This is a genomic window from Stenotrophomonas sp. TWI809 (assembly GCF_039673205.1).
Lineage (GTDB): Bacteria > Pseudomonadota > Gammaproteobacteria > Xanthomonadales > Xanthomonadaceae > Stenotrophomonas.
The window spans coordinates 1-56,535 of the sequence record NZ_JBDJLE010000003.1 but is presented as its reverse complement, the minus strand read 5'-3'; the positions used below and the strand labels follow the sequence as shown (position 1 = coordinate 56,535).

Annotated in this window: 51 protein-coding genes and 2 tRNA genes (1 of these 53 only partly in view); 21 read left to right on the top strand and 32 right to left on the bottom strand. The window is 65.7% G+C overall.

All coding sequences use genetic code 11. The annotated features are described in order from the left end of the window. From ABE472_RS03280 to uvrB, 3 genes are all read right to left on the bottom strand, one after another. Window positions 1-294: the start of a DNA internalization-related competence protein ComEC/Rec2 gene (locus ABE472_RS03280; RefSeq protein WP_346465472.1), read on the bottom strand. The gene continues 2,115 nt to the left of window position 1, outside the view; 294 of the gene's 2,409 nt are visible here — the first part of the coding sequence; it begins with the start codon at window positions 292-294; the stop codon falls past the left edge of the window. 152 nt (window positions 295-446) lie between these two features. Then, window positions 447-521, bottom strand: a tRNA-Val gene (locus ABE472_RS03275). Between the two features lie 107 nt (window positions 522-628). Next, entirely contained in the window at window positions 629-2,659 is a 2,031-nt protein-coding gene (gene uvrB / locus ABE472_RS03270) for an excinuclease ABC subunit UvrB (protein ID WP_346465471.1), read from the bottom strand. 152 nt (window positions 2,660-2,811) lie between these two features. Between uvrB and ABE472_RS03265 the strand changes: the two genes are divergently transcribed. Beyond that, window positions 2,812-3,348 carry a GspH/FimT family pseudopilin gene (locus tag ABE472_RS03265; RefSeq protein ID WP_313217822.1) on the top strand — a complete coding sequence of 179 codons (537 nt, stop codon included), beginning with the start codon at window positions 2,812-2,814 and terminating at the stop codon, window positions 3,346-3,348. 69 nt (window positions 3,349-3,417) lie between these two features. On the opposite strand, the gene ABE472_RS03260 is transcribed toward ABE472_RS03265, so the two are convergent. The 11 genes from ABE472_RS03260 to grxD form a co-directional block, all read right to left on the bottom strand. Continuing rightward, window positions 3,418-3,494, bottom strand: a tRNA-Asn gene (locus ABE472_RS03260). 70 nt (window positions 3,495-3,564) lie between these two features. After that, window positions 3,565-3,996, bottom strand: coding sequence for a type IV pilin protein (locus ABE472_RS03255; protein WP_313211234.1), 432 nt, complete (start codon window positions 3,994-3,996; stop codon window positions 3,565-3,567). A gap of 8 nt (window positions 3,997-4,004) precedes the next feature. Continuing rightward, window positions 4,005-8,585 (bottom strand): PilC/PilY family type IV pilus protein, encoded by a 4,581-nt coding sequence (locus ABE472_RS03250; RefSeq protein WP_346465470.1) that lies wholly within the window; start codon window positions 8,583-8,585, stop codon window positions 4,005-4,007. Continuing rightward, window positions 8,582-9,064, bottom strand: coding sequence for a PilX N-terminal domain-containing pilus assembly protein (locus ABE472_RS03245; protein ID WP_121041674.1), 483 nt, complete (start codon window positions 9,062-9,064; stop codon window positions 8,582-8,584). Before ABE472_RS03245 ends, ABE472_RS03250 begins: the two co-directional genes overlap by 4 nt. A gap of 7 nt (window positions 9,065-9,071) precedes the next feature. Then, entirely contained in the window at window positions 9,072-10,253 is a 1,182-nt protein-coding gene (locus ABE472_RS03240) for a PilW family protein (protein WP_346465469.1), read from the bottom strand. Window positions 10,254-10,261: 8 nt separating this feature from the next. Beyond that, on the bottom strand, window positions 10,262-10,726 hold the full coding sequence (pilV, locus tag ABE472_RS03235; protein WP_313217815.1) for a type IV pilus modification protein PilV: 465 nt from the start codon (window positions 10,724-10,726) through the stop codon (window positions 10,262-10,264). Next, the gene (locus ABE472_RS03230) at window positions 10,723-11,238 is read right to left on the bottom strand and encodes a Tfp pilus assembly protein FimT/FimU (protein ID WP_346463752.1); all 516 of its coding nucleotides are present in this window, start codon (window positions 11,236-11,238) and stop codon (window positions 10,723-10,725) included. The genes pilV and ABE472_RS03230 overlap by 4 nt, the downstream gene beginning before the upstream one ends. Before the next feature lie 162 nt (window positions 11,239-11,400). After that, entirely contained in the window at window positions 11,401-12,789 is a 1,389-nt protein-coding gene (gene ppnN, locus ABE472_RS03225) for a nucleotide 5'-monophosphate nucleosidase PpnN (protein ID WP_121042205.1), read from the bottom strand. Between the two features lie 298 nt (window positions 12,790-13,087). After that, the gene (locus ABE472_RS03220; RefSeq protein WP_346465468.1) at window positions 13,088-16,270 is read right to left on the bottom strand and encodes a TonB-dependent receptor; all 3,183 of its coding nucleotides are present in this window, start codon (window positions 16,268-16,270) and stop codon (window positions 13,088-13,090) included. Window positions 16,271-16,657: 387 nt separating this feature from the next. Beyond that, window positions 16,658-17,398 carry an SDR family NAD(P)-dependent oxidoreductase gene (locus ABE472_RS03215; protein ID WP_346465467.1) on the bottom strand — a complete coding sequence of 247 codons (741 nt, stop codon included), beginning with the start codon at window positions 17,396-17,398 and terminating at the stop codon, window positions 16,658-16,660. Continuing rightward, window positions 17,395-17,715 carry a Grx4 family monothiol glutaredoxin gene (gene grxD / locus ABE472_RS03210; RefSeq protein ID WP_019186185.1) on the bottom strand — a complete coding sequence of 107 codons (321 nt, stop codon included), beginning with the start codon at window positions 17,713-17,715 and terminating at the stop codon, window positions 17,395-17,397. Before grxD ends, ABE472_RS03215 begins: the two co-directional genes overlap by 4 nt. A gap of 162 nt (window positions 17,716-17,877) precedes the next feature. Between grxD and ABE472_RS03205 the strand changes: the two genes are divergently transcribed. Continuing rightward, the gene (locus ABE472_RS03205; protein WP_346465466.1) at window positions 17,878-18,459 is read left to right on the top strand and encodes a Fe-Mn family superoxide dismutase; all 582 of its coding nucleotides are present in this window, start codon (window positions 17,878-17,880) and stop codon (window positions 18,457-18,459) included. Window positions 18,460-18,528: 69 nt separating this feature from the next. On the opposite strand, the gene ABE472_RS03200 is transcribed toward ABE472_RS03205, so the two are convergent. Together ABE472_RS03200 and purE are read right to left on the bottom strand one after the other, a co-directional pair. Further along, on the bottom strand, window positions 18,529-19,674 hold the full coding sequence (locus ABE472_RS03200; protein WP_346465465.1) for a 5-(carboxyamino)imidazole ribonucleotide synthase: 1,146 nt from the start codon (window positions 19,672-19,674) through the stop codon (window positions 18,529-18,531). Beyond that, complete coding sequence (purE, locus tag ABE472_RS03195) at window positions 19,671-20,174, bottom strand: 5-(carboxyamino)imidazole ribonucleotide mutase (protein ID WP_346465464.1); 504 nt, start codon at window positions 20,172-20,174, stop codon at window positions 19,671-19,673. Before purE ends, ABE472_RS03200 begins: the two co-directional genes overlap by 4 nt. Before the next feature lie 59 nt (window positions 20,175-20,233). Here purE and ABE472_RS03190 point away from each other — a divergent pair, with 59 nt between their 5' ends. From ABE472_RS03190 to ABE472_RS03175, 4 genes are all read left to right on the top strand, one after another. Further along, window positions 20,234-20,503, top strand: coding sequence for a Trm112 family protein (locus ABE472_RS03190; protein ID WP_019186189.1), 270 nt, complete (start codon window positions 20,234-20,236; stop codon window positions 20,501-20,503). Further along, window positions 20,500-21,357 carry a carboxylating nicotinate-nucleotide diphosphorylase gene (gene nadC, locus ABE472_RS03185; protein WP_346465463.1) on the top strand — a complete coding sequence of 286 codons (858 nt, stop codon included), beginning with the start codon at window positions 20,500-20,502 and terminating at the stop codon, window positions 21,355-21,357. The genes ABE472_RS03190 and nadC overlap by 4 nt, the downstream gene beginning before the upstream one ends. Window positions 21,358-21,497: 140 nt before the next feature. Continuing rightward, complete coding sequence (locus ABE472_RS03180; RefSeq protein WP_346465462.1) at window positions 21,498-22,625, top strand: DUF2272 domain-containing protein; 1,128 nt, start codon at window positions 21,498-21,500, stop codon at window positions 22,623-22,625. An 84-nt stretch (window positions 22,626-22,709) separates the two neighbouring features. Beyond that, the gene (locus ABE472_RS03175) at window positions 22,710-23,066 is read left to right on the top strand and encodes a DUF3301 domain-containing protein (RefSeq protein ID WP_313211245.1); all 357 of its coding nucleotides are present in this window, start codon (window positions 22,710-22,712) and stop codon (window positions 23,064-23,066) included. Window positions 23,067-23,100: 34 nt separating this feature from the next. Here the strand turns inward: ABE472_RS03175 and ABE472_RS03170 are convergent, their stop codons facing one another. The 6 genes from ABE472_RS03170 to ABE472_RS03145 form a co-directional block, all read right to left on the bottom strand. Further along, a complete protein-coding gene (locus tag ABE472_RS03170; protein ID WP_313211246.1) occupies window positions 23,101-23,544 on the bottom strand; it encodes a ClpXP protease specificity-enhancing factor in 444 nt (147 codons plus the stop codon). A gap of 153 nt (window positions 23,545-23,697) precedes the next feature. Beyond that, the gene (locus tag ABE472_RS03165) at window positions 23,698-24,333 is read right to left on the bottom strand and encodes a glutathione S-transferase N-terminal domain-containing protein (protein WP_019186262.1); all 636 of its coding nucleotides are present in this window, start codon (window positions 24,331-24,333) and stop codon (window positions 23,698-23,700) included. Window positions 24,334-24,493: 160 nt separating this feature from the next. Then, window positions 24,494-25,240 carry a cytochrome c1 gene (locus ABE472_RS03160; protein WP_313217808.1) on the bottom strand — a complete coding sequence of 249 codons (747 nt, stop codon included), beginning with the start codon at window positions 25,238-25,240 and terminating at the stop codon, window positions 24,494-24,496. Further along, on the bottom strand, window positions 25,233-26,492 hold the full coding sequence (locus tag ABE472_RS03155; RefSeq protein ID WP_123728838.1) for a cytochrome bc complex cytochrome b subunit: 1,260 nt from the start codon (window positions 26,490-26,492) through the stop codon (window positions 25,233-25,235). Before ABE472_RS03155 ends, ABE472_RS03160 begins: the two co-directional genes overlap by 8 nt. A gap of 2 nt (window positions 26,493-26,494) precedes the next feature. After that, window positions 26,495-27,115: a ubiquinol-cytochrome c reductase iron-sulfur subunit gene (gene petA, locus ABE472_RS03150; protein ID WP_019186259.1), complete on the bottom strand. Its 621-nt coding sequence runs from the start codon at window positions 27,113-27,115 to the stop codon at window positions 26,495-26,497. A gap of 171 nt (window positions 27,116-27,286) precedes the next feature. Continuing rightward, entirely contained in the window at window positions 27,287-28,243 is a 957-nt protein-coding gene (locus tag ABE472_RS03145) for a lytic transglycosylase domain-containing protein (RefSeq protein ID WP_346465461.1), read from the bottom strand. 119 nt (window positions 28,244-28,362) lie between these two features. Between ABE472_RS03145 and miaB the strand changes: the two genes are divergently transcribed. The 8 genes from miaB to ABE472_RS03105 all read left to right on the top strand — a co-directional run bounded on the left by miaB (window position 28,363) and on the right by ABE472_RS03105 (window position 36,176). After that, entirely contained in the window at window positions 28,363-29,826 is a 1,464-nt protein-coding gene (gene miaB, locus ABE472_RS03140) for a tRNA (N6-isopentenyl adenosine(37)-C2)-methylthiotransferase MiaB (protein WP_346464565.1), read from the top strand. A 237-nt stretch (window positions 29,827-30,063) separates the two neighbouring features. Next, window positions 30,064-31,050: a PhoH family protein gene (locus ABE472_RS03135; protein ID WP_346465460.1), complete on the top strand. Its 987-nt coding sequence runs from the start codon at window positions 30,064-30,066 to the stop codon at window positions 31,048-31,050. Further along, window positions 31,047-31,532 carry an rRNA maturation RNase YbeY gene (ybeY, locus tag ABE472_RS03130; RefSeq protein ID WP_346465459.1) on the top strand — a complete coding sequence of 162 codons (486 nt, stop codon included), beginning with the start codon at window positions 31,047-31,049 and terminating at the stop codon, window positions 31,530-31,532. Before ABE472_RS03135 ends, ybeY begins: the two co-directional genes overlap by 4 nt. A 55-nt stretch (window positions 31,533-31,587) precedes the next feature. Then, window positions 31,588-32,274 (top strand): hypothetical protein, encoded by a 687-nt coding sequence (locus ABE472_RS03125; protein ID WP_313211249.1) that lies wholly within the window; start codon window positions 31,588-31,590, stop codon window positions 32,272-32,274. An 82-nt stretch (window positions 32,275-32,356) separates the two neighbouring features. After that, window positions 32,357-32,950: a hypothetical protein gene (locus ABE472_RS03120; RefSeq protein WP_313211250.1), complete on the top strand. Its 594-nt coding sequence runs from the start codon at window positions 32,357-32,359 to the stop codon at window positions 32,948-32,950. Between the two features lie 65 nt (window positions 32,951-33,015). Beyond that, the gene (locus ABE472_RS03115; RefSeq protein ID WP_313217798.1) at window positions 33,016-33,897 is read left to right on the top strand and encodes a transporter associated domain-containing protein; all 882 of its coding nucleotides are present in this window, start codon (window positions 33,016-33,018) and stop codon (window positions 33,895-33,897) included. An 8-nt stretch (window positions 33,898-33,905) separates the two neighbouring features. Beyond that, window positions 33,906-35,162: a DUF4105 domain-containing protein gene (locus tag ABE472_RS03110; RefSeq protein WP_346465458.1), complete on the top strand. Its 1,257-nt coding sequence runs from the start codon at window positions 33,906-33,908 to the stop codon at window positions 35,160-35,162. 15 nt (window positions 35,163-35,177) lie between these two features. Beyond that, window positions 35,178-36,176, top strand: a complete 999-nt coding sequence (locus tag ABE472_RS03105) for a magnesium and cobalt transport protein CorA (protein WP_313217796.1) — start codon at window positions 35,178-35,180, stop codon at window positions 36,174-36,176. 130 nt (window positions 36,177-36,306) lie between these two features. Here the strand turns inward: ABE472_RS03105 and ABE472_RS03100 are convergent, their stop codons facing one another. The 7 genes from ABE472_RS03100 to ABE472_RS03070 all read right to left on the bottom strand — a co-directional run bounded on the left by ABE472_RS03100 (window position 36,307) and on the right by ABE472_RS03070 (window position 44,143). Beyond that, entirely contained in the window at window positions 36,307-37,671 is a 1,365-nt protein-coding gene (locus ABE472_RS03100; protein ID WP_346465456.1) for an NAD-dependent succinate-semialdehyde dehydrogenase, read from the bottom strand. A 75-nt stretch (window positions 37,672-37,746) separates the two neighbouring features. Continuing rightward, complete coding sequence (locus ABE472_RS03095) at window positions 37,747-38,592, bottom strand: ABC transporter permease subunit (protein ID WP_313211255.1); 846 nt, start codon at window positions 38,590-38,592, stop codon at window positions 37,747-37,749. Then, on the bottom strand, window positions 38,589-39,500 hold the full coding sequence (locus ABE472_RS03090; RefSeq protein ID WP_259260210.1) for an ABC transporter permease subunit: 912 nt from the start codon (window positions 39,498-39,500) through the stop codon (window positions 38,589-38,591). The genes ABE472_RS03095 and ABE472_RS03090 overlap by 4 nt, the downstream gene beginning before the upstream one ends. Next, window positions 39,497-40,630: a polyamine ABC transporter ATP-binding protein gene (gene potA / locus ABE472_RS03085; protein WP_070426989.1), complete on the bottom strand. Its 1,134-nt coding sequence runs from the start codon at window positions 40,628-40,630 to the stop codon at window positions 39,497-39,499. Before potA ends, ABE472_RS03090 begins: the two co-directional genes overlap by 4 nt. A 122-nt stretch (window positions 40,631-40,752) precedes the next feature. Next, a complete protein-coding gene (locus ABE472_RS03080; protein ID WP_346465454.1) occupies window positions 40,753-41,859 on the bottom strand; it encodes a polyamine ABC transporter substrate-binding protein in 1,107 nt (368 codons plus the stop codon). Window positions 41,860-41,990: 131 nt separating this feature from the next. Next, window positions 41,991-43,388 (bottom strand): glutamine synthetase family protein, encoded by a 1,398-nt coding sequence (locus tag ABE472_RS03075; RefSeq protein WP_123728825.1) that lies wholly within the window; start codon window positions 43,386-43,388, stop codon window positions 41,991-41,993. Next, the gene (locus ABE472_RS03070; protein WP_346465452.1) at window positions 43,385-44,143 is read right to left on the bottom strand and encodes a gamma-glutamyl-gamma-aminobutyrate hydrolase family protein; all 759 of its coding nucleotides are present in this window, start codon (window positions 44,141-44,143) and stop codon (window positions 43,385-43,387) included. Before ABE472_RS03070 ends, ABE472_RS03075 begins: the two co-directional genes overlap by 4 nt. A gap of 197 nt (window positions 44,144-44,340) precedes the next feature. Here ABE472_RS03070 and ABE472_RS03065 point away from each other — a divergent pair, with 197 nt between their 5' ends. Further along, window positions 44,341-45,624 (top strand): FAD-binding oxidoreductase, encoded by a 1,284-nt coding sequence (locus ABE472_RS03065; protein WP_346465450.1) that lies wholly within the window; start codon window positions 44,341-44,343, stop codon window positions 45,622-45,624. A gap of 504 nt (window positions 45,625-46,128) precedes the next feature. Next, on the top strand, window positions 46,129-47,706 hold the full coding sequence (locus ABE472_RS03060) for an MASE1 domain-containing protein (RefSeq protein ID WP_346465447.1): 1,578 nt from the start codon (window positions 46,129-46,131) through the stop codon (window positions 47,704-47,706). Between the two features lie 213 nt (window positions 47,707-47,919). Here the strand turns inward: ABE472_RS03060 and ABE472_RS03055 are convergent, their stop codons facing one another. Then, window positions 47,920-48,357 carry a hypothetical protein gene (locus ABE472_RS03055; RefSeq protein WP_313211260.1) on the bottom strand — a complete coding sequence of 146 codons (438 nt, stop codon included), beginning with the start codon at window positions 48,355-48,357 and terminating at the stop codon, window positions 47,920-47,922. A gap of 219 nt (window positions 48,358-48,576) precedes the next feature. Here ABE472_RS03055 and ABE472_RS03050 point away from each other — a divergent pair, with 219 nt between their 5' ends. Next, on the top strand, window positions 48,577-49,923 hold the full coding sequence (locus tag ABE472_RS03050) for a diguanylate cyclase (RefSeq protein ID WP_313217783.1): 1,347 nt from the start codon (window positions 48,577-48,579) through the stop codon (window positions 49,921-49,923). A gap of 70 nt (window positions 49,924-49,993) precedes the next feature. Continuing rightward, entirely contained in the window at window positions 49,994-50,455 is a 462-nt protein-coding gene (locus ABE472_RS03045) for a bacteriohemerythrin (RefSeq protein ID WP_313211262.1), read from the top strand. On the opposite strand, the gene ABE472_RS03040 is transcribed toward ABE472_RS03045, so the two are convergent. Then, the gene (locus ABE472_RS03040; protein ID WP_313217782.1) at window positions 50,456-51,733 is read right to left on the bottom strand and encodes an MFS transporter; all 1,278 of its coding nucleotides are present in this window, start codon (window positions 51,731-51,733) and stop codon (window positions 50,456-50,458) included. 173 nt (window positions 51,734-51,906) lie between these two features. On the opposite strand from ABE472_RS03040, the gene ABE472_RS03035 reads away from it, so the two are divergent. Further along, window positions 51,907-52,536, top strand: coding sequence for a hypothetical protein (locus ABE472_RS03035; RefSeq protein WP_346465444.1), 630 nt, complete (start codon window positions 51,907-51,909; stop codon window positions 52,534-52,536). Between the two features lie 6 nt (window positions 52,537-52,542). Here ABE472_RS03035 and ABE472_RS03030 read toward each other — a convergent pair whose 3' ends face one another. Beyond that, window positions 52,543-54,045: an aldehyde dehydrogenase gene (locus ABE472_RS03030; RefSeq protein ID WP_346465442.1), complete on the bottom strand. Its 1,503-nt coding sequence runs from the start codon at window positions 54,043-54,045 to the stop codon at window positions 52,543-52,545. 114 nt (window positions 54,046-54,159) lie between these two features. On the opposite strand from ABE472_RS03030, the gene ABE472_RS03025 reads away from it, so the two are divergent. Together ABE472_RS03025 and ABE472_RS03020 are read left to right on the top strand one after the other, a co-directional pair. Continuing rightward, on the top strand, window positions 54,160-55,512 hold the full coding sequence (locus ABE472_RS03025) for an aspartate aminotransferase family protein (protein ID WP_346465440.1): 1,353 nt from the start codon (window positions 54,160-54,162) through the stop codon (window positions 55,510-55,512). A 79-nt stretch (window positions 55,513-55,591) separates the two neighbouring features. Beyond that, a complete protein-coding gene (locus tag ABE472_RS03020; RefSeq protein ID WP_070426982.1) occupies window positions 55,592-56,467 on the top strand; it encodes a plasmid replication/partition related protein in 876 nt (291 codons plus the stop codon). Window positions 56,468-56,535 lie beyond the last annotated feature (68 nt).

Genomic DNA, 56,535 nt, shown 5'->3' with positions numbered 1-56,535 from the left:
CGCGTGGTCCACCGGCGGGGCGCCGGGGGGCAGCTGCCGCGCCAACCCGGCGTGACCGTGCAGCGCGGCCCAGCCAAACCCGAAGAGGGCAGCACCGAGGAGGCGGAAGCGGCAGGGCAGGATCCAGAACAGGATGCCGGACGCTGCCGCAGCAACGCCCCACCCCAGTGGCAGCAGCCGGGGCGAGAAGACGATCACGCAGATGCCTGCCAACAGCGCGACAACACACGCCTTGCCGAAAATCGGGAGAGGCGTGCGTGCAGCCCTGGTGCCGGTGTGTAGCACTCGTCGCATGGGCAGCGCCCGGCAAACCCTGAGTGTCGACGGCGGGCGCGGCGCGCGGTATCAGTGCGGCATGCAGGGCACTGTCAGGAAATACACATAGCAAAAAAGCCAACCCTAGGGCTGGCTTTTCTGTTGTGCCACTGCAGTCTCCGGGACTGAAGTGGTGGGCGGTACAGGGTTCGAACCTGTGACCCCTACCATGTCAAGGTAGTGCTCTACCGCTGAGCTAACCGCCCGTTTTGCTTCCCTGCCCCGCTGCGAATGCGTCGGTGCAGGCCGCGTATATTACGGACGCCCCCTGGAAAGCGCAACACTTTTGTGAAGATATTTCACAACGCGTTGTTCAGCCCAGACTGGCCTCCTTCAACTGACGGATCTGATCGCGTACGCGGGCGGCATCTTCGAACTCCAGATCGCGGGCGTGCTGGTACATCTGCTGCTCCAGCGCCTGCAGGCGCTTGGCGATCTGGGCCGGCTCCATCGTGCGGTAGTCGGTGGACTCTTCGGCCACGCGCCCACCCTTGCCCTTGCCCTTCCCTTTGCCACGCGATTCTTTCTCAGCCGCTTCCGAACGCGCGCCTTCAAGCACATCGGTGATCGGGCGCAGTACCGACTTGGGCACGATGCCGTGCAGTTCGTTGTACTCGACCTGCTTGGCACGACGACGGTCGGTCTCGTCGATCGCGGCCTGCATTGAGCGCGTGATCTTGTCCGCATAGAGGATCGCCTTGCCACGCAGGTTGCGCGCGGCGCGGCCGATGGTCTGGATCAGCGAGCCAGTCGAACGCAGGAAGCCTTCCTTGTCCGCATCCAGGATCGCCACCAGCGACACTTCGGGCATGTCCAGGCCTTCGCGCAGCAGGTTGATGCCGACCAGCACATCGAACTTGCCCAGACGCAGATCGCGGATGATCTCCACACGCTCGACCGTATCGATATCCGAGTGCAGGTAACGCACGCGGATGCCGTGCTCGGTCAGGTACTCGGTGAGGTTCTCAGCCATACGCTTGGTCAACGTGGTGACCAGCACGCGGTCGCCCAGCTTGATGCGCTCGTTGACCTCGGACATCAGATCGTCGACCTGGGTGCCGACCGGACGGATCTCGACCACGGGATCGATCAGGCCGGTCGGGCGCACCACCAGTTCGGTGATCTCGCCTTCGGTCTCGCGCAGTTCGTACGGACCCGGCGTGGCCGAGACATAGATGCTGCGCGGGCAACGCTCTTCCCACTCCTCGAAACGCAGCGGACGGTTGTCCAATGCCGACGGCAGGCGGAAACCGAACTCGACCAGGGTTTCCTTGCGCGAGCGGTCGCCTTTGAACATCGCGCCGATCTGCGGAATGGTCACGTGCGATTCGTCGATCACCAGCAGCGCATCCGGCGGCAGGTAGTCGAACAGCGTCGGCGGTGGATCGCCGGCATTCTTGCCGGTGAGATGCCGCGAGTAATTCTCGATGCCGTTGCAGTAGCCGACCTCGGCCATCATCTCCAGATCGAACTGGGTGCGCTGCGCCAGGCGCTGCGCTTCCACCAGCTTGTTCTGTTCGTACAGCTGTTCCAGGCGGACCTTCAACTCGGCCTTGATCGTGTCCACCGCCGACAGCACGCGCTCACGGGTGGTCGCGTAGTGGGTCTTGGGATAGATGGTGTAGCGCATCATCTTGCGCAGGCTTTCGCCGGTCAGCGGATCGAACATGCTGATCTGCTCGACCTCGCCTTCAAACAACTCGATGCGCACCGCTTCGCTGTCCGATTCGGCCGGGAACACATCGATCACTTCGCCGCGCACGCGGAAGGTGCCGCGGTGCAGCTCGAATTCGTTGCGGGTGTACTGCAGTTGGGTCAGGTGCTTGATCAGCTCGCGCTGGTCGATCCGCTCACCGGTGGAGAGGATCAGGCGCATCGACAGATAGTCCTCGGGCGCGCCGAGGCCGTAGATCGCCGATACCGTCGCCACCACGATCGCATCCGGGCGTGACAACAGGGTCTTGGTCGCCGCCAGCCGCATCTGCTCGATGTGCTCGTTGATCGAACTGTCCTTCTCGATGAAGGTGTCCGACGAAGGCACATAGGCCTCCGGCTGGTAGTAGTCGTAGTAGCTGACGAAATACTCGACCGCGTTGTGCGGGAAGAACGACTTGAACTCGCCGTACAACTGCGCGGCCAGGGTCTTGTTCGGCGCCATCACCAGGGTCGGTTTCTGGACCCGCTGGATCACGTTGGCGACCGTGTAGGTCTTGCCGGAACCGGTGACGCCGAGCAGGGTCTGCTTGGCGATGCCCGCCTCGAAGTTGGCGGTCAGTTTCTCGATGGCCGCCGGTTGGTCGCCCGCCGGCGAATACGGGGATTCAAGTTGGAAACGATCGCTCATGGTGCCGCCACTGCCGGGAAGCCTTCAGTATAACGGCCGGGTTGGTGACGGCCTGTTGAGGGGAGGGCCGACAGCACAACGCGGCATGAACCGGCGGCGGTGGGGCCGTCGGGCCGCCAGAGTGAAGGTTGCACGCACCCCGGACCGTCGCCGTGGAACACACCCGCCCCCTGCCCCGCCCGGCCACCTGCGCCGGCGTGACGCTGATCCAGTCGCTGATCGCGATGGCGGTCCTGGCCATCCTCACCGGCATGGCCCTGCCGGCCATGCAGCAGACCCGGGATCGCCTGCAGGCCGACAGCCTGCGCATGCAGCTGGCCTCCGCGTTGGCGACCGCGCGCAACACGGCGATCACCGAACGGCGCCCGATCGCGGTCTGCCCCACTGACGATGGCGTGACGTGCGGCCGGGACTGGGCCCGGGGCTGGATGCTCTATGCCACCGCAACGCCTTCCTCGGGCGAGGCGCGTTCCGCAGGCCCCCTGCTGGTGCAGCAGCACGCCCGCTCCAGGCTGAGCGCCTGGGGCAGCCAGGCCAAGCCGCGCCTCCAGTTCCGGCCGGATGGGCGGCTCAATGGCAGCAACCAGTCGGTCATCTTCTGCCTGGACGGCGCCTCCCAGGGCAAGGTGGTGGTCAGCCTTTCAGGCCGCATCCGCAGCGAGCGTCCGCGGCGCCCCGTGGCCTGCTGAGGCCATCATCGCCCGCCGGGCGGAAACACAAAAAGCAAAAGCCGCGATTGCTCGCGGCTTTTGCAGATCTGGCGCCCGAAGTTGGACTCGAACCAACGACCCCCTGATTAACAGTCAAGTGCTCTAACCGGCTGAGCTATTCGGGCGGGGTGCGCATTCTAGCCAGCATCGGCAGGGGGATGCAAGCACTCCGGTACAACCGGCGATAGGGCAACGTTACCAGCAGCCGGAGACGGTCTTCTCGGTGGGCTTCTTGCGCCCTGCCTGATCCAGCGCCAACGTGCCGCACGTGTCCTTGGCCTGGCTTCCGCCGGCCACCGGGACGGCCTGGATACCGAACGTACTCGCTGTCGGATCCTTGTCGAAAGACAGGGTGTAATGTGCGGTGCCATCGCGCGGTGACTGGGTGAACTGCAGTTTGGCGGTGGCGTACGTGTTCTGGACCGTGTGGTAACGCTCCAGGTTCTGGGCCAGCTCCACCAGATCGGCCTTGGCCTGGGCACGCCGGGATTTCCGCACGGAGTCCTGATAGGCCGGCATGGCGATGGTGGCAAGGATGGCCACCACGGCCACCGTGATCATCAGCTCGATCAGGGTGAAACCGGCGACACGGCGGCGGAAGGCGGTCTGCATGGGGGCTCTCGTCATGAAGGTCATCAGCGCACCTGCCGCCAGGACTGGCGTCCGCAGGGGCGCGGCATGTACAGCGGGTCGGCACCCGGTGCACGCAGCACGAAGGTGCACTGGTTGGCCTTGATCAGCTCATCGACCGTGCAGGTGGCCTTGGTCGGGTCGCACGGAGTCAGCTTCGGCACGAAGATGTTGCTGTCCTTCACCGGTGGGCCGCTATTGGTGGCCCCGCCCTTGGTCAGCGCGATGCCGCCGCAGTTGCCTGTGCACAGCGAATCGCCCCCGATCTCCTGACTGAGGCCGGTCATCGATCCAGCGCCGGTAAGCAGATCCAGCGAGTACATCCAGTTGGTACCGCCGCCGCCGCCGCAGATCGCCTGACCCGGCTCGTAGGTGGTGAACACCACCTTCCGATCCTGGATGGTCGGATAGCCAACGAAGCGCTCACCGGCCACCACGTCGCCGACGATCAGGTCGGTATACCAGCCGCGCTGGCTCACATAATTGACGGCGTTGCTGCTGACATCCCGCAGCGAGTAACCCCCGCTTCCGGCACGCGAGGTGATCTGCTGCGAGATCAGATCACCGCGTCCGCCAATCGTCGAGGTCATGTTGTCCCAGACGCCGTACAGCGATTGCACCGGCGAAGACGAACTCACGGAATTGTCGTCATTGGTGAAGTACTGGCCGGTACCGAACACGATGTTGTAGCCACGCCCGGCCGCCTTGGAGACCTCCAGGCCCCCCATGATCGGCTGGGCGACGCTGTTGCGGCTGGCGGTGAACAGGGGTGCGCCACTGTAGGCCACGGCCCACTTGCTGGGGTCTGGATCGCGGAGGTCGAACTTCCACAGGTTGCCCTGCATGTCACCGCCATAGACGGTGTCGGCGATCCCGTTGCTGTTGTAGGCCGCCACCGGCGCGACGTTGATCAGGCCGTTGCGCAACGCATAGCCGCTGCCACTGGGCGACAGTCGCTTGAGCACCTGCCCGCTCTGGATATCCACCACGAACAGCACCGGCTTGCCACTGGATGCATTGACGCCGTTGCCGAAGATCGCCACGAACCGCGGCGCGCTCTCAGCCGCACTGCCAACGACCGGCACGATCACCGGCTTGCCCAGCGCGAAGCCCATGTCCGAATCGGTCTTGCCCGAAACTTCCCACAGCACATCATCCTTGGTGAAGGCCCCCGGATTGCTGATGTTCAAGCCGAACATCGCGCCGTTGCCGACAGCCTTCGCATTGGGCGCCAGGGTGGCGCCGCCGGCACCGGTGGAGCCGACCAGCACGGTATGCCAGGCATCGCCGTAGTAGACGTCCGACGAGGTCAACGCGCCATCCACGTAATAACGATGCGAGTACTTCGGATTGGCCAGCTCGGCCATGTGCTGCAGCGATGCGGATGGAATGAACGCGAAGAGCTCATTGCCGGCCGTTGTGCCGGTAGAGGCATCGAAGCCGTGCAGCATGCCGTCGTTCGCGCCGACATACACCATGGTGCGCCGGCTCTTCTTCGCGGTCAGGTAGTCCTTGTATCGGGTCGCCAGCGTCGACTTCCAGGCGGGCGTGGAGCCCCACGTGCCATAGCCGTAGTTGTCGGCCGTGGACACGATCTCGGTAGTGGAGTTGACGATATCGCCAAGAATCGAGCCGCGTGAGCGGAAGCCGCTGATGGCCGAGCCCTTCAGGTAGTTCACCAGATCGGCCACGCTGTGCGATCCGAACCACTCGGGAATCGAACTACTGAAACCGATGTTGGACAACTGAGCTGCGCGGTCGGCGCCAGGAATATTGTTCGCCTCGAACGGTGCAGCCGCCACCGGCACCAACGCCCCGCTCCCATCGACCGTGGTCGGCGAAGTCGCCATGACGATGGTGCGACCACTGGAGCTCATCTTGGTCGAGGCGCGCCACAGCTCGATGTCATCGGTACCGGTATCGGACACCTTGCTGGCAACGACATCACCCACCCAGTCGTTGGTGCCCGAGGTCACTTTGTAACTGGCTGATACCGTGAACGAGCCCGCATTGATACGCGCACCCGAGCCACCGCCCGCCACCGGCGCGTCGCCTTCCGCCGCACTTGCGAAGATCGCCTCGAGCGCGGCCTTGAGCTTGGCTGGATTGCGTGCGAGGAAGTAGTTATCCGGCGTACCTGGCACCTTGGTGTCCCACTTGCCACTGGGCACGCCGTATTTGGCGGCGTACCACAGCGGGCTTTCCAGCTGGCTGGCCTGCGCACCACTCAACTTGTAGCGAACCAGAGAAGGCTTGGTCCAGTTGCCCGGCGGATTCTCCGAGGTGCTGATCACCGAGCCATTGCTGTCGCCCGGACGCAGCAGCAGGCGCTGCACGTTGGTCGCGCTCGAGCCAACGATGGTGTAACCGGTCAACATCGCATTGCCTGCGTACGCCGAAAGATTCTCAAGGCGCACCAGTACCTCATCTTCGCCGATGGTCGCGTTCAACAAGCCATTGGCGCATTCCGTCTTGTTCTCCGATCGCCAACACATGTCAGCCACGCCCGCCTTGTCCCCGCAGGCAGCACCGACGCAGTAGCTCATCATCGTCACGACGTCGTTGTCATGATCGTTGCCCCACAACGAATCCTCCCACACCAGCGAGAAGCTGCCGGACTTGCCGTCGGCACGATAGGGACGACCATAGACATGCTTGGCACCCACCGTCGACTGCTTGGTGCCGATTCCGACGGCGCCGAGGAAGCAGCTGCGCCAACCCGAATCACTGATCTTGGCACTGCCGGTGTTGTTTGCCTGACACAGCGGCGACAACGAAATCGTGCCGCCGGCAACGCTGATGTCGAACTTGGGCAGGTTCTCCGCCATGGCCACCGTATAGGTGGTCGCGGTCACTTTGTAGTCCGCCGGCTTGCCTGTCAGGCCCGGGCGCAGATCGGTCTCCGCGGCGGCCTTTGCCAACCCTGCCATCAGGTAGCTACCTTCGGTGGAAGGAATGTCCGGACAGATACCGCGGACCAGACTGAGGTTGTCGACGGTGCGGGCTTCGCAGATGTCTTCGTGGGTGCGAATCGACTCATAGCGGCCAGTCAAACCGACGCGCCCAGCCATATAGCTTTTGCCGTTGATGCCTTCCGCAGCACCGAGTGCGTCGGTCGCCGACACCGCCGAAGCCAGATGGGGCACCGACCCGACGTTGTCACTGTCGAACGACGGGAGCCCCGAGGACATCACCAGAATGTTGCAGGTGGCGCAGTACGAATTACCCCCCGTTGCCGTGCTCCGGTAAGGATCCTTCCATTCGACCCCGGTTGGCAGGCCCGAAAGATCACCGGTATCTCCGTAAACCTTGGTTCCAGCGCCCACGTAACGCAGCGCCTCGGCATACATCTCGGCCAGCGGATTACCCCAGGCACTGCAGTTCTTGGCACCGTCGCCGGAACTGCCCGGATCGAGCAAATGGCCGCGACCCTTGAACCCCTGGCGGTTCAGAATGCTGTAGTCGTTGCAGTCGTTCCAATTGTTGCTCCAGTTCCACTGGTCAATCCGGAAGTTGGACATCGTATTGATGATGCCCTCGGCGCCACTGTTCTTCGCCAGGCAGAGCTGCCCGGTGGCCAGGTTGATCTCATCGCCGGCGTCACAAAGCGTACTGCCATTGCCAGCAATCTTGCCGATGTTCCGGCGAAGCACACCGCCATCGCGAGGACTGGAGTAGGTGCCGGTCACCAGGCCAAAACGAAGACGGCCACTCTCACCATAGCTCTGCAGCAGACCACTGGGCTTGTAGTGATCGTTGGTACCGTCGTTGTACTTGCGGCAGAAACTCTCGCGGTGCGCATCCTTGCCTGGATTACAGACTTCCACCCGGACGTTGTAGTCGGTGGTTTCTTTAGGCGTATCCGAACCGCCATCACCCGTGCGGCTCACGCCGCATTGATAAAGTGCCGTTGACGCCCATTCCGACCAGACCCCACCCGCCACGCGCATGAGCGGCGCACCATCCGCACTGATGCTCGCGTTACAGAACGATGCACTCGATGTCAGGGGCGTGAAGCTGTTGATATCGTTGCCGGTATAAACCTTGACCCACGCGTGCAGGTCATTGGGGATCTGTGCGCGCTCCAGCACGGTCTTGTTGGCATCATCGGTGGAACGCTGCCCGCCATAGAGGACGTAGCGCATCACGTCCAGCCGGCTCATGGTCACCCAGTTGAGGAAGTTGCCCGACCAGCCCTTGCCACCACAGCTGTGCTTGTTGTCGCCGGTGGCTGAGTTGGCGGCCTTGAACACTCCGGCGTCATAGCTGTAGCAAAGATTCGAATCGAAATAGCCTTCGTACGGGAACTTGTCCTGGTACGTGGTATCGATGATCTTGTCGTCGTCCAGATCGCTGTAATCGCTGTAGGCCTTGTTGAACAGCTGCTCATCGCGCGACATCACCATCATCATCAGCGGCGGCTGGCTCTGCTTGGTATAGAGCGGCTCCTGCGCGATGTCGTAGTCGCCCAGCGCGGCGCGCAGCGGCACGACGCGGCTGAGCAGGAAGCCCACCACGATGACAAGGACGCCAATGCGCAGCCAGTTGATCGTGCGCTTGCTGAAATGGAAGCGATCAGAGGTCATGGGATATAGATCGTGTCGACGACCGCGCTGGCCGAGGGATTGGTCGGTTCGTCACTGGCCAGTGCAGTGATCTGATAGATGTTGCCGGTCTCTTCGTTCTGGCGCTCACCCACGCGCGCACTGGAGGCGGCGAAGCACTTGTCCAGGCGCCGCGTATAGCTTGCCTTGGCGTCGGAGGTGCCGTCGGCCCAGGTCAGGGGATCGAAGATCGGGCTGCACTCTTCCTGCTTTGCCGTGTAGGTGCCGCCGGCCGCCAGGTCGGTATCGATGGTGTTCTCCAGCGTGCGTGCATCCGCCTCGGCATTCTGGAAGGCCAGGTTGGTGCGCAGGTAGTTGGCCGCCATGCGCTCCTGCATGCCGGTCACCTGCATGCCTGCTACGCCGAGAAGCGCAAGCAGGATCAATATGATGAGGGCGACATACAGCACGGCACCGTTCTGGCGGCGCGGTGCGACAAAGGGTTTTGGACGCGATGCCATTGAAGCCTCAATTGCCATAAAGGCGATTACGTACGGCGATCGTGGTTTGGTAGACCGTCCGGAAACGACCGTCCGTCGGCGCGGTGAAGGTGACGCCCATGGCCGTCAACGCCGCATCCGCGTTGGCCTGCGCTGCGGCTGACGGATCCGGGCTTTCCAGCACCAGGCCCAGTTGCACCGCCCCGACCCGACGCCACGCATCGGCGGCCGGCGTGATCGAGGCCTCCACGTCGGCAGCGGTTCCCTGCCGATCGATGTAGCCGGTGGGCGGCGAGGCGGCGCTGAGCGAGCGATCCTGCCCATACAGAAGCTGCATGTTGCGGACCCCCTCGACCAGTGCTTCCGGCGTACCCGCGACCAGGGCTTCACCGGGTTTGGCCGAGAACCGCACGCGATAGAGCGAACTCTGCTTGGTGGTGGCGTCGTAGCCGATGTAATAGACCACGCTCTCCGCGCGATACAGCATGGCCTGGCCCGGCGTATAGAGGCTGGTGAAGCTGCCGGTGTTGTTCGGCGCGGACTCGAATGTCACGGTACCGGCAGACCCACTCACCTCGCTTGCCTGGAACATGGTGGCGGTCAGGCAGTCGGCGACACCAAACAGGCCCGGCGCTTCCACACCACTTTGGAGAACGGCCCAACGGCTGCTGTCGAAATTGAACACCGGTTTATCGTCCGTGCCCCCCACCAAGGTGACCGGGACACCATCGGGCACCAGAAACCGCAGTGCGACGATGTCGCTGCCGTCCACCCGATTGGTCAACGCTTCGGCGTATTCCGTCGGCAGCGCCGGGGTGTACTCGATGCCGCCGGTCGACGGTGTGGCACTCAGGGTCAACGGCTTGCCAGGCTCGGTGTCGGCGGCCTCGAAGCCCTGGATGGACTGCATGAAATCCAGCGCCGGGTGGCCGCCGGCATCGAAGGTCGTATGCATCGAGCCAGGGCTCTGCACATTGTGACTCTGGTCGTTGACGCAACCGAAGTGGCCGGCCATGCGCAGATCACGCTGCAGGTAGTCCATCGCGAAGCGGCCATTCTCCTGCACGCGCGCCAGCCCCTCCGAGAGGCGCGAGGCCGTGCGCGAAGCGGCGAACACCTGCATCAGGCCCAACAGCAGGACCAGGCCGATGACCATGGCGATCATCAACTCGATCAGCGAAAGACCGCGTACGCGTTCACGGGGTGACATGGCGCGCATCACAGCTGCGTCCTCGCCGCAAAGGTGGTGTCCGCCGCGTCCAGCCAGCGCTCGTCTCCCCAGCTCACGCTGACCGTCACTTCATCGCCGCTGCGGGTCACCTTGGCACTGGCTTCATCGCCCAGGGCCTTGCCCAGCCGGCAGCGCCAGTCCGTCATGTACTGATCCTTGGTGATCTTGGCGCCGATCGGCGATGTGCAATCGGCCGCCTTGGTGGTCGCCGCGTAGCTGCCTACGTAGGTCGTCGCGGCGACGCGGTTGATCCGGATCTGGTCCAGCAGCTCGTAGCTGAGGTTGGTCGCCTGGGTGCGGAAATTCGCGCTCTGCACGAACCGCACGTTCATCGTCTGCAACAGCGCGAAACCAAGCAGGCCGATGCTCATCACCACGATCGCGATCAGCACCTCGATCATGGTGAAGCCGCCCTGCCCTGCGCGCCGCGCGCCAAGATGTCTTGCCGTCACTTGCAGCTCTCCCGTTCCACACGTACCTGCCCAACGGCCGACAGCCGCAGCGTGCGCTGCAGCGGCAGGTCCCCGCACTCGTCGGGCTTGAGGGTGATGTCCAGCGCCGATGCGGCGCGATTGCGACCCCGGCCGTCGAAGGCCAGCGTCAGGTTGTCCTGGCTGCCCAGCATCTTGGTCGAGCCGGCCGAGTACCGCAGCACCGGCTCGCCGGAATCGAAGCTGCCACTGCCGTCGGCATCGGACCAGACCATCCAGCCGTCGCCCCAGGTATCGCCGTTGCAGCTGGTGCCATCGGATGAGGCGCATACCCCGGCCCCACGGGTGTTCTTCAGCGCTTCGCTGCGCGCCAGCGCCAATGAAGCCATCAGCTCGTTGGTGGTGGTGGCCGCCCGGTTCGAGCGCAGCACGCCCTGGAAACTCGGAAACGCAATCACTGCCAGGATGGCAAGCACCGCGATGGTGACCATCAACTCGATCAGTGTGAAGCCGTTGGACCGGCGCAAAGACATGAAACGCTCCCCAGCGTTGATGACACAGAAGATGAACGTCCCGCCGCCGATCAGCAAGGGGCGGCAGGACGAACGGTCGCCCGGAGGCGACAGGCGTCAATCAGTTGACGCAGATCCAGGCCGACGGCAGGCCCCCTGCCCGCCGCTGGCCCGGCCAGGGCCTCAGGCCATGACCTTGTAGCAGGGCTGGTACTCGCCCGAGATCTTCATGCGGCGCTGCTCGACGAAGGCGCGCAGCAGCTCATCCAGCGCCTGCATCATGTCCGCATCGCCATGGATCTCGAAGGGACCGAACTGCTCGATGCGGCGCATGCCGTCTTCCTTCACGTTGCCGGCCACGATGCCGGAGAACGCGCGACGCAGGTCGGCGGCCAGGGCATGCGGCGGGCGGCCGTGGTGCAGGTCCAGCGCGGCCATCGCCTCGTGGGTCGGCACGAACGGCTGCTGGTACTCCCACGGAATCTCGATCGACCAGTTGAAGAAGAACGAGTCCTTCTGCGCCAGGCGATGTTCGCGCACGCGCTTGATGCCCTGGGCCATCTTGCGGGCGACGTTGACCGGATCGCCGATGATGATCTCGTAGCGGCTGGCGGCTTCCTCACCCAGGGTGAGGCGGATGAAGCGGTCGATCTGCTCGAAGTACGGCGCGGCCACGGTCGGGCCGGTCAGGATCAGCGGGAACGGCAGGTCCTTGTTCTCGTCGCGCAGCAGGATGCCCAGCAGATACAGGATCTCCTCCGCGGTGCCGACACCACCGGCGAACACGATGATGCCGTGGCCGATGCGCACGAACGCTTCGAGACGCTTCTCGATGTCCGGCATGATCACCAGGTGGTTCACGATCGGGTTCGGCGACTCGGCGGCAATGATGCCCGGCTCGGTCAGCCCGATGTAGCGCGTGGTGGTCTTGCGCTGCTTGGCGTGGGCGATGGTGGCGCCCTTCATCGGGCCCTTCATCGCGCCCGGGCCGCAGCCGGTGCAGATGTCCAGCCCGCGCAGGCCCAGCTCGTAGCCGACCTGCTTGGTGTACAGATACTCATCGCGACCGATCGAGTGGCCGCCCCAGCAGACGACCAGGTTCGGGTCGCCCGGGTTGAGGATGCGCGCGTTGCGCAGCAGCCCGAACACCGCGTTGGTGATGCCTTCCGAAGATTCCAGCTCCGCCGCGTAGGCCGGGCCCATCTCGATGGCCATGTAGGCAAGATCGCGGACCACCGCGAACAACAGCTCGGCCACACCGCGGATGATCTCGCCATCCACGAAGGCCATCGCCGGCGCGTTGACCAGATCGATGCGCACGCCGCGGTCCTGCTGGGCCACCTGGATATCGAAATCGGGATACAGATCGCGCGCCGCGCGCGGATCGTCGGAGGCGCTGCCGCTGGTCAGCACGGCCAGCGCGCAGCGGCGCAGCAGTTCGTGCATACCACCACCGGAGGCATCGCGCAGGCGCGCAACTTCCGCGCGCGACAACACATCCAGCCCACCGCGCGGGTAGATCCGCGCGTCCTGCACCGGCAGCGTCCGCGCCGGCTTTTCGTTGATCGTCATGTCCATCTTTTTCGCTTTCCTCAAGGTTACCGACTGTACCGCTGCCCCCTTAAAAAGCAAAACGGCCGGGAAACCCGACCGTTGGATGTGTCCTGACCGCGACAGGGGCACTGGGCCGTCGCAGTTGCGCTGATTTCTGCGCAACCAATTGAATATACAGGCATGCACTGCCCAGCACAACACTCATTGGAGCGGACGATGGAGACCGAGGCGTATCCAGCCGCCCCTCCCTCCTACACACAAAAAAAGCGACCGGGTTACCCCGGCCGCTTTTCAATCATCCACTATGTCCGACGCATCAGAACTTGTAGCGGAAACCAAGCTGCAGCGACCACTGCGACACACCGGTGTTGAAACCGTCCGCATCCGCGTTGGCGAAGGCGCTGTCGGTCACGGTGGCGCTCTGGCTGCCCTGACGCTCCGCACGGAACTCGTACAGGTACTTGCCAGTGGTCGGGTCGATGCCGCGGAAGTTGGCGATACCCTGGTCAGCATAGAAGCCGAAGTCGTCGATGCGACCCCACTTCTTGTTGAGCAGGTTGCCCACGTTCTGGATATCGAGCCAGATTTCGGACTTGTGACCCTTCATGAAGCCCGGCAACTGCTGGGTGATACGCACGTCAAAGGTGTTGACCCAACCGGCGCGAGCCGAGTTCTGCGGGGTCACCTGGCCGGCGTAACGGTTCAGCTGTGCGTTGTTCTCCATCCATGCGAAGAAGGCTTCTTCCATGGCGGCACCACCGGTGAACAGCACGTCGCCACGGCCCTTCGGCACATAGAACAGGTCGTTGTAGGTGCGGCCGTCGCCGTTCATGTCGTTGGAGTAGACGAAGCTGTACGGACGACCGGTACGGCCTTCGTAGAACATGCCCACCTGGGTTTCGTAGTCACCGAAGAACGCATGCTTCCAGTTCACCGAGCCGGAAACGCGGTTACGGATCTCGTAACGCGAGCGCGACAGCGCGTTCTCGTTGGCCTGGAAGATGTAGTTGTTGTTCCAGTTCGAGGTCGCCACCGAGGAGCTGTTGCTGGCAACTTCCTTCGCATCGGTGTAGGTGTAACCCAGGTTCCAAGCCCAGTCACTGTCCGGGCTGAACGGCTTGGCCAGCGACACGGTGAACTGCGCGGTGCGCCCCTTGTCGGTGTTGTCCAGCAGCACGGCATCGCTCACCCAGCTCGGAGTGGTCGACTTCGAGGTCGAAGCGTTGGCAACGTTGCCCCAGTAGAAGTTGCGACCGTCCGGACCGCCGGTGTAGCTCGGCTGCATCAGTTCCAGGCGCTTGAAGTACAGACCATCCTTGACCTTGGTCACCAGCAGCTCGGCCGATGCGACCAGACCGTTCCACGGCAGTTCGTGATCGAACGCCAGATTGGCCTTGTACACGGACGGGGTGCGGAAATCGTCGGAGACGAAGTTCACGACCTGCTGTGCCGGACGGTTGCGGTTGTTGTACGGGTAATCGGTGCCCTGGGTGAAGTTCACGCCGTTGTTGGCATAGATGTTGCCCAGCCACACCTGCGGCGCTTCACCACGGAAGAGGCCAACGCCACCACGCATCTGCGTCGGGCGATCGCTGTCGAAGGTGTAATTGAAGCCGACGCGCGGCTGTACCATGAAGCCGTTGTCGCCGATCGAACGGTTGTCGTAACCGAAGAACTCGCTGGCACGCTGGTTATAAGCCGTGTCCTTGTTGGTGTCGTACTTGTCCGCACGCACGCCCAGGGTCAGGGTCAGGTTGTTGTTGACGTACCACGTGTCCTGTACGAACAGGCCCAGAGTGGTGTAGTCGTAGTCGGCCGCAAGGCTCTCCACGCCACCATCCACCGGGTTACGCCAGGTGCTGACCACCGGCGTGTTGTTACGGAAGCCTTCGATACCGTTGTAGACCAGGTACCCATCGACGTTCGGCGCGTACAGGTTGTAGATTTCGTTCTTGCTGTAGTCCGCACCGAACTTCACGTCGTGGTCGCCCAGGGTGAGCGTGCCGGAGGCGAAGTAGTTCCAGGTCTTGGTGTACAGCTCGTTGTACTGGGTGTTGGCTTCGGTACCCAGGTACAGGGTCGGATTGGCGACCGACTCACGGTTCGAGTTCAGACCGCCGAAACCGATCAGGATCGCCGGAGTACCCGGAGCCGACGGAGTACGGATGGCCGAATAATCGCGGTAGCTGGCCTTGATTTCGGTCGAGAAGTTGTCGCTCCAGTCGCTGAACAGCTGGCCGACGTAGGACTCGATCTTCTTGTCGTGCTGGTACCAGTACGAGCTGATCGACGCGCCGGTGGTCTGGCCGTAGCCATTGATGCGCAGTTTGTCCTGCTCCAGCTTGCTGTAGCGGAAGCTCGCACGCTGATTGTCGGTGATGTTCCAGTCCAGCTTCAGCGCGTATTCTTCGAGGTTGGTGTCCGAAGCGGCGTCGTAGCTACCCGCCGACACGCCATAGCGTTCCTGGAAGATCTGCTGGGCCTGGGCGATCTGGGCATCGGTGATGGTACCGGCGCCGATGGCACTGCCGGCGATGTCGGCGCCCGGAGCGGACTGCTCGAACTTCTCATAGTTGGCGAAGAAGAACAGCTTGTCCTTCACCAGCGGGCCACCGAGAGTGAAGCCGTAGGTCTTCTCGTCTTCGAAACCGTTGAACTTGCCGCCACCCGGGTTGTCACCGAACCAGCTGCCGTCACGCATGTAGCCGTAGACCGAGCCGTGGAATTCATTGGTACCCGACTTGGTCACGGCATCGACCACAGCGCCGGTGGCGCCGGTGATGGTGATGTCGTAGCTGGACAGGTCGACGTTGATGGCTTCGATGGCTTCCATCGAAACCGGCTGGCGACGGGTCGGGAAGCTGTTGCCTTCCAGACCAAAGGTGTCGCTGGCGTTCACGCCATCGATACGGACGGCGTTGTAGCGCGGGTTCTGGCCGCCGGCGCTGATGCTGCCCGAAGCACGGTCAACGAAAGCGACACGCGGATCCAGGCGCATCATGTCCTGGATGTTGCCGCCGACGGACGGCATGGCTTCGATCGTTTCCTGGCTGATCGACGTGCCCGAGCCCATCTTGGTGGCGCTGAACACTTCCGAGCCTGCGGCCACGGCAGTCACCTGCACGGCATCGAGGTTCGTCGCAGCGAGGTCGCCGGTCAGTGCCGCGTTGACGGTACCGATCTGGTTGACGCCGAGGTACACACCTTCTTCAGTGCGCGTGCCTTCACCCGGCTTGTTGATGGTGATGGTGTACGGACCACCCACGCGCAGGCCGCGCGCGTTGTAACGACCCGATGCATCGGTCGTGGCGCGGCTGACGGTGCCCGACTCGGTGTGCGTGATGGTGACTTCTGCACCGACGACAGGCGCGCCTGCAGCCGACGTGACCTGACCGCCGACACCGGAAGAGGTGCTCTGGGCGAAGGCGGGAGCGGCGGCAAGTGCAGCCACGAGACCAAGCGTCAGCTTGGACATCCGGAGACAACGGGAGTGGGTCATTGGGGAGTAGCCTCGATGCGAGATTGGCGATGGCGGAGAAAAAAACGCGCCCAAGCAGCCTTGCTGGCGGCTGACTGGACTTTTATCTGGGTTCCCTAGCCGCGAGCTGGTTTCAGCCGCAACGGTTAACACTAGATTAACACGATAGCCTCGGATTGTGACGGTTTGGCGACAAAACACACGCCATCACAACGGGATCGTGACGCTATCTTCACATCTGAGTGTGACTGGCTGAATGCGGGGTATCGGGGCTCTCAGCGTTTCGAGATGGTTTCCCGCTGGGTTTTCAAGGGTTCACCGGGGAGCCGGCCAGCGGCCGGCACTACCGGACCGCCGGGTAGCGGCCTTGGGCGCGGCCACGCCAGCGATGACGCTTTTGCCGCTCTCTCAGGCGTCGAGAATCTGGCCGCGATACGCGGCGCCCGCGGCGGACAGCAGCAGGACCGCCGCGGCGGCGCACTCGGCCGGGTCACGGGCGGCGCGGTCTTCATCCAGGGAGAACGCACGGGCGCGCAGCGCCGTACGCATCGGGCCGGGTTGCAGGCCGCTGACCCGCACCGGGCTGCGGCCGAGTTCGTCATGCAGGGAAGCGATCAGGCCGCGCAGGCCGTGCTGGGCCGCGCCGTAGCCGCCCCAGTAGGCCTGCCCTACCCGCGTGGGGTCGTCCACCGTGAACACCAGCGCGGCATCGTCGCTCTGGCGCAGCAGTGGCAGGCAGGCCTGGGCCAGCCAGGCCGGGGCGGTCAGGTTTACGTGTACCGCCCGGGCGAAGGCGGCCGGGTCGGCCAGCTCGAACGGGGTCAGCCCGGCGAAATCGGCCGCGCAGTACAGCACCCCATCCAGATGGCCGAGCTCGGAGTGCAGCCGCTCGGCCAGGGTGGCGTAGTCGTCGGGGGTGGCCCCTTCCAGATCCAGCGGATACAGCAGCGGCTCCGGGCCGGCGGCTTCGACCGCTGCGTAGACCCGATCCAGCCGACGTGGCTTGCGCCCCAGCAGGACCACGGTTGCCCCGGCCTGTGCGCAGGCGACGGCCGCGGCGCTGCCAAAGCCTCCCCCGGCTCCGGCGATGAGAATGACGCGATCGGCGAGCGATCCGGTCCCGACCACCACGGACGGGACCGCACTCACGGCTGGGACGCCTCTTCGACGATGCGCTTGAGCTCGCCGGATTCGAACAGCTCCAGCACGATGTCGCAGCCGCCGATCAGCTCACCGTGGATGAACAGCTGCGGGAACGTCGGCAGGTTGGAGAAGCGCGGCAGGTTGGCGCGGATCTCGGGTTCTTCCAGCACGTTGACCGTGCGCAGCGCGATCGCGCCGGCGGCCATCAACGCCTGGATGGCACGGCTGGAAAAGCCGCACATGGGGTATTGCGGGGTGCCCTTCATGAACAACACGAGGGGGTAACGTTCGACTTCGGACTGGATCTGCTGCATCACCGCCACAACGACTCTCCCTCCAATGGGACAACCCGGCCTCACCGGTCGGATAGACTTCCCTGACCGCCATTGTATGCCCTACCTTCGCGTGGTGGGCACCCTGCCATCGGCCACCCTGATGACGATCCGCCATGGATCGGCGCTCTCCCTTCCCAATCTGTCGTGCCCATGCCCCTCGAACTGCCTCGCCTTCCCTACGACCGCGCCGCCCTTCAGCCTCACCTGTCCGCGGAGACGATGGACCTGCACCACGGGCGGCACTTCCGTGGCTACCTGGACACGGTGAACGCACGTATTGAAGGCACGGAGCTGGCCGAGCTGCCACTGGAGGAGATCGTCCGCCAGAGCCAGGGCAGTCTGTTCGACGCGGCCGCGCAGGCCTGGAACCACCAGTTCTATTTCCAGTGCCTGCACCCGCGCGCCGGGGGCGATCCGCAGGGCCGGCTGGGTGAACTGGTCACCCGCCACTTCGGCGATGCCAAACGCCTGCGTGACACCTTTGACCGTGCGGCGCTGAGCCTGTTCGGCTCGGGCTGGGTGTGGCTGGTGCAGCACCCCAATGGCGCGCTGGCGATCCAGGTCACGCGCAATGCGGGCACGCCGCTCACCGGTGAGAGCACTCCGCTGCTGGCCTGCGATGTGTGGGAACACGCGTATTACATCGACTACCAGAACGAGCGCGCGCGCTATCTGGAGTCGTTCTGGAAGCTGGTGAACTGGGACTTCGTTACCGCGCAATTGCGCGATTGAGGTCAGGTAGCGCACGACCGTTGGTCGTGCGTCCCGGTAGTGCCGGCTGCTGGCCGGCACCCCTCGCCTTCAACCGCGCAGGATCGTGATGACCGGCGCGACCTGGTCGGCGCGATCCAATTGCCCACCGACGCTTTCCAATGCACCGGCCAACGCCGCCGCATCATCATCGCGCAGGGTGGCATGGCCGACCTTGCGGCCGTCCCGCGCCTGCTTGCCGTAATCGTGCCAATGGCCGCTGGCCTGGCCGAGCACGGCCGCAGCCTCGGGCATCTGCCCGATCCAGTTGAGCATGCAGGCATGGCCGAGCATGCGCGTGGCGCCCAGCGGCAGGCCAAGCACGGCACGCAGGTGGTTTTCGAACTGCGAGGTCTCGCTGCCCTCGATGGTCCAGTGGCCGGAATTGTGCACGCGCGGGGCCATCTCGTTGGCCAGCAGCTCTTCGCCGCGGCAGAACAACTCCAGCGCGAACACGCCGACATAGTCCAGGCGCTCGGCCAAGGTACGGGCGTAGCCGATGGCCGCCTCGTGCTGCGCCGCCGACAGCTGTGCCGGGGCCAGGCTGGCCGAGAGCACGCCGTTGACGTGCCAGTTGCCGGTGATCGGCCAGGCGCGGAACTCGCCATCCTGCCCGCGTACCGCCACCACACTGACCTCGCGATCAAAGGCGACGAAGCCCTCCAGGATCAACCCGGTCTTCTCGACCTGACTGCCGAGGGCGTCCCAGGCCGCGTCGATGTCGGCCGCGCTGCGGATCCGGAACTGGCCCTTGCCGTCATAGCCCAGCCGACGGGTCTTGACGATGCAGGGCATGCCGAACTCGACGACCTTGGCCGCCAGTTCGTCACGGCTGCGGATATCGGCGAAGGCCGGCAGCGGGATGCCCAGCGACTGGAACAGGGTCTTCTCACTGAGCCGATCCTGGGCCACGGCCAGCGCATCCGGATTGGGATGCACCGGCACGCGCTCGGCCAGGAACTTGGCGCTGCGCGCCGGCACGTTCTCGAAGTCGAAGGTCACCACGTCCACGCGCGCGGCGAAGGCCGCCAGGGCCGCCTCGTCCTCGAAGGCGGCCACCTGCAGCGGTGCCACCTGGGCACCACAGGCATCGGCGGCCGGGTCGAACAGCTCGAAGCGCAGCCCCATCGGCGCACCGGCCAGGACCATCATGCGGGCGAGCTGACCGCCGCCCAGAATGCCAACGGTCCTGGTCATTGACGCGGGTCGTCGTGGGCCATGACGTCTTCGGTCTGGCGGGCGCGGAAGGCGTCCAGCGCCTCACCGATCGCCGGCTGATCCGACGCCAGCATGGCGGCCGCGAACAGGGCCGCGTTGGAGGCGCCGGCGTTGCCGATGGCGAAGGTGGCCACCGGGATACCGGCCGGCATCTGCACGATCGAGAGCAGCGAATCCATACCGTTCAGGGCCTTGGACTGCACCGGCACGCCCAGCACCGGCACGGCGGTCTTGGCGGCGATCATGCCCGGCAGGTGCGCGGCCCCGCCGGCACCGGCGATGATCGCGCGCAGGCCACGCTGGCCCGCCTGCTCGGCGTAGGTGAACAGCACGTCCGGCGTGCGGTGCGCCGAGACCACTTTCACTTCATAGGGAACGCCCAGCGAATCCAGCTTCTGGGCGGCGTGCTGCATGGTTTCCCAATCCGAGCGGGATCCCATGACGATGCCGACGAGCGGCGCGGTTTGGTTGAGGGTCATTGGCCGTCACCTGCCTTAAAGACGTATTCTAGCCGTCTTCCACGCAAGACGAAGAATCCATGGATCGCAAGCTGCTCGACCTCCTGTGCTCGCCCGATACGCGCCAGCCCCTGTCCCTGCTGGACGCCACCGGCCTGGACGCGCTCAACCGCGCGATCGGCAGCGGTGCCGTGCTCAAGGCCGATGGCAGCCCGCAGGCGCAGACGCTGCGCGAGGCCCTGCTGACCCGCGACCGCAAGCAGGTGTTCCGCGTGGATGACGGCATCCCGGTGTTGCTGGCCGAAGAGGCCATCGCCACCGCCCAGATCGCCGATTTCCCGGAAAAATGAGCCACCTCCCCGTGCCGGCCCCCGAGGCCGCCCTGGTGGCCGCCGATGTGGCCCGTGCACTGGCCGAGGATATCGGCAGCGGTGATGTCACCGCGGCCCTGCTCCCGGACCGCCCCGACAGCGCCTACCTGCTGTGCAAGCAGGACGCGGTGATCGCCGGCCGCCCCTGGTTCGATGCGACCCATCAGGCGCTCGACCCGCAGGTACGCATCGACTGGCGCGTGGCCGAGGGCGACCGCGTCGCCGCCGGCACCGTGCTGGCCCTGCTGCAGGGCCGCAACCGCAGCCTGGTGAGTGCCGAGCGGACCTCGTTGAACTTCCTGCAGACACTGTCCGGCACGGCCACCACCACCGCGCAGTACGTCGCGGCGGTGGCCGGTACCGGCGCGCGGATCCTGGACACCCGCAAGACCCTGCCCGGCCTGCGTGTCGCACAGAAATACGCAGTGCGCTGCGGCGGCGGCGACAACCATCGCCTGGGTCTGTTCGACACGGTGATGCTCAAGGAAAACCACATCCGCGCGGCCGGCTCGCTGACCGCTGCCGTGCTGGCGGCGCGTGTGCAGTGGCCGGCCTTGCCGCTGGTGGTCGAGGTCGAAGACCTGGACCAGCTGCGCGAGGCGCTGGCGGTCGGCTGCACCCGTATCCTGATCGACGACTTCGACGCTGCCACGCGGCGTGAGGCCGTGCACATCGCGGCCGGGCGCATTCCGCTGGAAGTGTCCGGCAGTGTCGGCCTGGACGGCCTGCGCGCGATCGCCGAGGACGGCGTGGACTGCATTTCCATCGGCGGGCTGACCAAGCATGTGCAGGCAATCGACCTGTCATTGAAACTGGGTCCGCCCCCGGGCTGAAACGCGCGTGTCGACCAACGGTCGACACCGACCGGGCTGGTAGCGCACGACCGTTGGTCGTTCGGCGTCGGCGCGCGGTGTTCACGGGATCGGCAGACCGGGTCTGCGAGGCTTGCCCTGCCCCCACCCGGAGAGCGCGTATGCGCCCCTTGTTCCTGCTTGCATGTCTGTCGTCGCTGGCGACGCTGCTGCCGGCCACCGCATCCGCGGCCGAGGTCTGCGATGTGCCCCCGCGGTTCGGGCTGAGCCCGCTGGCCGTGGCCATCGTGCAGACCGCCTGCAACGAACACCGCCTCTGGTACCGCCCCTTCATCGACCGCGATGGCCGCGCGGCCAGCCTCAGCGTGACCGAAGCCGAGGACGTCCACCTGGCCGACAACGGCCTCGTCGCGTGGCAGCGGGTGGTCGGCTACTGGCGGCAGAGCGGCACGTTGTCGCCGATGGGCAGCCAGCCCGGCGCATCGAGCTGCCTGGCCCCACCGGGCACGCGCTACACCGATAGCGACTGCCGTGCGTTCCTGATAGACAACCCGTGGTCGGCCGCCTTCATTTCCTGGGTGATGACCCGCGCCTCGGTACCCGGCTTTACCCGCTCGCCCCGACACATCGACTACATCCGCGCTGCCTACCAGAACAGCGGGCCGTACCGGATGACCGACCCGGCGCAGGAGAAACCCGCGCCCGGCGACCTGCTGTGCTACCTGCGCGACCGCCGCGAGACCCTGAGCTACAGCGGGCTGGTGCAGTCGCTGGGCAGCGGCGCGGTGACACACTGGAAATCGCACTGCGAAGTGGTGATCGCGGCCAACATGGGCGGCGACCGCACGCTGTATCTGATCGGCGGCAACGTCATGAACACCGTGGCGTTGCGCAAACTGTCGCTGGACCGCAGCGGCCGGATCGAGCTGCCGCCCGCGAAGGCCGGTGCAGGCGATGGGGTGGATCTGGGCTGTACGCCGGGCCGCGAAGAGGAATGCAGCTTCAATCGCCAGGATTGGGCCGCACTGCTGAAGCTGGTGGCGACCGCGCCGGCGACGGTGCCGATGGGAACTCCGGACCCGGCGACCCTGCCCGCTCCCGGCGTAACGGCACCGCCGATGGCGGCTCCGGCTTCCCAGGCACCGATGCGAGCGCCCACCGTGGTTCCGCCCCGTCCGCCGGTCCCGAGCGCGAACCCGGTTCCGGCCCCGCCGGCGAGCCCGACTCGGACGCCGACACCCACACCGACACCGATACCCGTCCCGCCACCGCCACCGCGCACGCCCTGATCGCGATCGCGCGGATGGCTTGATCCGCGCCGCATTCGTCGCCATCTTGGGAGGACCGACCTCCCTGACCGCGCCGAGTCACCGATGCCCAGTTTGATCCTGTTGATGATTGCCGGCGCGTTTGCCTACGCCTTCTGGAATTCTTCCCGTGCCGCCGCCGAACGTGCAGGCGTGCTCGGGCGCAATGCCTGCCGCGCTGCCGATGTGCAGTGGCTGGACCAGAGCGTGCACGCCACCGGCCTGCGCGTATGCCGCAAGGAGAACGGCTGGCTGGGCTGGGAGCGCACCTTCAAGTTCGAGTACTCGCACGATGGCGTGGACCGCCACAGCGGGCGCATGGTGCTGCGCGGTGATCAGCTGATCACGTTCGTGGGGCCGTCGGCGGCGCGGATCAGTGAGATCCGCCGCGATATCGATACACGGGATGCCGAAGACGTCTAATGAAATGGCCGCCTTGCGGCGGCCATGGTGGGTCCTACTTGACCACCCGCAGATGCGGGCGACCGCTGGGCTTGGGCGGTGCATCGTCCGGCGGGGTAGGTGAATCGTCCGGCGGCAGCGCATCGTCCGGACCCGGCTCATGGCCCGGGATGTCATCCGGCAGCGCCATGCCCTGCCCCGTCTCGCGGGCGTACACGGCCAGCACGGCCGAGATCGGCACCTGCACCGGGTAGCTGGTGCCGGAGAAGCGGGCCGAGAAGCTCACGCTGTCATTGTCGATATGCAGGCGCACCACGGCGCGCTCGGCGATGTTCAGGACGACGCGGCCGTCCTTGACCGCGCTCTGCGGCACCTGCACGCCAGGCATGCCGGCGTCGACCAGGATATGCGGCGTCAGGTCGTTGTCATTGATCCATTCCACCAAGGCCCGCAACAGGTACGGACGGTGGCTGGTCATGCGAAAAGTGTCTTCAGTCATGTGGTAGAGCCGAGCCGTGCTCGGCTGCTCTTGATCCGGATTGCCTGATGCAAGTGTACGCGCCCGCCTACCCGCAGGTCAGCCATGGCGCGTACCGGCACCGCGATTTCGTTCAGTACACGGGTGTGCCGCATGCAGCACACATCCCGCCGATCAGACCGGCAGATCGCGCAGTTTCTTTTCCTGGTCGGTCAGGCTGCGGATGAAGCCGGGGTGCCGGAAAATGCGGTTGCCATAGTCTTCGATGGACTTGCCATCCTTCGGCAGCGGCACGTCCAGTGCCTGAAGTCGCCAGATGATCGGCGCCATCGCGCAGTCGGCCAGGCTCATTTCCGGGTTGAGGAAGAACTTGCTGGCCTTGAACAACGGCACCGCGCTGGTCAGCAGTTCCTTGAGCCGTTTGCGCCCGGCCTCGGCCTGGGTCTTGTTGCCCAGCTGGATGGCCTGAACCTGCGGCACCCAGTCGTGTTCGATGCGCAACATCGCCAGGCGGATGCGGGCCCGCGAGAGCGGATCGACCGGCATCAGCGGCGGGTGCGGATAGCGCTCGTCCAGGTATTCGCTGACCACCGACGCCGCGTACAGCACCAGCTCGCGTTCCACCAGAGTGGGCACGGAGTGGTACGGATTGAGATCGATGAGATCTTCGGGCGGGTTCTGCGGGTCGACCGGCACGGAGTCATAAGTGACGCCCTTGGCCGCCAATACCAGCCGCACGCGATGGCACAGCACATCGTCGTTCGAGGAAAACAGCGTCAGGGTATTCCGCATGCGTACGCTCGCCGCCATCAAAGGCTCTCCAACGTCCGGTAACCGCCGGTCGTATCGGCGCCGCCAGCCCATTGCCAACGGTCGTCACAGTACCCGAGTGTGCAACCGCACATCACAAAAGCCAATAGGTCGATCGTCCCACGGCAGGAACGATCGACGCGGGAAGGCGTCCGACCGCTCAGTGGACGTCCTTCCAGTATTCCTTCTTGAGCAGATAGGCCAGGAAGGTCAGCAGCGCCAGGAACAGAATCACCCACACGCCCAGCTTCTGGCGTTTCAGGGCAGCCGGCTCGCCGGCATACTCCAGGAAGTTGGTGATGTCGCGCACCGCCTGATCGTACTGCCCGGCATCGATGTTGCCCGGCTGTTCGATCTTCAGCCCGACCACCGGTGCATCCAGCCCGGGGCCCTCGGCCTTGCCATGCACCGCATGCTGCAGCCCCTGCATTTCCCACAGGGGGTTGGGCATGGAGGCATTGGGGAACACGGTGTTGTTCCAGCCCAGCGGCCGCGTGGGATCCAGGTAGAACGACTTGAGGTAGGTGTAGACCCAGTCGCTGCCCCGCACGCGCGAGATCAGGCTCAGGTCCGGCGGCATCTTGCCGAACCACTTCTCGGCCTGCGCCTTGGGCATCGTCACCGGAATCGGTTCACCCACCGGGGTGCCGGTGAAGTTGAGGTTGTTCATGACCTCTTCTTCACTCAACCCGAGATCGGCAGCCATGCGCGAGTAGCGCAGGTATTTCAGCGCGTGGCAGCCGGAGCAGTAATTCATGTAGAGCTGCGCGCCGCGCTGCAGCGAGGCACGATCGCTCAGGTCATTGCCGGCCTGCAGGGTCTTGGCGCCCTCGGCGGCATCGGCCACCGCGACACCGAGCATCAGGGCCGCCGCGCAGGCCAGCCGGACAATCCAGTGGTCAGTCATGCGTGGTCACCCGGTCCGGTACCGGCTTGGTCCTGTCCAGCTTGGTCCATAGCGGCATGGTGATGAAGAAGGCGAAATACAGGAAGGTCAGCACGCGCCCGATGTAGGTCTCGTGCGCATCCGTACCCGGGCCGGAGCCGATCACGCCCAGCCACACGAAGCACACCGCGAACATGCCCAGCAGGCCGCGCGAGAGCAGGCCGCGGTAGCGGTAGGACTTTACCCGCGCCCGGTCCAGCCACGGCACCAGGAACAGGATGGCGATCGCCGAGAACATCACGATCACGCCCCCGAGCTTGTTGGGCACCACGCGCAACATGGCGTAGTACGGGGTGTAGTACCAGACCGGCTTGATGTGCTCGGGCGTCACCAGGCGGTTGGCCTCGGTGAAGTTGTCGTGCTCGAGGAACAACCCGCCGAAGGCCGGGGCGAAGAAGATGATGAAGGCGGCGATGATCAGCAGGAAGCCGGCGCCGACCGCATCCTTGAGCGTGTAATACGGATGGAAGGGAATGCCATCGGTAGGCGCGGTGGCCGACCAGCGGTTGCCCTTCGGGCCCTTCTTGATCTCCACGCCGTCCGGATTGTTGGAGCCCACTTCATGCAGCGCGCCCAGGTGCAGCACCACCAGCAGCAGCAGCACCAGCGGCAGCGCGATCACGTGCAGGGCGAAGAAGCGGTTGAGGGTGGCGTCGCTGGGCAGGTAGTCGCCCATGATCCATTCGGTCAGGCCGGTCCCGATCACCGGGATCGCGCCGAACAGCGAGATGATCACCTTGGCGCCCCAGAACGACATCTGGCCCCAGGGCAGCACGTAGCCCATGAAGGCTTCGGCCATCAGCACCAGGTAGATCAGCATGCCCAGGATCCAGACCAGTTCGCGCGGCTTCTGGTAACTGCCGTAGAGCAGGCCGCGGAACATGTGCAGGTAGACCACGATGAAGAACAGCGAGGCACCGGTGGAGTGCATGTAGCGGATCAGCCAGCCCCACTCCACGTCCCGCATGATGTATTCGATGGAGGCGAACGCTTCGGCCGCGTTCGTCTTGTAGTGCATCGTCAGGAAGATGCCGGTGACGATCTGGTTGACCAGGATCAGCAGCGCCAGCGAACCGAAGTAGTACCAGATGTTGAAGTTCTTCGGCGCGTAATACTCGCTGACGTGCTTGCGGTAGACCGGCATCAGGCCCGGCGCGCGGGCGTTGACCCAGTCGGCCAGTCCGGTGGCGGTGCGGGAAAGGATATTGGCCATGATCAAGCCGCCCCCTGCGGATCAACGCCGATGATGATGGTGTTGTCGTCCTGGTAATGGTGCGGCGGCACCAGCAGGTTGATCGGTGCCGGAACATCCTTGAACACGCGACCGGACATATCGAAGCGCGACTTGTGACAGGGGCAGAAGTAGCCGCCCTTCCACTGCGGGTCGTAGGGCTCGGGGCGGATCTCGGCGACCATTTCCGGCGAACAGCCCAGATGGGTGCACAGCCCGACCAGCACCGATACCTCGGCCTTGATCGAACGGAATTCGGGATTCTGCTTGAGCACGTACTCGGGCTGCTGTTCTTTCTCGCCCGACTCGGGATCCTTCAGGCGGCCGTCCAGCCCGTGCAGTGCATCGAGGATGGCCTTGGAGCGCTTGACGATCCAGATGGGCTGCCCACGCCACTCCATGACCAGACGCTGGCCTTCCTGGAGCGCACTGATGTCGGCAATCACCGGGGCACCGGCCAGTTTGGCGCGGGCGCTGGGATTCCAGGACTTGATGAACGGTACCGCTGCAAATCCGACGCCGACCGCTCCGACCACCGCAGTGGTTGCTGAGAGAAACCGCCGACGTCCAGTGTTGACTGGATCGTTTACCCCATCGTTGGCCATCCGGCACTCCGATATTGATTTAGGTAGCTTGAGGCTGCCAGCAGACCGGTGGGGGCCAGTCCACATTGAATCAGCCGCGAGTGTAGCTGAACCGAAGTCGGCCACACAACGCGGTACTACGGAACGACATTACCCCGACAGTACGGCATCAGGTACCACCGGCGCCATGGGTTATTGATGGCTGGCCACTGCGCCGCGATAGCGGTCGGCCAACAGGGCCACCCGCTTCACGTAATACCGGGTCTCGCTGTAAGGCGGCACGCCACCATGGCGGTCGACCGCGCCCTCGCCGGCGTTGTAGCCCGCCGCAGCCAGGGTGAGATCACCGTTGAAGCGCTTGAGCAGCCAGGACAGGTACTGCACGCCGCCGCGGATGTTCTGCGAAGCATCGAAGGAATCGCTGACCCCGAAACGGCGCGCGGTCGGTGGCATCAGCTGCATCAGGCCCTGTGCGCCGGCGCGGCTGAGCGCGGTCGGGTTGTAGGCCGATTCGGCATGGATGATCGCGCGGACCACCGCCTCTTCCACCCCGAACTCACGGGCGGCGGCGGCAATCTCGCTCTGGTAGGCCGTGGTGTTGAGCCGCACCGAGCCGAAGTTGACGGCCGGGTTCGCCCCGCAGGCGTAGCAGCGCTCGATGAAGCTGTAGTGGATGGTGCGGACCTGGCCAATGCTGGCGATACCGGCCGGGCGTGCGCTGGTGTAATGGCGAACGCCATCCTTCATATAGGCATACAGCTGGCCGCTGCGGACCTTCCCTGCCTTGCCAGCGGCCGCTGCCGGGGCGGACGGCGCGCTCAGCACCGTGGCCGGGGCGGTGGCCGGGGCAGGAGCCGGGGTGATCGCGGTCGCCGTCGTGGCGGTATCGGCCCGGACCGGGCCGGGCGTGGCACCGGCGATCGGCGCCGCCGGCGTCGGCGCGGGAGGCGTTGCCAGGGCCCGGCGGGGCGCCGCGCTGCGGTCGGGCCGGTAGCTGCTGATCACGCTGCAGGCGGCCCCGGCCACACGCTTGCTCACATAGCTGGGAATGCCGTCACTGCCGACGCACTTGTACAGGGTGCCCGCACTGGCCGGCATAGCGGTCAGCGCAGCCAAGGCCAGCGCAGCGATCCCCAACATCCCCTTCATGAGCGGGAGTGTCCCCAATTCGCCGGGGATTGCCAAGGGGGGAGCCCGACCCGGCTACAATGACCTGCTCACCGCAGCCATCCGGCTGCCTGCCCGCCCACCCGACTGGAATAAGCGCCATGACCGGGACGCCAGCTTCGACCGCGCCGACTTCGGCCGGTTCTGCCTTGCCTGCCTCTGCTCCGCCCAGCTCCGCCCCCCGCCCCGATCTGCTCCCCCTGCCCGGCGCCAGGCCGCAGGTGACGGGTCCGGTGCGCGGCAAGCTGTACATCAAGACCCACGGTTGCCAGATGAACGAGTACGACTCGACCAAGATGGCCGCCGTGCTCGCCGCCTCGGAAGGGCTGGAACTCACCGACGACCCGGCCGAGGCCGACGTGTTGTTGATGAACACCTGCTCGATCCGCGAGAAGGCCCAGGAGAAGGTGTTCAGCCAGCTCGGTTACTGGAAGGCGCTGAAGAACAACGGCCGTGGCGTGATCATCGGGGTCGGCGGCTGCGTGGCCTCGCAGGAAGGCGAGGCGATCATCAAGCGCGCGCCACACGTGGATCTGGTGTTCGGCCCGCAGACCCTGCACCGCCTGCCGGAGCTGATCCGCCAGCGCCGTGAATCGGGCAAATCGCAGGTGGACATCAGCTTCCCGGAGATCGAGAAGTTCGATGCCCTGCCCGAGCCGCGTGCCGAGGGTGCCTCCGCGTTCGTCTCGATCATGGAAGGCTGCTCGAAGTACTGCTCGTTCTGCGTGGTGCCCTACACCCGCGGCACCGAGGTCAGCCGCCCGTTCGAGGACGTGGTGGTGGAAGTGGCGCAGCTGGCCGCCCAGGGCGTGCTGGAGATCAACCTGCTCGGCCAGAACGTCAACGCCTACCGCGGCCCATATGGCGACGGCGAGTTCGCCGACCTGGGCTTGCTGATCCGCACCATCGCCGAGATCGACGGCGTCGGCCGGATCCGCTTCACCACCTCGCACCCGCTGGAGTTCAGCGATTCGCTGATCGATGCCTACCGCGACGTGCCGCAGCTGGCCAACTTCCTGCACCTGCCCGTGCAGGCCGGCAGCGACCGCGTGCTCTCGGCGATGAAGCGTGGCTACACCGCGCTGGAATTCAAATCCAAGATCCGCAAGCTGCGCGCGGTGCGTCCGGACATCTCGATCAGCTCGGATTTCATCGTCGGTTTCCCCGGCGAGACCGACGCCGAGTTCGAGAAGACCATGAAGCTGATCGAGGACGTGGGCTTCGACCAGAGCTTCTCCTTCATCTATTCACGGCGCCCGGGTACCCCCGCGGCGGATCTGGAAGACACCACCACCGATGCGGAAAAGCACGCGCGCCTGTCGCGCCTGCAGGCCCGGATCAACGAGCAGGCCGCGGCCATTTCGGAAAAGATGGTCGGTACCGTGCAGACCGTGCTTGTGGAAGGCCCCTCCAAGCGCAACCCGAACGAGCTGACCGGCAAGAGCGAGAACATGCGCTCGGTGAATTTCCCGGGGCACCCGCGCCTGGTCGGCCAGTTCGTGGATGTGGTGATCACCGAGGCGTACAGCAACTCGCTGCGCGCGCGGATGGTGACGGCAGACTGAGCGGGATGGCCGGACGTCGGTCCGGCCATCGTTGACGCTTTTTTGACCACGCAATTGAACCCATTGCCGCAGTAGGGCTGGCGCCACCTATCCACAGGTTGCTGCACCGGCATTGCACAGCCCCTGTGGAAAACCACTTTCCGCCGGTGCTGTAGCGGCGGCCCCACACCCGCGCTACCCTGTTCTCCCTTTCCCTGCTTGCGGCCCGGTCGGCTGGACCGGCGGCCGCCGGACGCAATGACCGCACTCGCACAACGCGACTTCACCCTCACCCCGGAAGACAACGAGCGCCTGGCCAACATGGCCGGCCCGTTCGATGAACATCTCCGCCAGGTGGAACTCAAACTCGGCGTGGAAATCGCCAACCGTGGCCACGTGTTCCGCGTGACCGGCCCCAAGGCCGTGGTGGCCGATGCGCAGGCCCTGATCGAAGCGCTGTACGCCGAAGCCGGCGACGTGGTGTTCGACAGCCATGCCATCCACCTGCGGCTGAACCAGGCCAACGTGGAGCATGTGGTCGAGCACGCCTACGAGGCCCAGGAAGTGGCGATCAAGGTCAAGCGCGGCACCGTGCGCGGCCGCGGCGCCAACCAGGCCCGCTACCTGCATCAGATCACCACGCACGACATCAACTTCGGCATCGGCCCGGCCGGCACCGGCAAGACGTTCCTGGCCGTGGCCAGCGCGGTGGAAGCGCTCAATGAAGCGCGCGTGCAGCGCCTGATCCTGGTCCGCCCGGCGGTGGAAGCCGGCGAGAAGCTGGGCTTCCTGCCCGGTGACCTGAGCCAGAAGGTGGACCCGTACCTGCGGCCGCTGTACGACGCGCTGTATGAAATGCTCGGCGTGGAGAAGGTGCTCAAGCTGCTGGAGAAGAACGTCATCGAGATCGCGCCGCTGGCCTACATGCGCGGCCGCACGCTCAACGATGCATACGTGATCCTGGACGAAGCGCAGAACACCACGGTCGAGCAGATGAAGATGTTCCTGACCCGCCTGGGCTTCGGCTCCACGGCCGTGGTGACCGGCGACCTCACCCAGACCGATCTGCCCAAGCACGTGAAGTCCGGCCTGCGCGATGCGATCGATGTGCTGCGTGATGTCGAGGGCGTGAGCTTCACCTTCTTCGAAGCGCGCGACGTGGTCCGTCACCCGCTGGTGGCCCGCATCGTCAGCGCCTACGACCGCCGCGATCTGCAGCAGGTCCAACCCGGAGCGACCCCATGACCCGTGGTCCCGTGCGACTGGACGTCGCCATCAGCTACGCCCTGCCCCGCGCCGGTCTGCCCTCGGCGGTGAGCTTCCGCAAGTGGGTGGCCGCCGCCCTGAAGGGCCGCATCCGCGAGGCCGACCTGGCGATCCGGCTGGTCGATGCGAAGGAGGGCCAGTCCTTGAACCGGCACTACCGCGGCAAGGATTACGAGACCAATGTGCTCAGCTTCCCGGCCGAACTGCCGGAGGGCCTGCCCAAGGGCGTGAAATTCCCGCTGCTCGGCGATCTGGTGATCTGCGCCCCGGTGGTCGCCCGCGAGGCCGACGAGCAGGGCAAGGCGCTCAACGCCCATTACGCGCACCTGACCGTGCACGGCGTGCTGCACCTGCTCGGCTGGGACCATGAGGACGAGAAGGAAGCCGACGCCATGGAACAGCTGGAGCGCGACATCCTGGCCGAACTGGGCATTGCCGATCCGTATGCCGGCGAGCGCTGAACCGAACGGTCGTTGCGATTGCTGATTTCCCCGTCATACAAGGAGGTATGTCGTCATGCCGGTTCCTGATCGCCGCTCCGCACTTGGTCCGGTACTGCTTGCCGTGTCGGTCATCGCGCTGCTGTACTGCGCGGTCGGTGCGCCGGGCCTCGCCGGGCTGACCCCGGCCGGCCGCGATCCCATCGCGCTGCGGTGGGGAATGCTCGCACTGTCCGCGGTGATCGCATCGCTCTCATTGACGCCCGCACGCAGCTGGTGGAAGGCACGTCAACAGCGCGCGCCGCTATCGGCTGTCTCGGCCAGGCGCCTGTCTGCGCTGGCGGCGGCGACGCTGGTGCTGGGCACGCTCACCTGCGTGGTCACCGGCCTGATCCTGCCTCATCTGCTGGCCGGTCCTGCCGGGGCGACGCTCAGCGCCACCGCCCTGAACGTGGTCGGCTGGTCCGGGCTGGCCGCTGCCCTGGCGGCCCCGCTGGGGTGGCGCACCCTGTATCGCTGGGCGCGACGCGATGGAGCATCGCCTGCCCAGTCATCGATATTCCGCGCACGGCCCGTACAGGTGGCACTGCTGTTCGTGCTCGCCGCAGCCTTCGCACTGGTGTTCGGGCGCGCGCTGATGGCGGTCACCGCCGGCGGCCCGGGGGTGATCCACCTGGGCGCCTCCGCGCTGGTGCTGTGCGCGGCCGGCATCGCGGTGGTTTCCTTCACCACCACCCTGCGCTGGCTGGTCCGCCGCCGTTGATGCCCTGCCACGGCGAACCGGCGCCCGCTATCATCGGTGCCGCGTCCGTGCCGTGCACGCCTTAGTTGATGGACCTGTTGCGATGACCCCGTTCCGATGTGCCTGCCTGGGCCTGCTCGCCCTGCTGCCCACCCCGGCCTTCGCCGAGGCGGCGCCGCTGGACCTGACCGCCCTGATCGAATGCCGCCAGAGCGTGAGCGACTACGACGCGGTGGCCCCGGTCGTGGCCGACCCGCTCAAGGCGGTCGCCAACGGCCTGCAGCCGCTGCCGCAGACCAACCAGTTCATGAGCGAGTTCCGCCTGGCCGCCCCGATCACGGTGTTCGGCGAGCGTGCCGAATACATCACGGTGGCCGGGGCCAGCATCATGGCGATCCTGGATCTGGCCGACCCGCGCCCGCTGGCCAAGCGCCTGGCGCTGGAGGATGGCGTGGACACCCCGGTGAAGTTCATGGCCGGGCGCGAGCTGGTCAGCCGCGACGTCACCGACCCGCGTACCGGCGAGGCCTTGATCGAGTCGGTGATCCTGAGCCTGTCCACGGTCAAATCCCACCCCGGCAAGACCCTGGCCGGCTGTACCTACAGCCTGGACCTGCCACCGGAGGAAGACACCCCGCCACCGGGCGCCGCCCCGGCCCCCTTGCCGGGCGTGAATCCGCCCTCGGCCGGGCGCTGACAGGCGCCCGCATCCTGATAGACTAAATCCAACGCCCGGCACGCCGGGTGCCTTTTTTTCCAGAGATGTCTGAAGACGACAGTAGTAGCTCCACCCTGGAGCACAATGAAAAGAAGCGCAGCTGGCTCGAACGCCTGACCGCTGCCTTCTCCGGCGAACCCCACACCCGCGACGAGCTGGTGGCGGTACTGCACACCGCGCACGAAGACGGCCTGATCGCCGCCGACACGCTGCGGATGATGGAAGGCGCCATTTCGGTGGCCGAGCTCACCGTCGGCGACGTGATGATCTCGCGCTCGCAGATGGTCTCCCTGCCGGTCGAAGCCCCCTTCCTTGACCTGATGAAGCAGGTGGTCGAATCCGGCCATTCGCGCTTCCCGGTGCACGGCGACAACAAGGACGACATCCTCGGCATCCTGTTGGCCAAGGACCTGCTGCGCGGCGTGGTTGCCGACAACGGGCCGGCCAACATCCGTGAGCTGCTGCGCCCGGCGGTGCTGATCCCCGAGGCCAAGAAGCTCAACGTGCTGCTCAAGGAGTTCCGGCTCTCGCGCAACCACATGGCCATCGTGGTGGACGAGTACGGCGGTGTCGCCGGCTTGGTCACGATCGAGGACGTGCTGGAACAGATCGTCGGCGAGATCGACGATGAGCACGACGAGGCCGAGGACCACACCTCGCAGATCGCGATCCAGGCCGACGGACAGTACGTGGTCGATGCATTGACCGCGATCGAGGATTTCAACGAGCGCTTCGGTGCCACGTTCCCCGACGACGATTACGACACCATCGGTGGCCTGGTCACCGAGGCGATCGGGCACCTGCCCGAAACCGGCGATGAGCTCACCCTGGACCGCTTCGTGTTCCGGGTGGCGCGTGCCGATGCCCGGCGCGTGCAGGCGTTCCATGTGACCGTGCTGCCGCCCGACACCCACAACGAGGATTGACCCACGCCATGCGGCCCCCTTTGAATCGGTGGTCGCTGTGCCGCCTGTTGTTCGTGTTGTCGCTGCTTGCGATGGCCAGCCTGCCCTTCGGGGCGCTGGCCGCGCAGGATGCCGTGCCTGCCACGGCCGCCCCGGCCCCTGCCGCCGAGGCGCCACGCATCGGCGTGGTCACCATGCAGCCGGGCGAGATCTTCTTCGAACGCTTCGGCCATGACGCGCTGGTCGTGGTCGATCCGGTCACCGGCGACGCCACCTCGTACAACTTCGGTTACTTCGACCCGAGCGAGTCCGATTTCATCGGCAACTTCGTGCGCGGCGACATGATGTATTACCTGGTCGCGCTGCCGCTCGGGCAGGACCTGTCGTACTACCAGGAGAGCGGCCGCGGTGCGAGCGTGCAGTGGCTGGATCTGACGCCCGTGCAGGCGCGCACCCTGGCCGCGTCGCTGGCCGAGCGCGCCAAGCCCGAGAACGCGCGCTACCACTACGATTACTACACCGCCAACTGCGCCACCATGGTCCGCGATGCGATCGACGGCGCGTTGGGCGGCGGGCTGCATTCGCAGCTGTCCGGGCGCTCGCGCGGCAACACCTACCGCAGTGAATCGGTGCGCCTGGCCTCGCCGTCGCCGTGGATGTGGCTGGGCTTCGATATCGGCCTGGGCCCGTTCGCCGACCAGCCGCTGTCGCGCTGGCAGGAAGCCTTCGTGCCGATGCGCCTGGCCGATGCGCTGCGCCAGGTGCGCAACAGCGAAGGTCGCCCGCTGGTGCAGGCCGAGCAGGAACTGCTGCCGCACCGGATCGCCCCGGAGCCGACCGAGTCCCCGCGCAGCTGGTGGCCCTGGCTGCTGTGCGGCCTGATCGCCGCTGCGGGTGTGGTTGCACTGCGCCGCCGGCGCCGGTTGCTGGGTGGCCTGGCGCTGCCGTTCTGGCTGTTCTGCGGCATTGGTGGCGCCCTGCTGACCTACCTGTGGGGCTTCAGTGCGCACCAGGCCGCCTGGGCCAACCGCAACCTGCTGCAGCTCTCGCCGCTGTGCCTGCTGCTCGTTCCCGCTGCGATCACCCTGCTGCGCGGCCGCGTGCCGCGCGCGTGGTTCCGGTTCGTGCTGTGGGCGGTCGCCGGCGTGTCGCTGCTCGGCCTGGTGCTGCATTGGCTGACCTTGCAGGCGCAGTACAACCTGCAGTGGATCGTGCTGTTGCTGCCCATCCACGTGGCGCTGGCATGGGTGCTGGGCCGCCGTGACCTGCCCGTCACGGGCCGCTGACGCACGATGCCCGCCATGGATACCGTCACACCTGAAAACCCCGCCTGCGTCATCAACTGCGTTCACTACGATGACCAGGGCAAGCGCCACGACATCGGCCTGGATGCGATCAGCGATGTGATCGCCAGCGACAACGGCTTCGTGTGGGTGGGGCTGTACGAACCCGACGACAGCGTGCTGCTGAAACTGCAGGAAGAATTCGGCCTGCACTCGCTGGCCATCGAAGACGCCCGCAATGCGCATCAGCGGCCAAAGGTGGAGGCCTACGGCAATTCGCTGTTCGTGGTGGTCACGACCGCGCAGATGGTGGACGAGCGGATCCGCTACGGCGAGACCCACGCCTTCCTCGGCCCGCGCTTCCTGGTCACGGTGCGCCATGGCGCATCGCTGTCCTATGCCGCCCCGCGCGCCCGCGTGGAGCGCGAGCCGGACCTGCTGCGCACGATGGGCCCGTCGTACTGCCTGTATGCGGTGCTGGATTTCGTGGTCGACAACTACCTGCCGATCACCCAGCGTTACCGCGACACGCTGGAGCTGCTGGAGAAGGACATCTTTTCCGACAACTACAAGCGCCAGACCGTGGTGCGCCTGTACGAGCTCAAACGCGAGCTCAACAAGATGCGCATGGCGGTCGCGCCGTTGCAGGACATGCTCTCGCAGATCAAGCGCTACCAGGGCGACCTGGTGCCGGACGAAGTGAAGCTCTACCTGCGCGACGTGCACGACCACGCGGTGCGGATCAGTGATGTGATCGACACCCTGCGCGAAATGCTGGGCACCGCGCTGAGCGTGAACCTGTCGCTGGTGACCCTGGCCCAGGGCGAGACGGTCAAGCGGCTGGGTGCCTGGGCGGCGCTGCTGGCCGCCCCGACCTTGATCACCAGCTGGTATGGCATGAACTTCACGAACATGCCCGAACTGGACAAGCCGTGGGCTTACCCGGCGATGATCATCGGCGTCGGTGCGGTGTGCGTGGGGCTGTACCGCCTGTTCAAGCGCGCACGCTGGCTGTAGTAGCGACCGTTGGTCGCTACGGCGACGACCGTTGGTCGCTACAGCGACGACCGTTGGCCGCCATGGCGGGCGACCGTAAGCCACCACGGCGCGAGCCGACCAACGGTCGGCTCCTACCCGATCCGTGGCATCACGCCACGTAAACCGTCTTGATGTTCATGAACTCATGGATGCCATGCTCGGCCAGTTCACGACCGAAGCCGGATCTTTTGCTGCCGCCGAACGGCAGCCGGACGTCACTCTTGACGATGGCGTTGACGAAGGCGGCACCGCACTCCAGCTGCTGGGCGATGGCTTCGCCGCGCGCCGCATCGGTCGTCCACACGCTGCCGCCCAACCCGAAGGTGGTGTCGTTGGCCACGCGCAGCGCTTCGGCGTCATCGCGGACCCGCAGGATCGCGGCGGCCGGGCCGAACAGTTCTTCGTCGTAGGCCGGCATGCCGGGGGTGACGTTGTCCAGGATGGTCGCCGGATAGCCGGCATGCGAACCCGCCACCGGCTCGCCTCCCAGCAGCAGCGTGGCGCCCTTGGCGATGCTGTCGTGCACCTGCTTGTGCAGCTCGTCGCGCAGGTCCGCGCGTGCCATCGGCGCCAGCGTGGTTTTCTCGTCCTGCGGATCCCCGTAGACGCGCTTGCCTGCAGCGGCGACGAACTTCTCCACGAACGCATCGGCGATCGCGTCGACCACGATGAACCGCTTGGCCGCGATGCAGGTCTGCCCGCTGTTGTCGAAGCGTGACTTCACTGCTGCGGCCACCGTCTTCTCGAGATCGGCATCGTCCAGCACCACGAAGGCGTCGCTGCCGCCCAGTTCCATCACGCACTTCTTGAGCTGGTCACCGGCATTGGCCGCAATCGACCGCCCGGCGCGCTCGCTGCCGGTCAGTGTGACCGCCTTGACGCGCTTGTCGCGCAGCACCTCGGCCGCCTGGTCGTTGTCGATATGCAGCACATCGAACACGCCCTCGGGCAAGCCGCCATCGCGGCACACCGCCAGGATCAGGTCAGCGCATTGCGGCACGTTGCTGGCGTGCTTGAGCAGCGCCACATTGCCGGCCATGAACGCCGGCGCGAGGAAACGGAACACCTGCCAGATCGGGAAGTTCCATGGCATCACCGCGAACACGCAGCCGATCGGCTCGTAGCGCACGTAGCTGCGCTGGGCCTCGGTGTCGATCAGCTGCGGCTTCAGGTAATCGGCCGCGTGATCGGCGTAGAACTCACAGGCCTCGGCGCATTTCTCGATCTCGCCCAGCGCTTCCCCCTTGAGCTTGCCCATCTCGGTGGTCATCGCCTGCTGGATGTCACCCTTGCGCTGGCGCAACTGGGCCGCGATGGCGCGCAGCATAGCCCCGCGCTCCTGCAGCGAACGCGCTGACCAGGCCGGAAACGCCTCGGCGGCAGCGGCCAGGCGCTGCTCGACCTCCGTGTCGGTGAGCAGTTCATGGCGATACGTGACCTGGCCGGTCGCGGGATTGATGATGTCAGCGGTCATCGCGGGTCTCCAAAAGTCAGACCCGCAGTGTGCGCCCCGCCCCGTGATCCGGATGTTGCCGGATCGGGATGACGTTCAGCCGGGGTCCTGCAGCGCCATCTGCATGTCGCGCTGGCGACGCTTCTCGGCGCGGGAGGTGATGTACCAGCCCACCACGGCCGCAATCGACACCGCCAGCACCATCAAGGTGGCCAGGGCATTGATCTCCGGCTTGATGCCCATCCGCACGGAGGAGAACACCTTCATTGGCAGGGTGGTCGAGTTCGGGCCGGCCACGAAGCTGGCGATCACCACGTCATCCAGCGACAGCGTGAACGCCAGCAGCCAGCCGGCCACCAGCGCCGGGGCGATGATCGGCAGGGTGATCTGGAAGAACACCTTCAACCGGCTCGCGCCGAGATCCATCGCGGCCTCCTCCAGCGAGCGGTCCAGCTCCTGCAGGCGCGAGGACACCACCACCGTCACGAAGGACAGGGTGAAGGTGACGTGCGCGATCCAGATGCTGGTCACGCCACGGCTGGGGAAGCCGGGAATGCCGCCCATCGCCACCAGCAGGGTCATCAGCGAGAAGCCCAGGATCACTTCGGGCATCACCAACGGCGCGGTGATCAACGCACCGAACAGGGTCTTGCCCGGGAAGCGGCGCATGCGGGTCATCACCATCGCGGCCATCGTGCCGAGCACGGTGGCCGCGCAGGCCGTCCAGAACGCGACCTTGAGGCTGATCCACAGCGCATCCAGGATCTGCCGGTTGTTGAACAGCTCGCCGTACCAGCGCGTGGAGAAGCCCGACCATACCGTGGCCAGCTTGGAGGCGTTGAACGAGTACACCATCAACAACAGGATCGGCAGGTACAGGAAGGCGAAGCCCAGCCCGAGCAGGCTCCAGCCCAGCCAGCGGTTGCTGCGCACCATGCTCATGCCAGCTTTCCTTCCAGCTCGCGCTGCTGCATGCGGTTGAACAGCAGGATCGGCACCAGCAGCAGGGCCAGCATCACGATCGCCACCGCCGAGGCCGTGGGCCAGTCGCGGTTGTTGAAGAACTCGCCCCACAGCACGCGGCCGATCATCAGCGTATCCGGCCCGCCGAGCATTTCCGGAATCACGAACTCCCCTACCGCCGGGATCATCACCAGCATGCAGCCGGCGATGATGCCGGTGCGCGAGAGCGGCAGTGTGATCCGCACGAAGGCCTGCCACGGCTTGGCGCCGAGGTCGTAGGCCGCTTCCAGCAGGCGGTTGTCCAGCTTGACCAGGTTGGCGTACAGCGGCAGCACCATGAACGGCAGGTAGCAGTAAACGATGCCGATGTAGGCGGCAGTCGGGGTGTACAGGATCTGCAGCGGCGCATCGATCAGGCCGAGCTTGAGCAGCAGCTGGTTGAGCAGGCCGTTGCGGTCCAGGATGCCGATCCAGGCATACACCCGGATCAGGAACGAGGTCCACGAGGGCAGCACCACCAGCATCATCGCCACGTTGCGCGCGGCCGGGCTCATCCGCGAGATCACGTACGCCATCGGGTAGCCGATCAGCAGCGTGAGCAGGGTCGAGATGACCGCGATCTTGATCGAGCTCAGGTACGCCAGCGCGTACTGGTTGTCCTTGACCAGGGCTGCGTAGCTGCCGAGGTTGAGCTTGAGCGAGAAGGCGCCATCCACGTACTCCAGCAGCCAGGTATACGGCGGCGAACCGACCTGGGTGCGCGCGAAGGAGATCATCAGGATGATCACGAACGGCACCGCGAAGAACAGCAGCAGCCACAGGTACGGCGCGGCGATCACGCCGGCGCGTGTGCCCGGGAGCCAGCGCTTCCAGCCGGTCGCGGTCATGAGGTCAGCACCACGCCATCGTTGTCGCGCCAGTGCACCCAGACGGTGTCACCCCAGGTCAGGCCATCGCTGGCCCAGCGCTGGGAGTTGGCGAAATTGGACAGCACCTTGGCCCCGCTCGGCAGGCGCACATGGAACACCGAGTGGCTGCCGAAGTAGGCGATCTCCTCGATCACGCCCTGCGCCTTGTTGGTATCCCCGGCCGGCTCGTCCTTGCCGATCATCACCTTTTCCGGGCGTAGTGCGAACGCCACCGGCTGGCCTTCGTAACCGGTGATCCCGTGGGCGACGTAGATCGGTGCGGGGAACAGCGGCGTGCGCACGGTGACGTACTCGGGCAGGTCCTCATCGAGCACGCCATCAAACAGGTTCACCGAGCCGATGAACTCGGCCACGAAGCGGTTGGCCGGCTGCTCGTAGATTTCATCCGGCTTGCCGACCTGCTGGATCCAGCCGGCATCCATGACCGCGATCCGGGTCGCCATGGTCATGGCTTCTTCCTGATCGTGGGTGACCATCACGCAGGTCACCCCGGTGGTCTCGATGATGTTGACCAGCTCCAGCTGCATCTGCGAGCGCAGCTTCTTGTCCAGCGCGCCCATCGGTTCATCCAGCAACAGCAGCTTGGGCCCTTTGGCCAGCGACCGCGCCAGCGCCACGCGCTGCTGCTGGCCACCGGAGAGCTGGTGCGGCTTGCGCTTGGCCAGCTTGCCCAGCTGCACCAGCTCCAGCATTTCGCCGACGCGGCGGTTGATCGCATCGCGTGCCATGCCGTCCTGCTTGAGGCCGAAGGCGATGTTCTGCTCGACCGTCATGTGCGGGAACAGCGCATAGGACTGGAACATCATGTTGATCGGGCGCTGGTACGGGGGCAGCGCGTTGATGCGCTGGCCGTCCAGGTCGATGGTCCCCTGGGTGGGGGTCTCGAAGCCGCCCAGGCAGCGCAGCAGCGTCGATTTGCCGCTGCCCGAGCCACCGAGCAGCGCGAAGATCTCGCCTTTGCGCACGTCCAGGGTGACGTCGTCGAGCGCGACGAAACCGTCGAACTCCTTGCGCAGCGCGCGGATGGACAGGTAGCCCGGTTCCAGGACCGGGAGGACCGCGCCTTCCGGCTTGGCTTCAAATGGCATGGTCAGCGGCTCCGGGAGCGGCGGCGGGACGGGGGGAGAATGCCATTTTACCGGTGGTGGCCGCGTCATGTCCTACCCCCTGAAACGACGACGCCGGCACGGGGCCGGCGTCGCAGGGGCGGTCAGCGCCCGGTTTTCACCTCGGTCCACAACCGGGTGTAGAGCTTGTCCACCTCCGGCGTGTTGATCGAGTAGGTGAACATCTTCGCCGCCACATCGGCCGGCGGGTAGATGGTCGGGTCGGTGCGGATCGATTCGTCCACCAGCGGCGTGGCAGCGGTCACCGGGTTGGCGTAATGGATGAAGTTGGTGTTGGCCGCGGCCACCTTCGGTTCCAGCAGGTAGTTGATGAAGGCGTAGGCGGCCTCCGGGTGCTTGGCATCCTTGGGGATGGCCAGCATGTCGAACCACTGCGGGCCACCTTCGCGCGGGATCGAGTAGGCCACGGTCACGCCATTGGAAGCTTCAGCTGCACGGTCACGGGCCTGGATGATGTCACCGGACCAACCCACCACCAGGCAGGTGCCGCCGTTGGCCAGCGAGCCCACGTACTGCGAGGAGTGGAAGTTCTGCACGTACGGGCGGATGCTCTTGAGCAGCGCGGCCGCCTTCTGCAGCGTAGCCGGATCCTGGCTGTGCGGATCTTCGCCCAGGTAGTGCAGCGCGATCGGGATCATGTCCGAAGGCGTATCCAGGATGGTGATCCCGCAGTCCTTCATCTTGGCGATGTTTTCGGGCTTGAAGACCAGATCCCAGCTGTTGGCGATGTCGGTGCTGCCACCGAAGCGCTGCTTGAGCAGCTCCACGTTGTAGCCGATGCCGGTGGTGCCGATCATGTACGGCACACCGTATTCGTTGCCCGGGTCCTGCTGCGCGATGCGCTTCATCACGTCCGGGTCGAGGTTGGCCAGGTTCGGGATCTTGCTCTTGTCCAGCGGCAGGAACACGCCGGCCTTGATCTGGCGGCCGAAGAAGTTCAGCGTCGGCACCACCACGTCGTAGCCGCTGTTGCCGGCCAACAGCTTGGTTTCGACCATCTCATCACTGTCGAACACGTCATAGGTCACCTTGGTGCCGGTGGCCTTTTCGAAGTTCGGGATGGTGTCTTCGGCGATGTAATCGCTGTAGTTGTAGACGTTCAGGACCTTGGCGTCGTCCTGCTTGTCACCGCCGCCACAGGCGGTCAGCACGGATACGGCAATGCCGAGGGTGAGGATTCGCAGCTTCATCGGACTCTCCACAGGTCAGGTGCGAGTTGGGGGGAACCGGCCGGACCGGCGCAACGGGTGCCAGCCTACCGGGCATGCCCCCATTTTCCCAGCACATGGCCCTCACGGCCATGCCGGATCCGGTGGCTCGGTCAGACGTTGAGCAGCAGGAACTCACGTTCCCAGGAGCTGATCACCCGGAAGAAGGTCTCGTATTCTTTGCGCTTGACCGACACATAGGCGCGGCAGAAGCGCTCGCCCAGCATCTCGCGCAATTCCGGGCAGCCTTCCAGCCCGTCCAGCGCCTCGCCCAGCGAGCGCGGCAGGTCATAGCCGAGTTCCTTGGCGCTGCCGCTGATCGGCGCGGTGGGGGAGCCCTGCTCGCGGATGCCGAGCAGGCCGGCGGCCAGGGTGGCGGCGATGGCCAGGTAGGGGTTGGCATCCGAGCCGGCGAACCGGCTTTCCACCCGCATGTTCTCTGGTGTATCCAGCGGCACGCGCAGCCCGCAGGTGCGGTTGTCGAAGCCCCAGTGCACGTTGCTCGGGGAGACCTCGCCGAACATCAGCCGGCGGTAGGAGTTCACGTTTGGCGCAAAGAACGCCATCGCCGCCGGCACGTACTTCTGCAGGCCGGCCAGGTAGTGCCCGAACAACGGGCTGAAATCCTCACCGCCATGCTCGCCGGTGAACACGTTGCTGCCGTCGCTGATCCGCAGCAGGCTCTGGTGGATATGCATCGCACTGCCCGGCTCGTTCTCCATCGGCTTGGCCAGGAAGGTGGCGTAGATGCCATGGCGCATGGCCGACTCACGCATGGTGCGCTTGAACAGGAAGACCTGGTCGGCCAGATCCATCGCATTGGCGTGGGTGAAGTTGACCTCCAGCTGCGCCGCGCCGGATTCATGGATCAGCGTATCCACGTCCAGCTTCATCGCATCGCAGTAGTCGTACATCAGATCGAGGATCGGATCGAACTCGTTGACCGCATCGATCGAGTAGGACTGGCGCGCGGTTTCAGGACGCCCGGAGCGACCGGCCGGCGGCAGCAGCGGGAAGTCCGGGTCGGTGTTCTTCTGGACCAGGAAGAACTCCAACTCCGGTGCCACCACCGGGCGCAGGCCCAGTTCGGCATAGGCGTTGAGGACGCGCCGCAGCACGTTGCGCGGGGCCAGCTCATGCGGCTCACCGGTCTTGGTGAAACAGTCGTGGATGACCTGCGCGGTCGGATCGGTCGCCCAGGGCACCATGCGGACGGTGTCGGCATCCGGGCGCAGGATCATGTCCGAATCCGACGGTGAGGTCAGCTCGTAGTAATCGTCCGGGAACTCGCCGGTGACCGTCGTGGCGAAGATACCCTCCGGCAGGCGCGTGCCGTAATCGTGCGAGAACTTGTCGGCCGGAATGATCTTGCCGCGCGCGTTGCCGGTGATGTCCGGCACCAGGCACTCCACCTCGGTGATACGCCGGTCCTTGAGCCAGCGCAGCAGCGTGCTCTCCTGCGGAACAGGCTTGGGGGCGGCGGCTTTGCGCGAACGCGTTCGGGTGGTCATGACCGGTCTGCTGTAAGAGAGTTGCGGCGACAAGCATCGCCGAAAGCGTGGAAAATGCTGTGATAGAACCGATTGTCGGCCACCCGCCACTCTGGATGCCACTGCACGCCAAGCACGAAACGATGCGCGGTGCTGCGGGCGGCTTCAATCAGGCCATCCTCGGCGACGGCCTCGATCTGCAGGCCCTGGGCCAACCGATCAATGCCCTGCCCGTGCACGGAATTGACCCGGGCGCACGACGCCCCGGCCCAACCGGCCAGCCAACCGCCCTCGGACAGCTTGATCGCATGCGCCGGACCATACTGCACCTCGACCGGTGCATGCGGGTCTTCACGATGATCGTTCATGCCCGGCACCGCGTGCACGCGCGGGTGCAGACTGCCACCGAGCGCGACGTTCAATTCCTGGAAACCCCGACAGATCGCCAGCACAGGCAGGTCGCGGGCCAGCGCCTCCTGCAACAGGGAGAGCGCGTTCGCATCGCGCGCCGGATCATGGCGGTTGCCGGGCCAGCTCGGCGGCCCGGCATACAGATGCGGTTCGATATTGCTCACCGCGCCGGTCAGCAGCAGGCCCTGCAGGCGGTCCAGCCAATGCGTGGCCGGCAACGGCGGCTGCAGGCTGGGCAGCAGCACCGGGGTGACACCGGCCGCCTCGGCCAGCGCGCGGACGTACTTCTCACCCGCCGCCGCGAAGGGATGATGGCCCAGCATCGTGCTGTCGGTGGGCAGTCCGACCCAAGGGGGCGAGACCATGCGTCATGCTCGGATGACCTGCAGCCACGTTACCCCCGTGCGCAGACCTCGCGCAACACAGCGCCGCATCGGCGGTGCGCGCCCCCCTCACACGCCTGCGGCAGTAGCTGCGACAGACTGACCCCTGTCCCGCGCGCCGGTTGCTGGCATCCTTTGTCCATGATTGTTGTCCTGTCCTCTCCCCGCCGGTGCCCGGCATGACGGCTGCCGGCGAGGCGCATGCACCCAGCTGGTACGCCGACAGCGTGCCGGGCGCGCCGCTACGTGAACCGCTGACGGGGGATCTGAGCGCCGACGTGTGCGTGCTGGGTGCCGGCTACACCGGCCTGTCCGCCGCCCTGACCCTGGCCGAGCGCGGTTATCGCGTCGTGCTGCTGGAGGCGCACCGCGTGGGCTGGGGGGCGTCCGGCCGCAACGGTGGCCAGGCGATCGTCGGCTACGGCTGCGAAGTGGATACGCTCGAGCATCTGGTGGGCGCTGAAGACGCGCGGGCGCTGTTCGAATTCTCGCGCGATGGCATGCGCCTGCTGCGTGACCGCATCGTCCGCCACCAGATCGAGTGCGATTGGCGCGACGGCCATGCCAGCGTGCCGATCAAACCCCGCCAGGAGCGCATGCTGCGCGCCGGGCTGATCGATCTGGCCCAGCGCTACGACTATCCGCTGCAATGGTGGGACCGCACGCAGCTGCGCGGGCAGCTGGACAGCCCCCGCTATCGCGGGGCGATGTTCGATCCCCACAGCGGCCACCTGCATCCGCTGGCCTACGCGCAGGGCCTGGCCCGTGCCGCGGAGGCGGCCGGCGCGGTGATCCACGAGCAGTCCCCGGTCCTGCAGCTGATCCGCGGGCCCCGGCCGCAGCTGCGCACCGCGCACGGCACGGTCAGCGCCGACCACGTGGTGATCGCCGGCAATGCCTGGCTGGAGGGCATCGCGCCGGAGCTGGAATCGCGGATCATGCCGGTCGGCACCTATATCGGTGCCAGTGCGGTCCTTGGGCAAGCACGGGCGCAATCGCTGATCCGCAATGACATGGCCGTGGCCGACGTCAGCTGGGCACTGGACTACTTCCGCCTCAGCCGCGATCACCGCCTGCTGTTCGGCGGCCAGGCCAGTTACTCCGCCCTGCCCCCGCCCGGCCTGCGCGGTGTGATGACCCGGCGCATGCGCGCGGTGTTCCCGCAGCTGGCCGACGTGGAGCTGGAGTACGTGTGGGGCGGCTATGTGGATATCACCCGCAACCGCGCCCCGCACTGGGGCCGACTGACCCCGAATGTCTATTTCGCGCAGGGCTTCTCGGGCCACGGTGTTGCCGCAGCGGGCCTGGCGGGCCAGGTGCTGGCCGAAGCCATCGCCGGCCAGGCGGAGCGCCTGGATGTATTCGAACGCATTCCGCACCGCCCCTTCCCCGGCGGGCGCATGCTGCGAACCCCGCTGCTGGTTGCGGCGATGTCCTGGTACAAGCTGCGGGATGCGTTGTAGTGAGGGCGCAAGGGGCGTTCGGCGACCACGGGTAAAGTGAGACATGGTGCGACATCTGAAAGCGGTCGCTCCGTTTCCCGGCAGCGCCAGACCGGGAGTGCCAGCAGATGGCATGGGAGCGCATCTCCTGCTGCGCACGCCGCGCGTCACAGCGCAACGATGTGTGGAGAATGCGTCATATCAAGGCCTGCAGTGGCAGAGATGGGCACGCCTCGAACACGGGACGTCATCTGTGTATCCGCGGCGCAACTCGACTGCGGGCCCTACGACGAGCGTGAAGAGTTTCCTAAGAAAATGAGATATGTGTCACGCCCATGGCCCCGACCCATGCCCGCGCGTGAATCCATACGCTGCGCGCGCCATCGCGCCGGACCACTTGCGCAATTGCATAATCCGGCGCGTGTATATACCGTCCAATCTGATCGCGGCATTGATACACAGGGATGTTGACGGCACGAACAGGGGGAGCCGGTGCGAGGAGAATGGTGGAAAAATGGACTTCAGTTGAATCTGCGCATCGAGCCGATCGGGCTTGTCCTTGCCGTCATCTATGCCCTTGCCTGTTGGGGCGCACGCAAGCTGTCCCTCGACCAGTTCTACCTGCCTGCCGGCATACGCGTGGCTGCACTGCTGCTCTGCCCACCACGACTGTGGCCCTATCTGTTCCTGGGTGAGTACGCCTACTTCGCGCAGATGCGTTACCCGATGGTGGAGAAGTACGGGCTGGCGTGGGTCGTGCTTGGCTCTGCTTCGCTGATGCCGGCAGTCGCGTTTGTCGTTCGACTGCATCGCCGAATGATGGCGACCACTACAGAAACCTGGCTATTATCAATTGCTGCAGCGTCGGCGCTAGTAGTTACCGCACTCAATATTGCTCTATCAGAATTACTCTGGCCAATTCCACCAGACATGCCCGCGCTCACTGGTGTCGCGCGCTATGTGGTCGGCGACTTCATCGGCATCCTGACGGTGGCACCCCTTGCACTCTTGTGGGCAACCCGCCACAGCGAGCCGGACTGGGCAGCGATGTTCCTGAAGCCGACGTCAATGGCCCTTGGACTGATGACTGTCCTGGGCATATCGGCGGCGCTGCTGCCTGCAGACTCAATGACGATGAAAACCAGCCTACAGGTGCTTATGGCGCTACCTGCCATTGCTCTGACCTGCCTCCTCGGCTGGCGAGGTGCCGCGATTTCGGTGCCGGTGCTGAACCTCATCATCGGCCTTACTACGCCAAAGCCTTACCCATCGTCGTTTGATCCGTCAGCCTTCACCACACAGTTGATCATGGCCATCACAGGCATTGCATTGCTGGTCCTCGGCTCACGCATCAGCCACTACTACCATCACTACAAAATTCGGGACGACGGCGAGAAGAATGCAATCAAGTTGGCCAGAAGCTCTCATGTGACAAGCGAAATGGGGCTCCGCGAACGCGCACTTCACTTGAGAAAGATCGGGGAGGGCATGGATATATCCCTCAACGAAGTTGTGAGCTGGCTGAAGCTGCACGGACACCACGAGATCGCTGGGGGATTGCTCGATACCGCTGTCGTGCATTCGCGGCAGTTCCGCGCCCAGGCCAGCATGGTCTATCCGACAGCACTGGATCATCTGGGTCTGTATGTCGCTCTGCAGGCTGGTGGGGTCCGCGAAGCGTGGGATCTGACCCACCGCGTCTCCCGCCCGCGGCTGCAGGGGGATCCCTGCCAATTGAGTATCGGCCTGCAATTGGCTGCCTACCGTGCAATGACCGATGCCGTGTCACTGCTGCTGGAGAGTGAATCGGGCCAGATCGAGGTCCGCGCGCGCTGTGGCAGGTTTGGTCGGTATCAGGGCATCGTGGTGACCGTGGCGTTGCTGGATGCCACATGTGCGCTGTCCGAAGCCACCATGACCATGGCGGTTGAACGTCTCGCCGGGCGAGCTCTTGCCTATGGTGGTGTTGTGCAGTGTCGTCGCAATCGGGTCAGGATGGCGCTTCTGGAAATGCCGCCAATCGCTTCCCACGACGCCGCGCATAGCGTCTCGGTTGAATACGTAAAAAAGACAGGGCGCGGTAGCAGTCAAGCGTTAACCTGACTTTCTGCAAACTCCTTGGATCCATCGCCCTTGGGACGAACACAGCAGGACAGCGGCGTCAGAGAAACAGCAGGTAGGATGTTGGGTTCCCCGTAACTTGGACCTGCAGGTGATCGCATCACCTGCAGGTCCACCACAGAGTCATCAGCCGAGCCCGCGTTACACCCTACGTCGGGCGGTAACGAAACTGCACCTGATGTTGCCGCAGATGGCCTAGTTGCTGCCGCTCACTGGCTCGACCGACCAGACGGCATCAGTGCCGCTCCCGTAAAGCACCAGCGAGAAGCGTGGGCCGCGGTACACCTCGGAGCGCCTCGCGCCTCTGGGCGCCTGAACGCGCAGCGTCGGCAGCGACACTCGCGCGGGAACATCGCCAGCCGGCAATGCCCAGAACACATCATCTGCGTTTCCGATGATCACGTGCACGCGCCCGGCAAGATCGTTCACCTGGTAATAGGTGATTCCCTCGCGCTCAAATCCATATACCAGCCAATTTGAATTTTGGCTCAGGTTGGCGGCCAGCGGCTGTGTCTGCCCCAGCCCTCGCTTCGCCAGTGGCGATCCATGATTATCTGACTGCGCCATTCCAACCATCGGAACCGACGCGAGAATAACGACACCCACAACACCAACAATCCTTGGAATGCGCACATTTACCTCCTGATTAAAACGTTGAGGGGAACTTCAGCGATAGTAACCGTAAGCGGACATCCATCGATCAGCCGGGGCCGCCTGAGCGGCCAGCACAGGACGACGACCCACCCGGCAACCAGGCGGAGGCTGCGACATTTCGCGGCACCCCTCTCCCTAAAGTTACGCGTGAAACCGCCGCTACCAGTCCCGACCCACTCGGAACCGAGCGTACGCCTCATGCCGGCACTGTTGCAGGGCGCTGTTCTCAGCGACCCCGGTGATGCCCTGCCCCAGCGGATCCTGCTGGTGGAAAACTCGCGCACGTTCACCAGCATGCTGCGTGAGGCGATCGAGCAGCGGCTGGAGCTGCCGGTTTCGGTGGCGACCAGCCTGGCCGAGGCCGGGCGGCTGCTGGATGAGGAACAGGGTTGGTTCCTGGTCCTGACCGGGCTGGTGCTGGCCGATGGCGACCGCGATACCGTGGTGGACTACTTCCTGTCGCGCGGGCTGCCCACCGTGGTGGTCAGCGGCGTGTATGACGAGGATCTGCGCAAGCGCGTGCTGCAGCAGCAGATCATCGATTACGTGCTCAAGAACACCCCGGGCAGCATCGATTATCTGGTGTGGCTCGTGCAACGACTGGAGCGCAACCGGCGCATCGCCGCGCTGGTGGTGGATGACTCGATGTCGGCGCGGATGTACGCCGCCTCCTTGCTGCGCATGTATGGGCACGATGTCTACGAGGCCGCTGACGGCGCCGAGGGACTGAAGGCCATCGAGGCGCACCCGGCGATCCGGCTGGCGGTGGTCGATCAGGAGATGCCAGGCATGGAGGGCGTGGAATTCACCCGCCGCCTGCGCACGATGCGCTCGCGCGACAAGCTGGCCGTGATCGGGATTTCCGGCAATACCGATCCCTCGCTGATTCCGCGCTTCCTCAAGAACGGCGCCAACGATTTCCTGCGCAAGCCCTTCTCGCGCGAGGAGTTCTTCTGCCGCGTCTCGCAGAACGTGGACCAGCTCGAGCTGATCGGCACCCTGCAGGACCTGGCTACCCGCGATTTTCTGACCGGGCTGCCGAATCGTCGCTGCTTCCTGGAGCAGAGTCAGCGTCAGCTGCCGCAGCTGCACCTGGATGGCGAACAGGTGGCTGTCGCGATGATCGACATCGACCACTTCAAGCACATCAACGATACCCATGGCCACGAGGCCGGCGACGATGCGCTGCGCGCGGTGGCCGCAGCGGTCGCCCAGCATGCGCGCCAGGACGATCTGATCGCACGCTTCGGCGGCGAGGAGTTCTGCCTGCTGGTACCGGGCATGGATGAAGAGCAGGCCGTGCACTACTTCGACGAACTGCGCCAGCGCATCGCCGCGCTGGAGGTCGACCTGGGCCACACCACCCTGCGCATGACGGTCAGCATCGGGCTGTGCTGTCTGCGGCCGCAGCGCGATTCCCTGCACCGGCTGATTTCCGAGGCCGATCGGCAGCTGTACCTGGCCAAGGCCGGCGGCCGCAATCGCGTCCATTGCGCCACCGTGGCGACCGGCCCACGCCAGCGCGAGCCTGCCCTGGCGCCTTGATCGAGATCAACGCGGCCCCGGCCGCGACTGCCTAGAGTCGCCCCCAGTTGAACAGCGCGGGGAACGCACCATGGCACTTCTGGTCTGGCAGGACGATCTGAACATCGGTATCGATGTCATCGATCACCAGCACATGCGCATCGTGGAGATGCTCAACCACCTGCACGTCGCCCAGAAGAGCCTGGAGCGGCTGGCCGTGGCCGAGGTCATCGACGAACTCGTGGACTACACGATGTCCCACTTCGCCTTCGAAGAAGAGCTGATGGAGGAAGCCGGCTACCCGTTCTGCGCGGCGCACAAGCGCGTGCACGAAATCTTCGGCAAGCGCGTGGGCGAGTACCGGCTGCGTTTCCAGGCCGGTGAGGACATCACCGACGAGCTGCGCACGATGCTGTCGCGCTGGCTGTTCAACCATATCCGTGGCGATGACAAGGCGTACGCGCCGCAGGTCAAACAACACCTCAACCAGTTCGCGCGCGACCACCAGCAGGGCAGCTGGCTGGGCCGCACGCTCAAGCGTTTCTTCCGCTGATCAGCGCCCGCGCCGCCCCATCGCCAGCAAGGCGACGATGGTGATCAATGCGGTCACGCACAGGTAATAGCCCACCGCGACCAGGCCATAGCGCTCGGCCAGCCACGTCGCCACATACGGCGCCGGTGCGGCACCGAGAATGCCGGCCAGGTTGAACGACAAGGAGGCGCCGGTATAGCGCACCTGCACCGGGTAGATCTCGGCCAGGAAGGTGCCGCACGGGCCGTAGGTCAGGCCCATCAGGAACAGGCCCAGCGCCAGGAACCCCAGCACCAGCCACGGGCTGCCGGCCTGGAACAGCGGCGCGAACACCACGCCGAAGGCGAGGATCAGGCCGCTGGCCACGATCATCGTGCGGCGCGTGCCCCAGCGGTCGCCGTACAACGCGGAAATGGGAATGCCGGCGGCGAAGAACAGGATGCCGACCATCTGCAGCAGCAGGAACTGCTCACGCGAGTAGCCCAGCACGGTGGTGCCGTGGCCGAGGGTGAACACCGTCATCAGGTAGAACAGCACGAAGGTGGCGAACGCCCCCAGGGTGCCCAGCACCAGCGTCAGCGGATGTTCGCGCAGCACCGTCCACATCGGCAGCTTGACCCGCTCGTTGCGGTCCAGCGCGGCCTGGAATTGCGGGGTCTCGTGGATGTTCAGGCGTACCCACAGGCCGATGCCGACCAGCAGCGAACTGGCCAGGAACGGCACGCGCCAGCCCCATTGCAGGAAATCGGCCTCGCTCATCGCGCGGCCCAGCAGCAGGAAGATACCGGCCGAAAGCAGGAAGCCCAGCGGTGCGCCCAACTGCGGGAACATGCCGTACCAGGCGCGTTTGCCGGGCGGCGCATTCTCGGTGGCCAGCAGCACGGCGCCACCCCACTCTCCCCCCAGCCCCAGGCCCTGCCCGAAGCGGCACAGCGCGAGCAGTGCCGGCGCGACCAGCCCGATGCTGGCATGCGTGGGCAGCAGGCCGATCGCCACGGTGGAGATGCCCATCGTGAGCAGCGCAGCGACCAGCGTCGCCTTGCGCCCGATGCGGTCACCGTAGTGACCGAACACCGCCGAGCCGACCGGCCGCGCGATGAAGGCCACCGCGAAGGTCGCCAGCGACTGCAGCATCGCCGCCCCATCGCTGCTTTCGGGGAAAAACAGGTGCGGGAACACCAGCACCGCGGCGGTGGCGTAGATGTAGAAATCGAAGAACTCGATGGTGGTGCCGATCAGGCTCGCCAGCAGAATGCGGCGGGGAGAGTTCACGACAGGGGCGACAGCAGGTGTGGACATCGGGCACGCAGAAAAAGGCAGCTGCCGGATTCTGCCACGGCCTTCCGCTGGCTGCCGCAATGGTTGCAGACGAGACTGTCAGCCTGTGACCGCCTCGGCGACCTGCGCATCCGGCAGGAACTTCCCCGGCACCGCAGGGTCTCAACGCGGTCACCCCGCCAGGACGGTCCCGGATGTCAGCCTCACGGAAGAGTGCCGCCCCCTTGCGCTGGGCGCAGCCGGTCGCCATCGCGGTGGTGATCGTTGTGCACGGGCTGATGCTGGGCGTGCTGCTGCGGTCTCCGGCCCCCAGTGGCGCTGCGGAGGAGGCCCGCCTGGCGGTGTACTGGCTGCCGCGGCCGTTGCCTGCACCAGTTCCCCTACCCTCGCCCGCCCCGCCGCCAGCACAGCAGCCGCCTGCGTCGCGGCGCCTGGCTGCACCTCTCGTGGCCACGTCCAGCACCGCATCGCCGGCTGCGGTGGTGGATCCGCCAGCACCACCGGCCGTACTGGAGCTGCGCGTGCCTGCCTCGCTGACGGGCAGCGGTATCGATGCCGCCTCGCTGGCGCCACGCGTGCTGGGGGATCGGGATGTGTACCTGGCATTCCAGCCCAAGCGCAAGCGCTTCCGTATGAAGGCCGGGATGACCCCGGAGCAGATCGTGCACGGCATCTTCCAGCTGATCGGCGCGTGGCCCCCGGGCTACACGGTGGACCCGTGCCGCCTGACGCGGCAGCAGATCGACTACCTGCGCAACGCCGTGGATGAAATGGATCGCGACCTGCTGCGCGAGTCGCTGATCCGCCACAGCCAGGACTGCTGAGCGGCGTCAGCCGCCCAGGTGGATCCAGGTCGCCTTGAGCTCGGTGTACTTGTCGAAGGCGTGCAGGGATTTGTCGCGGCCGATGCCGGACTGCTTGTAGCCACCGAATGGGGCGGTCATGTCGCCACCATCCCATTGATTGACCCACACACTGCCCGCACGCAGCCCGCGTGCTACCCGATGTGCGCGGCCCAGGTCGCGCGTCCATACGCCAGCGGCCAGCCCGTAGATTGAATCATTGGCCATGCGCAGCGCGTCCGCCTCGTGATCGAAGGTGAGCACCGACAGCACCGGGCCGAAGATCTCCTCGCGGGCGATCGTGTGCTGCGGATCGACCTCGTCGAACACCGTCGGCTCCACATAGCTGCCACCCGGCACCACCTCCAGCCGCTTGCCCCCCAGCAGCAGGCGTGCGCGCTCGGCCTCGCCGCGTGCTACGTACTCCAGCACGTGGCCTGCATGCGCCTCATCAACCAGTGCGCCCATCGCGGCATCCGGCTCGAAGGGATGCTGCGGCTGCATATGCCGGCCATGCGCCAGTACGCGGGCCACGAAGGCATCCTTGATCGAGCGCTGGACAAGGAGGCGCGAGCCGGCGGTGCACACCTCGCCCTGGTTGTAGAAGATCGCGGTGGCAGCGGCCTGGGCGGCCTTGTCCAGATCGGGCGCATCAGCGAACACGAGGTTCGGGCTCTTGCCGCCGCACTCCAGCCAGGTGCGCTTGAGATTCGATTTCCCGGCGCATTGCAGCAACCGCCGACCGACGGCGGTGGAGCCGGTGAACGCCAGCGCATCCACGTCCATGTGCAACGCCAACGGTTCGCCCGTCCGCTCACCATGGCCGGGAAGCACATTGAACACGCCATCAGGCACCCCCGCCTCGGCCACCAGCGCGGCCAGGCGGATCGCGCTCAGCGGCGAGCGCTCGGAGGGCTTGAGCACCACGGAATTGCCCGCCGCCAAGGCTGGCGCGATCTTCCACGTTGCCATCAGCAGCGGGAAGTTCCACGGCACGATCACCGCCACCACGCCCACCGCCTCACGGGTGATCAGGCCCAGCGTATCCAGCGCGGTCGGGGCAACCTCGCCGTACACCTTGTCCACCGCCTCGGCGGTCCAGCGCAGGCAGCGCACGACACCGGCCAGATCGCCCTCGCGTGCGTCGCGGACCGGCTTGCCCATGTCCAGGGTTTCCAGCAGCGCGAGCGCATCGGCGTGTTGTTCCACCAGGTCGGCCAGCCGCAGCAGCACCTGCTTGCGATGAGAGGGCGCCGCCCGCGACCAGTCGCCCGCATCGAAACTGCGCCGCGCCGCTGCGACCGCCCGATCGACGTCCGTCGTGTCGGCGTCGGCCACCTGCACCAGCACGCGGCCATCGATCGGGCTGACGCAGTCATAGCGCGCGCCACTGGCGGCGTCCACGTAGCGCCCATCGATGAAGGCCTGGCCCTGGAAGGTCAGTGCATCGGCCTGGCGTTGCCAGTCGTCGCGGGTGCGTGCGGTGGTCATCGGCGTCGTCCTCATCCACTCAGTCGGGTAAGGCGGTTATACCCGTCGCCATCACGGGATGACGTGAGGCGAGTGCGATAAAGTCGTGACCATCGCGCCCTTGCGGAGTGCCGCATGCCTCGTCCCGATTCGTCGTTGTCGACCCTGGCCAGCCAGGCACCCGCAGACCTGGATGCCTACTGGATGCCATTCACCGCCAACCGCCAGTTCAAGGCGGCCCCGCGCCTGCTGGTGCGTGCGGAGGGCATGTATTACCACGACATCGACGACCGTCCGATCCTGGATGGCGCGGCCGGCCTGTGGTGCTGCAACGCAGGGCATGCGCGGCCGCGGATCGTGCAGGCGATCCAGCAGCAGGCGGCCACGCTGGATTTCGCGCCACCGTTCCAGATGGCCTCCCCCTTGCCCTTCGTGCTGGCCCAGCGGTTGGCCGCGCTGGCACCGGCCCGCTTGAACCATGTGTTCTTCACCAACTCCGGCTCCGAGGCGGTCGACACCGCGATGAAGATCGCGCTGGCCTACCATCGCCTGCGCGGCGAGGGTCACCGCACCCGCTTCATCGGCCGGGAGAAGGCCTATCACGGCGTCGGCTTCGGCGGCCTGTCGATCGGCGGCCTGCCCAACAACCGCAAGACGTTCGGGCCGTTGTTGCCCGGCAGCGATTTCCTGCGCCACACGCTCGATCTGGAGCGCAATGCCTTCAGCCCCGGCTTGCCGCGCCACGGTGCCGAACTCGCAGAAGACCTGGAACGCCTGATCGCGCTGCACGATGCATCCACGATCGCGGCGGTGTTCGTCGAGCCGATCGCCGGCTCGGCGGGGGTGATCCTGCCCGCACCCGGGTACCTGCAGCGCCTGCGCGAGATCTGCGACCAGCAAGGCATCCTGCTGGTGTTCGATGAGGTGATCACCGGTTTCGGCCGGGTCGGCAACGCCTTCGCCGCGCAGCGCTTCGGGGTCACCCCGGACCTGATGACCTTGGCCAAGGGGCTGACCAACGGCGCGGTGCCGATGGGCGCGGTGCTGGCCAGCGAAGCGATCCACGACGCCTTCATGCAGGGCCCACCGGCTGCCATCGAGTTCTTCCACGGCTACACCTATTCCGGCCACCCGCTGGCCTGCGCAGCGGCCCTGGCGGCGCTGGATACCTACGCCGAAGAGCATCTGTTCGAGCGCGCCATCGAGCTGGGCGACTACTGGCAGGAGCGACTGCACAGCCTGCGCGGGCTGCCGCATGTGGTGGACATCCGTAATTTCGGGCTCATCGGTGCTGTCGAGCTGATGCCGCGCAAGGACGCCCCCGGCGCGCGTGGCTACGAGGTGTTCGAGCGCTGCTTCCGCGATGGCCAGTTGCTGGTGCGCTGCACTGGCGATGTGATCGCCCTGTCGCCCCCGCTGATCCTGGAGCGCAGCCACATCGACCGGATCGTTGACGTACTGGGCGAGATGATCCGCGCCACCGGCTGAGGCTGAATCCACCGGCGACGACGGCGACCGCCGCGATCCTTACAATGGTCGGTCACGTTTCGCTCGCGTACCGGATTGCATGGACATTGTCGTCAAAGAAGAACTCAAGGCCTACATCGACCCGCTGACCCCGGACGAGCACGACGCCCTGGAGCGCAGCATCCTCGCCGAGGGCTGCCGCGATGCGCTGGTGCTGTGGGGGGAGGTGCTGGTGGACGGCCACAACCGCTACGGCATCTGCCAGAAGCACGGCCTGCCGTTCCAGACGATCCAGAACACCCGCTTCCAGTCGATGGATGACGTCCACCTGTGGATGATCGAACAGCACCTGGGGCGCCGCAGCGTCTCCGATTTCCAGCGTGGCGTACTGGCGCTGCGAAAGCGCGACATCCTGGCCGAGCGCCACCGCGCCGATCAGGCCCAGCTGCAGAAGGAAAGCGATGGTGAGATCAGCGGCCCGGCCGATGCTGGTGACGAGGACAGCCCGCCGTGGGCGGCCGCGCCGAAGGTCAGCCGCGCCGACATGGCCCGCGAAGCGCGCCTGAGCAGCAGCCAGGTGACGATGATCGAGCGCATCCACAAGCAGGCCGCACCGGAGCTGGTGGAAGCGGTCAAGACCGGGGTGATCTCGATCAGCGCCGCGGCCGCCGTGGCCGACCTGCCCGAAGACGAACAACGCGCCGCGGCCGCCGCCGGCAAGGACGAGCTCAAGCAGGCCGCCAAGCGCGTGCGCGAGTCCAAGCGCAAGCCGCGCAAGCCGGTCCAGGAGGTGCTGCACAGTGCCGACGGCGACGCCGAAGTCGACCCCAGCCGTGCCGCCGAGATCGCCGATGCGCTCAACGCACTGGGCGAAGGCCCTGCCGAGCTGCGCCAGCGCATCATCGCGCTGACCCTGGAAAACGACACCCTGCGCCAACAGCTGGCCGCGCTGCGCAAGCAGGTGGCGGACATCTGAGGTAGTGCCGGGCGCGGGCCGGCCCCCCCCCCCCCAGCCGCCCGGGGGGAGGGGTGGGGGGCACCCCC

Excerpts from the sequence above, each read along its gene's own strand:
- uvrB (WP_346465471.1), bottom strand. The coding sequence starts at position 2,659 with ATGAGCGATCGTTTCCAACTTGAATCCCCGTATTCGCCGGCGGGCGAC.
- ABE472_RS03255 (WP_313211234.1), bottom strand. The coding sequence starts at position 3,996 with ATGACGAGAGCCCCCATGCAGACCGCCTTCCGCCGCCGTGTCGCCGGT.
- ABE472_RS03250 (WP_346465470.1), bottom strand. The coding sequence starts at position 8,585 with ATGACCTCTGATCGCTTCCATTTCAGCAAGCGCACGATCAACTGGCTG.
- ABE472_RS03245 (WP_121041674.1), bottom strand. The coding sequence starts at position 9,064 with ATGGCATCGCGTCCAAAACCCTTTGTCGCACCGCGCCGCCAGAACGGT.
- ABE472_RS03240 (WP_346465469.1), bottom strand. The coding sequence starts at position 10,253 with ATGTCACCCCGTGAACGCGTACGCGGTCTTTCGCTGATCGAGTTGATG.
- ABE472_RS03230 (WP_346463752.1), bottom strand. The coding sequence starts at position 11,238 with ATGTCTTTGCGCCGGTCCAACGGCTTCACACTGATCGAGTTGATGGTC.
- ppnN (WP_121042205.1), bottom strand. The coding sequence starts at position 12,789 with ATGACGATCAACGAAAAGCCGGCGCGGACGCTGCCGGTGCAGGACGCG.
- ABE472_RS03220 (WP_346465468.1), bottom strand. The coding sequence starts at position 16,270 with ATGACCCACTCCCGTTGTCTCCGGATGTCCAAGCTGACGCTTGGTCTC.
- ABE472_RS03205 (WP_346465466.1), top strand. The coding sequence starts at position 17,878 with ATGCCCCTCGAACTGCCTCGCCTTCCCTACGACCGCGCCGCCCTTCAG.
- ABE472_RS03200 (WP_346465465.1), bottom strand. The coding sequence starts at position 19,674 with ATGACCAGGACCGTTGGCATTCTGGGCGGCGGTCAGCTCGCCCGCATG.
- purE (WP_346465464.1), bottom strand. The coding sequence starts at position 20,174 with ATGACCCTCAACCAAACCGCGCCGCTCGTCGGCATCGTCATGGGATCC.
- ABE472_RS03190 (WP_019186189.1), top strand. The coding sequence starts at position 20,234 with ATGGATCGCAAGCTGCTCGACCTCCTGTGCTCGCCCGATACGCGCCAG.
- nadC (WP_346465463.1), top strand. The coding sequence starts at position 20,500 with ATGAGCCACCTCCCCGTGCCGGCCCCCGAGGCCGCCCTGGTGGCCGCC.
- ABE472_RS03180 (WP_346465462.1), top strand. The coding sequence starts at position 21,498 with ATGCGCCCCTTGTTCCTGCTTGCATGTCTGTCGTCGCTGGCGACGCTG.
- ABE472_RS03175 (WP_313211245.1), top strand. The coding sequence starts at position 22,710 with ATGCCCAGTTTGATCCTGTTGATGATTGCCGGCGCGTTTGCCTACGCC.
- ABE472_RS03170 (WP_313211246.1), bottom strand. The coding sequence starts at position 23,544 with ATGACTGAAGACACTTTTCGCATGACCAGCCACCGTCCGTACCTGTTG.
- ABE472_RS03165 (WP_019186262.1), bottom strand. The coding sequence starts at position 24,333 with ATGGCGGCGAGCGTACGCATGCGGAATACCCTGACGCTGTTTTCCTCG.
- ABE472_RS03160 (WP_313217808.1), bottom strand. The coding sequence starts at position 25,240 with ATGACTGACCACTGGATTGTCCGGCTGGCCTGCGCGGCGGCCCTGATG.
- ABE472_RS03155 (WP_123728838.1), bottom strand. The coding sequence starts at position 26,492 with ATGGCCAATATCCTTTCCCGCACCGCCACCGGACTGGCCGACTGGGTC.
- petA (WP_019186259.1), bottom strand. The coding sequence starts at position 27,115 with ATGGCCAACGATGGGGTAAACGATCCAGTCAACACTGGACGTCGGCGG.
- ABE472_RS03145 (WP_346465461.1), bottom strand. The coding sequence starts at position 28,243 with ATGAAGGGGATGTTGGGGATCGCTGCGCTGGCCTTGGCTGCGCTGACC.
- miaB (WP_346464565.1), top strand. The coding sequence starts at position 28,363 with ATGACCGGGACGCCAGCTTCGACCGCGCCGACTTCGGCCGGTTCTGCC.
- ABE472_RS03135 (WP_346465460.1), top strand. The coding sequence starts at position 30,064 with ATGACCGCACTCGCACAACGCGACTTCACCCTCACCCCGGAAGACAAC.
- ybeY (WP_346465459.1), top strand. The coding sequence starts at position 31,047 with ATGACCCGTGGTCCCGTGCGACTGGACGTCGCCATCAGCTACGCCCTG.
- ABE472_RS03125 (WP_313211249.1), top strand. The coding sequence starts at position 31,588 with ATGCCGGTTCCTGATCGCCGCTCCGCACTTGGTCCGGTACTGCTTGCC.
- ABE472_RS03120 (WP_313211250.1), top strand. The coding sequence starts at position 32,357 with ATGACCCCGTTCCGATGTGCCTGCCTGGGCCTGCTCGCCCTGCTGCCC.
- ABE472_RS03115 (WP_313217798.1), top strand. The coding sequence starts at position 33,016 with ATGTCTGAAGACGACAGTAGTAGCTCCACCCTGGAGCACAATGAAAAG.
- ABE472_RS03110 (WP_346465458.1), top strand. The coding sequence starts at position 33,906 with ATGCGGCCCCCTTTGAATCGGTGGTCGCTGTGCCGCCTGTTGTTCGTG.
- ABE472_RS03105 (WP_313217796.1), top strand. The coding sequence starts at position 35,178 with ATGGATACCGTCACACCTGAAAACCCCGCCTGCGTCATCAACTGCGTT.
- ABE472_RS03100 (WP_346465456.1), bottom strand. The coding sequence starts at position 37,671 with ATGACCGCTGACATCATCAATCCCGCGACCGGCCAGGTCACGTATCGC.
- ABE472_RS03095 (WP_313211255.1), bottom strand. The coding sequence starts at position 38,592 with ATGAGCATGGTGCGCAGCAACCGCTGGCTGGGCTGGAGCCTGCTCGGG.
- ABE472_RS03090 (WP_259260210.1), bottom strand. The coding sequence starts at position 39,500 with ATGACCGCGACCGGCTGGAAGCGCTGGCTCCCGGGCACACGCGCCGGC.
- potA (WP_070426989.1), bottom strand. The coding sequence starts at position 40,630 with ATGCCATTTGAAGCCAAGCCGGAAGGCGCGGTCCTCCCGGTCCTGGAA.
- ABE472_RS03080 (WP_346465454.1), bottom strand. The coding sequence starts at position 41,859 with ATGAAGCTGCGAATCCTCACCCTCGGCATTGCCGTATCCGTGCTGACC.
- ABE472_RS03075 (WP_123728825.1), bottom strand. The coding sequence starts at position 43,388 with ATGACCACCCGAACGCGTTCGCGCAAAGCCGCCGCCCCCAAGCCTGTT.
- ABE472_RS03070 (WP_346465452.1), bottom strand. The coding sequence starts at position 44,143 with ATGGTCTCGCCCCCTTGGGTCGGACTGCCCACCGACAGCACGATGCTG.
- ABE472_RS03065 (WP_346465450.1), top strand. The coding sequence starts at position 44,341 with ATGACGGCTGCCGGCGAGGCGCATGCACCCAGCTGGTACGCCGACAGC.
- ABE472_RS03050 (WP_313217783.1), top strand. The coding sequence starts at position 48,577 with ATGCCGGCACTGTTGCAGGGCGCTGTTCTCAGCGACCCCGGTGATGCC.
- ABE472_RS03045 (WP_313211262.1), top strand. The coding sequence starts at position 49,994 with ATGGCACTTCTGGTCTGGCAGGACGATCTGAACATCGGTATCGATGTC.
- ABE472_RS03040 (WP_313217782.1), bottom strand. The coding sequence starts at position 51,733 with ATGTCCACACCTGCTGTCGCCCCTGTCGTGAACTCTCCCCGCCGCATT.
- ABE472_RS03035 (WP_346465444.1), top strand. The coding sequence starts at position 51,907 with ATGTCAGCCTCACGGAAGAGTGCCGCCCCCTTGCGCTGGGCGCAGCCG.
- ABE472_RS03030 (WP_346465442.1), bottom strand. The coding sequence starts at position 54,045 with ATGACCACCGCACGCACCCGCGACGACTGGCAACGCCAGGCCGATGCA.
- ABE472_RS03025 (WP_346465440.1), top strand. The coding sequence starts at position 54,160 with ATGCCTCGTCCCGATTCGTCGTTGTCGACCCTGGCCAGCCAGGCACCC.
- ABE472_RS03020 (WP_070426982.1), top strand. The coding sequence starts at position 55,592 with ATGGACATTGTCGTCAAAGAAGAACTCAAGGCCTACATCGACCCGCTG.